Genomic DNA, 57671 nt, shown 5'->3' on the forward strand with positions numbered 1-57671 from the left:
AGGTGCCGGTGGGGCGCGATCAGGTGCAGCACATCGAGATGGCGCGCGACGTGGCGCAACGCTTCAACCACCTGTTCGGCAAGGGGCGCCAGTTCTTCGTGCTGCCGGAAGCCGCGGTGGATGAGGCGGTGGCGACGCTGCCCGGCCTCGATGGTCGCAAGATGTCGAAGAGCTACGACAACACCGTGCCGCTGTTCGAAGGCGGCGCCAAAGGGCTGCGCGAAGCGATCGCGCGCATCGTGACCGATTCCCGCCTGCCGGGTGAGCCGAAAGACCCGGACAGCACCAGCCTCTCCGCGCTGTTCGACGCTTTCGCCACGCCGGCCGAACGCGAAGCCTTCCGCGCCGATCTGCGCGCCGGCCTCGGCTGGGGTGAGGCCAAGCAGCGCCTGGTCGAACAGCTCGAACGTGAGATCGCGCCGATGCGTGCGCGCTACGAGGAGCTGATCGCACACCCGGCCAAGATCGAAGAGGCGCTTCAGGAAGGTGCGCGCAAGGCGCGCGCGCTGGCCACGCCGCTGCTCGCCGAGCTGCGCCAGGCGGTCGGCCTGCGCCCGATGGTCGCGGCACCGACCGCGAAAGCGGCCGAAGCGGTGAAGGCCGCCGCGAAACCGGTGTTCAAGCAATATCGCGGGGCCGACGGCCGCTTTTACTTCAAGCTGACCGATCCGCAAGGCCGCCTGCTGCTGCAGAGCGAAGGCTTTGATGGCGGACGCGATGCCGGCCAGTGGGTCGGTCGCCTCAAGAGCGAAGGTGCCGCGGCATTGGCCGGTGCGCCGGTCCACGCAGCCGATGGCGTCAGTGCCGACGAGATTGCCGCCGCGCTGGCGAGTTTCGCCGAGGAATGAGTGTGGCCGCGCCTCGGCTCGTGATCTTCGATTGCGATGGCGTGCTGGTGGACAGCGAGCCGATGGCGAACCGCAAGTTCGTCGAGCAAGCCGCCCGCTTCGGCCTGCCGCTCGACGAAGTCGCCACGCTGCATGAGTTCAACGGCGCGGCGATGCGGACGCGGGCCGAGGTGCTGGCGGCCCGCCATGGCTGGGTGCCGCCGGCCGATTTCGTCGCGCGCGTCGATGCCGCGGTGGACGCCGCGGTGGCCGAGGCCGAAGCGATCCCGGGCGTGGCGGCAGTGCTCGAGCGTCTTGAGGCTTCGCGGGTGCCCGTCTGTCTCGCCTCGAACAGCCGCCATCAAGAGATCGACCTGCGCCTGCGGCATCTTGGATTCGAGCGTTTCTTCCCACGCCGTTTCAGTGGCGCGGACGATGTCGCCGCCCCGAAGCCGGCGCCCGACCTCTACCTGCATGCGGCGCGCGAGATGGGCGTCTCGCCGGCGGATTGCCTCGTGGTCGAGGATAGCGAGAACGGCATCCGTGCCGCCGTCGCCGCTGGCTCCCGGGTACTTGGCCTGGCGCGCTTTACCCCCGCCGAGCGGATCAGCGCGCTCGGCGCGATTCCGTTCGCCGACATGGCCGCGCTGCCTGCGCTGCTGGTTTCGCAAGGCATAGCTCTCGCCGGATGCTGAGTGCCGCACTGCTGATGCTGGCCGTGCTGTCTGCATGGGGGCCGTGCGTCGCCGGGCGGCCGGTCTGGCCGGCGGTGTTCGCGTTGGCACTGGTCGCGGCCGTGGCCGAGGGGGTGCTGGCAAGTTGGGCCCTGGCCGCCGTGCTGGCGCTGGCGGCTGCCGGCGTGCTGTATACGCAACTCGCGCACAGGGGCCTGGCCCGTGCGCTTGGGGTCGTTGTGGCTTTGCTGGCCTTGGCGCTCGCGTTGCATGTCGTGCCGGGCGCGGCGAACCCCCTGCTGGCCGGGTTGCAACGCTTGAGTCCCGAGTCGTTGCCGTTCCGGCCGTGGCTGAGTGTGGACAAGGGCTTTGCCGGCCTGGTGCTGTTGTTGTGCTTCGTGCCGCTCGCCCGGTCTGCCGCCGACTGGCGCCAGGTCGGTGCGACCTTGCTGCGCGTTGGCGTGCCGCTGGTGGTTCTGATCGTTGCCGCAAGCCTCGCAGCGGGTTACGTGGCACCGGATCCGAAGTGGCCCGCGTTTGCCTTGCCCTTTCTCGCCGGGAATCTGCTGTTCACCTGCGTCGCCGAGGAGGCGTTCTTCCGCGGCCTGATCCAGCGCGGGCTGGCGACGACGATCGGCGTCGCACCGGCGCTGGCGATCGCAAGCTTGTTGTTTGGCCTCGCCCATCTGGCCGGCGGCCCGCTCTATGCGGCAATTGCAGCCTTTGCCGGCCTCGGCTACGGCTGGGCTTACCAGCGCAGTGCCCGCATTGAGGCCGCGATCCTGTGTCACTTTGCACTGAACGCGGTGCATTTCCTCGGTTTCAGCTACCCGGCGCTGTCTCCGCATTGAGCGCGCCTGCCGCCGTTCACCTAGCGAGCTTCTGGCGGCAGGGGTAGATAACGCGCCAAAATTTCCGGACACGAACACCCTTCCCCCGGTTGTCGCTCCGGCCATGGCTATCCGGCTCCTCGCGAGCTGCCGACTGGAGCGACAACTCCATCAGCGATTGCTACGGCAACCGGTTTACCGAACCGGGCATCGACCAGGATGTGGCGAAGCAGATCATCGCCTTCACCCATGTCAGCGGCCACGAGTACGTCAGCAACTTCCTCAACGTCGACACCCTGAAGTTCGACAGCAGTGACCCGGCCAAGGACTCAAACCATGACGCGCAGGAGCATCTCGTGTGCAGTCATCAACTGTCGTTGTCGAAGGTCTCGGGAGTGAAGCTTGCAGCAGGGCTGATGAGCGACATCGCGAGACCCTGCTGGATGCCGTCCGGATGGCCGACGTCGGCAGCCTCGCGGGCAAGAAGGGCACGGTGTTTGCCGGAGTTGGTCATGAGTACTGGCAGAACAAGTTCGGCGCCAATCACGCGACGGCGCCGGGCGCCAACACTTCGACCGGGATGCGGAAGGCCGAGTAGCTTTGCTGACCGCAGGATCCGCCGGAGGGCGGTGCCCTTGCACCCCCTTGCAGGACGGATGCGCGAGCACGCGTCCGTCCTGAAGGTGATCTCGCTAGGGGTGCGTGCGCAAGCCAAGCGCTTCGATCGTCGCCGGTGCGGGCTTGTGCGAACCGCCATCCGGGTGGTGCACTGTGGTGCGGTTGCGCCCCGCACGTTTCGATTCGTAGAGCGCCTGGTCGGCCTCGCTCAGCAGGGTGTCGATGTCCCGGTCGCTGTAGTGGTGGTAGACCGACAGGCCCGCCGAAACGGTACATCGCAGAGCACCTTTGCCGGTCGCGATGTCTGTCTGCGCGATCACTTCGCGTATCTTTTCTGCAACGGTCAGCGCGCCGGCCTGGTCGGTGTCTGGCAGCGCGACGACGAACTCTTCGCCCCCCATGCGGCCCGCGACATCGCTGCTTCTGAGGTGGGCGCGGACCAGCTGTGCAACCGTGCGGATGGTGCTGTCGCCGATTTCGTGACCATGGGTGTCATTGATCGACTTGAAGTGGTCGATATCAAGGAACAGGATCGCCATTGGGCGCTTGGCCCGGCGTGCCAGCGTCAGGTACTGCTCGCAGCAGACCAGGAAAGGGGCCCGGTTGTACAGTGAGGTCAGGCCGTCGTAGGTCGCGAGCTGGCGCATTTCCTGTTCCAGGGTGTGGATCCTGAACAGGAATCCGACCATCACCCATGAGATCGTGGGCGCCAGCAGCAGGGGGGTCGCAAGCGTGGCGACCCAGCCAACCATTGGGAGCTCGGCGCCGAGGCTCCGGAAGATCAGTACGGTGATGGCAACCGATCCGATGACCGAAGCTGCGGTGACGGCGAGCGTCGTTCCGCGCCTCCCCATCCTGAGGACCACGGGCAGCATTCAAGGACCTCCTGCGCGCGTCTATGCTGGCCACCAGTTGCATCCGGCGGGCCGGTATGCCTTCAATCTAGCATCGATGCCGGCTTGCCGGCGGCGCCGCAACTCGCGAGCCGTGCTTCTTTACCATCGGGCGCCCACGGCGTTAGGCTCAAGGCTCCGGCCAGATGCCTTCCGAGAGATGTTGCTAACCGTCAAGCGGCTTGGGTGTTTCCTGCCCCTCACCTTGTCCCTGATCGGCACGGTATCCCCGGCCGCCGCGGCATGTGTGCGACCTTATGTCGTTCTCGGCTCGCCTGGTGGCGCCAACCTCTATGCCGAACCGGGTGGTGTCGGCGGTTTCCTGCCCGAGCTGGTTGCGCTGGTCGGGCGGCGCAGCGGCTGCAGTCTTCGGGTGGAGCTGCTCCCCCCCGAGCGATTGATCGCGCTTGCCGAAGTCGCGGAGGCGGACATCCTTGGCAATGTCAGCCGCGGGCGCACGATCCCGACCGATCGCGATTTCGTCGCGGTGGCGCAGTTGCCGGTCGAGTTCGTCGTCGATCGCCGCCGCGGCATACAGTCGCCGCAAGCAGTGCTCGGGGCCTCCGGCGCCCTGGTTGGCAGGATGCGCCGCGGGGCTGAGCCGACAGAGGTCCGTGCGTTCTTCGATGCGCTGGCTCCGGAGAACATCGATCAGTCGGAGGATATGGACACCCTGGCGCGGAAGCTTGCCGCAGGGCGCATCGTGGGCTTCTTCGGTACGCCGCTGTACTACCGCCACTCCACCGAGTCGGCGGGCTTGGGGGACAACGCGCGTGGCTTGCCTTTCAAGGCGCAGCCTTATCGCATCGGCTGGTCGATGCTTCATGCGCGGGTGGCGCCGGCGGATCGGGCCGTGATTCGGAAGACGCTGGAAGCCCTGGTGCGCAGCGGGGAGGTCGACGCCTTGCTGGCGCGGCACGCTGGCAAGGCGCAACCTGCGCCCTGACGTGCTGGAGGCGCGACGGCCGCCCGTTCAGTGCGGTTTCTGCGCCTCGCCGACGCTGCTTCTGCGGGGCTCCGGCGCCCACCACCAGTTGGCGGGGATCTGGTTGCCCAGGTCCGGGAAGTCCGGGTTCGCGAGTTCGATGATCTGCCGCTGATCAAGCCGTGCTTGCGCGAGCACCGGCGCAAAGTACTGCTGGAATACGCGCTCGTAGCTGCCGTCGCGGAGCGCCTGATCGAGCCCGCGACCGATGCGCTCGGCCAGGTCGCGTCGGGCCGGATTGACGACGAAGAACCAGTCGGCGCGGTAGTGCAAGGCCAGCCTGGGCTCGATCAGCAGCGTGTTGTCCCCGCGCGCATGCAGGGCCTCGTGCTCCGCGAAGATTTCGCCTACGCCGCGCGAGAGGTAGTCCATGCGGCCAGCCTTAAGCATCTTGAACATGCCTTGGTAGTCCGCGCCGTCGACCACCCTGAGCTGATTGGCCAGCATCACCGGGTAATCGGCAAAAGTCCGGACGAAGCCCATCCGCAACGGGCGCAGTTCGTCCAGCGACTGCACATGAGCGAGTTCTCGCGCGCCCTCGGCGTTCGCCAGCAGCAGGCGCCAGCCGAGCAGGCCGCGTTGCAGCGGCACCGGGATGAAGATCACCGGCTGGCGCACCAGTTCGCGACTGCCGATGGCGACCGCGACGTCCAGGTGGCCGCTGCTCAGATCCGCAATCCGGCGTGCCTGCATCTGCGCCGGCAGCCGCACGATGCGGTCGGGCGCGTCGCCCGCTGGGGCTTTCTGCAGCGCCAGGGTGAGGATCTCGAGCACGAAGTCCCAGCGCTTGTCTTCCGGCGTATCGCCGCCCGGGAAACGAATATCGCCGGCGATGGCCGGCAGTGCGAACAGCGCGACTAAGAGCAGTAACACGCGATGCAGCATGTGGCGGTGCTCCCGTGTGGCGGGCGAGGTGACAGCGATTATGACCGGACTGGCGCGTCGCGGTGCGAGGAGGGCGCGTCGGCATGTCCGCGCGCACCGGCGCCCGGAGCCCAAAAAAGAAGGGCAACCCGTCAGGGTTGCCCTCGTTCCTGTTGCGACAAGACTTCTTTCTTTACAGCACCATGCCTGCGCCGACCGTGTTGTTGGTCGACTCGTCGACGACGATGAAGGCGCCGGTTTCGCGGTTGGTCGTGTAGGGGTCAGCGAAGATCGGCTGCGCGAGCTTGAAGCCGACTTCGGCGATGTCGTTCACCGCCAGTTGCGTCGCATCGACATGCTCTTGCGAGTTGATGTCGACCTTGTACGCGATGCCCGAGAGCTTGGCCTTCACGGTGCGCGAGGTGTGGCGGATCAGGTAGGTGCGGGCCGGCGACAGCGGCGTCTCCGACAGCCAGCACAGCATCGCGCGCAGTTCCTTCTTCGCTTCCGGCGCGTTGCCGGACTTGACGATCATGTCGCCGCGCGAGATGTCGACCTCGTCTTCCAGCAGCAGCGTGACCGACTGTTCGGTGTGGCCGACGTCGATCGGCTCGCCACCGATGTGCACCGCCTTGACGCGCGATTCGATGCCCGAGGGCAGCACCGTGACGGCGTCGCCAGCTTGTACCGTGCCTGATTCGACACGACCGGCGAAGCCGCGATAGTCGTGCAGTTCGGGGTCGTCCGAGGCTTGCGGGCGGATCACGTACTGCACCGGGAAGCGGAAGGATTCGCTGCGTTCGTGCGTGCCAGCGGGCGGCGCCGTTTCGAGGATATCCAGCAGGGTCGGGCCTTCGTACCAGGGCATCGCATCGCCGCGCTCGACGATGTTGTCGCCAGCCAGCGCGGACACCGGGATGAAGCGCACGTCGAAGCCCTTGGCGGTCAGGCCCATCTTGTCGGCGAAGGCGCGGTACTCGGCGCAGATGCGGTCGTACGTGGCCTGGTTGTAGTCGACCAGATCCATCTTGTTCACCGCCACCACCAGATGCGGAATGCCCACCAGATGCGTGATGTAGCTGTGCCGGCGGGTCTGCGCGAGCACACCCTTGCGCGCGTCGATCATGATGATCGCGAGGTTCGCGGTGGATGCCGCGGTGACCATGTTGCGGGTGTACTGCTCGTGGCCCGGCGCGTCGGCGATGATGTACTTGCGCGTGCCGGTGGCGAAGTAGCGGTAGGCCACGTCGATCGTGATCCCCTGTTCGCGCTCGGCCTGCAGGCCATCGGTCAGCAGCGAGAGGTCGACCGCCTCGAGCCCGCGCTTCTTCGAGGTCTTCTCGATCGCGGTCAGCGCATCGGCGAGGATCGCCTTGGTGTCGTACAGCAGGCGGCCGATCAGCGTGCTCTTGCCGTCGTCGACGCTGCCGCAGGTCATGAAGCGCAGCAGGCCGTTTTCTTGGGTCGGAAGGTGTTCCATCGCGGACATTCTCAAAGTTCTTTCATTCAGTGACCGGCGGGATCGATTGCGAAGAGTCCGTCGCGAGCGCGCCGAGGCCGGGGCGAGAAGCGCAGCCGTACGTCCGGTACGGCGAGCATCGCAGGCGCGGGATCGGCGTGCGCAGCAGGACTATTCGCGGTCGATCAGAAGTAGCCTTCTTTTTTGCGTTGCTCCATCGACGCTTCCGAGGTCTGGTCGTCCAGTCGCGTCGCGCCGCGCTCGGTGATCGTGGTGGTGGCGGTCTCGACGACGATCTGCTCGACTGTGCTCGCGGTCGACTCGACCGGCGCGGTGCAGGTGATGTCGCCAACGGTGCGGAAGCGCACCATCACCTCTTCCACCACATCGCCCGGCTTGGCCGGCGTCAGCTCGGTCACCGGCTGCAGCAGGGTGCCCTTGCGCACCACCGGGCGGGTGTGGGCGAAGTAGATCGAGGGCAGTTCGAGCTTCTCGCGCTCGATGTACTGCCATACGTCCATTTCCGTCCAGTTGCTGATCGGGAAGGCGCGGATGTTCTCACCCTTAAAGGCGCGGGCGTTGTAGAGGTTCCACAGTTCCGGCCGCTGGTTCTTCGGGTCCCACTGGCCGAACTCGTCGCGGAAGCTCATCACGCGTTCCTTCGCGCGGGCCTTTTCTTCGTCACGACGTGCGCCACCGATGCAGGCGTCGAACTCGAACTCGGCAATCGCTTCGAGCAGCGTTACCGACTGATGCTTGTTGCGCGATTCATCGGCGGATTTCAACACCACCGAGCCGCGCTTCATCGAGTCTTCCACCGAACGCACGATCAGGCGTTCGCCGAGTTCGGCCGCACGCTTGTCGCGGAAGTCGGTGACTTCCTTGTAGTTGTGGCCGGTGTCGATGTGCATCAGCGGGAAGGGGAAGCGGCCGGGGCGGAAAGCCTTCTCGGCGATGCGCAGCAGGCAGATCGAATCCTTGCCGCCCGAGAACAGCAGCACCGGGCGTTCGCACTGGCCTGCGACCTCGCGCATGATGTGGATGGCTTCGGCTTCGAGCCAGTCGAGGTGCGACAGCGTTTGTTTGGTCAGCGTACTCATTCGTTTGCTTTCAGCGTGAGCGACGCGCGCTCAGGATTTCTTCACGTGCAGGCCGCACTCTTTGGACTCGGGATTCTCCCACCACCAGCGCCCGGCGCGCACATCCTCGCCGACCGCGATCGAGCGGGTGCAGGGCGCGCAGCCGATGCTCGGGTAGAACTGGTCGTGCAGCGCGTTGTAGGGCAGCTCATGGATGCGGATGTAGGCCCAGACTTCCTGCTCGCTCCAGTCGAACAGCGGGTTGAACTTCTCCAGCCCGTTGCCTGCATCGAATTCGCGCGGTGCGAGCTCGATGCGGGTGGTGCTCTGCGCGGCGCGCAGGCCGGTGATCCATGCCTTCTTGCCGGCCAGCGCACGACGCAGCGGTTCGACCTTGCGGATGCCGCAGCACGCCTTGCGCAGTTCGACTGAATCGTAGAAGGCGTTGATGCCTTCGGTGCGCACGTACTGCTCGACGGCCGTCGCGTCCGGGAAGAAGACTTTCAGCTTCGTGCTGTAGCGCTTCTCCACCTCGCCCATCAGGGTGTAGGTCTCCGCCGGCAGGCGGCCGGTGTCGAGCGAGAAGATCTCGATCGGCAGGCGCTCGGCGAGGATCAGGTCCGTCAGCACCATGTCCTCGGCGCCGAAGCTGTTGGCAAAGGTGACTTCACCTGCGGCACCGAATTCCTCGATCGCCGCATGCAGCAGTTCCAGCGTACGGGCGCGCTTCACCGCGACCGTGGTGCGCAGTTCATCGGTCAGCGCCGGCGAGGTCGCCGGGTTCTTTGCGCGCGGCTTGAGGAAGGAAACGCTCTCGCTCATCACTGGACTCCGTTCAGGCGCGGGCGTGGCGGCGCCACAGCGGTTGCGGCTCGGCCACCGAAGCCTGGTATGGCTCGGAGAAATCGCGCAGCGAGGCCAGCGCATCCTCGGCCGAGCGATCGGCGCGGATCAGGTAGGCGTCGAAGCCGCAGCGCTGCATGAAGTAGAGCTTGTCGCGCAGCACATCGCCGATTGCACGCAACTCGTTCTTGTAGCCGTAGCGGGTACGCAGCAGCACGGCGGCGGAGAAGCCGCGACCATCGACGAACTTCGGGAAGTCGTAAGCGATCAGCGGCAGGGTGTTGATGTCGCCCACGGCGGCTACGAGGTCTTCGACCAACTCGAAGCTCTCCAGCCACACGCCGATTTCGCCGGCGGCGATGCGCGCAGACAGCTCGTCCTTGCGGGCGCGGAATACCGCCAGCGGCACGATCGCGCGGCCGGCCGGAATCTGCACTTGCGCGATCAACTCGGGCGAGGCGGCCTCGGTGCCGGTGACCTTGAATTGCACCACCTTGCCGGCCTGCTTCTGCACTGCTTCTTCAACCGCCGGGTAGCGCACCAGCGTCCAGTTGTCCTCGACGATGGCGCCGTGCTTGATCAGGTTAGACATTCGCAAGCTCCTTCTTCGGGGCTGCAGCCGGCGTGCCGTACACGCGGGCCTTGAAGGGGTCGAGGCCGATACGGCGCACGACGTCGATGAACAGTTCTTCGCCTTCGCGCTGTTCGACGAAGACGCTGATGATCTTGCTGATCACGTCCGGCACATCGGCCGCTGCAAACGCGCGACCGATCACGCTGCCAATCGTCGCTTCATTGCCTTGCTGGCCGCCGAGCGAGATCTGGTACCACTCCGAGCCATCCTTATCGACACCGAGGATGCCGATGTGGCCGACATGGTGGTGACCACAGCTGTTCATGCAGCCGGAGATGTTCAGTTCGATGTCGCCCAGGTCGAACAGGTAGTCGAGGTTGTCGAAGCGTTCCTGGATTGCCTGTGCGATCGGGATGCTCTTGGCGTTGGCGAGCGAGCAGAAGTCGCCGCCGGGGCAGCACACGATGTCGGTCAGCAAGCCGATGTTCGGCGTGGCCAGGCCTGCGGCGCGCGCCGTCTGCCACACATCGAACAGATCGCTGAGCTTCACGTCGGCGAGGATCAGGTTCTGCTCATGCGATACGCGCAGTTCACCGAAGCTGTAGCGATCAGCCAGGTTGGCGACGATTTCCATCTGCTCGGCGGTGGCATCGCCCGGTGCGATGCCGGTCTTCTTAAGCGACAGCGTGACCGCGCGGTAGCCCGAAACCTTGTGCGGATGCGTGCAGCGCTTGAGCCATGCAGCGAAGGCGGGATTGGTTGCCGCCTTGCCGTTGAAGTCGGGGTCGCAGTCGGCAAGCTTTTCATAGGCCGGCGGCGTGAAGTGCGCGCTGACGCGGTCGAGTTCGGCCTGGGTGACGGTACTCGGGCCGTCTTTCCAGAACGCCCACTCTTCCTCGACCTGACGCTTGAATTCCTCGATGCCGAGCGCCTTCACGAGGATCTTGATGCGCGCCTTGTAGAGGTTGTCGCGGCGGCCGTAGCGGTTGTAGACCCGCAGGATCGCTTCGCAGTAGGTGATCACGTGCTTCCACGGCAGTGCTTCGTGGATCACCTGGCCGATGATCGGTGTGCGGCCCAGACCACCGCCGACCCAGACCTTCACGACAAGCTCACCTGCATAGTTGCGCAGGAATTCGAGTCCGATGTCGTGCACCCGCACCACGGCGCGGTCGCTCTGGGCGCCGTTCACCGCGATCTTGAACTTGCGCGGCAGTGCGGCGAATTCAGGGTGGAAGGTGCTCCACTGGCGCAGGATCTCGGCCAGCGCGCGCGGGTCGACCACTTCGTCCGGCGCCACGCCGGCGAACTGGTCCGTCGTGATGTTGCGGATGCAGTTGCCCGAGGTCTGGATCGCATGCATCTCGACGCTTGCCAGCTCAGCCAGGATGTCCGGCGTGTCTTCGAGCTTGGGCCAGTTGAACTGGCAATTCTGGCGCGTGGAGAAGTGCGCGTAGCCGCGGTCGTACTTGCGCGCGATCTCGGCGAGCTTGCGCAGCTGTCGGCTGGCGAGCAGGCCGTAGGGAATCGCGACGCGAAGCATCGGCGCATGGCGCTGGATGTAGAGGCCGTTCTGCAGGCGCAGCGGGCGGAACTCGTCTTCCGACAGTTCCCCGGCGAGGTAGCGGCGCGTCTGATCGCGGTACTGGGCAACGCGCTCGTCAACGATGCGCTGGTCGTAGTCGTCGTAGCGGTACATCGTGAATCTCTCTGTTGAAATTGGGGGTAATCAGTGCGCGATCAGCTTCGTGCCGACAAGCACGAGCATCACTGCGAGCGCCGGGCGCAGGAATTTCTCCGGCACCTTTGCGGAAATATGGCTGCCGATCCAGATGCCGGGCAGCGATCCGATCAGCAGGCTGCCGAGTAGTGACCAGTTGACGCTGCCGAGCCACCAGTGACCGAGGCCGGCGACCAGCGTGAGCGGCACCGCGTGCGCGATGTCAGAGCCGACAATCCGCACGGCAGGCAGGCGAGGGTACAGGAAGAACAGCACCGTTACGCCCAGCGCGCCGGCACCGACTGACGAAATCGACACCAGCACGCCCAGAATGGCGCCGGTGATCACGGTCAGGATGCGCGTCACGCGCGGATCGCGTTCGGCGCCGTGATGCGAGAGCGAGAACTTCTGGATGCGCTGGCGGAAGATCAATGCGATGGCGGTCAGCAGCAGCGCGATGCCGAGCGAGATCGAGATGATCTTCGACGCGCCGCCGATGCCGCCCGGGAAGAAGGTGCCGATCACCACGAGTGTGAGGGCGGCAGCTGGCAGGCTGCCTGCGGCCAGTGCCCCGGTGATCTTCCAGTCGACGGTGCCCTTGAGGTTGTGCGCCACGGTGCCGCCGGCCTTGGTGATGGCGGCGTAGAGCAGATCCGTGCCGACCGCGACCGCCGGGTGGATGCCGAACAGCAGCACCAGCAGGGGCGTCATCAGCGAGCCGCCGCCTACGCCGGTCAATCCGACGATGGCGCCAACAACGAATCCGGCAATGGTGTATGCGAAGTCCATGGGCTCAGTGTGCGTGAATGTGAGGGACGATCTTAGCAGAGCGTCAAATTACCATTGCTGGCTGCGTGTTAGACTTTAAGAACTATTCGCTATATAGGTTCGATGGCCATGAACCTGCAGCAACTGCGCTACATCGTTGAAGTGGTGCGCGCCGGCCTCAACGTGTCGGAGGCGGCGGACGCCCTCTACACCTCCCAGCCGGGGGTCTCGAAGCAGATCCGGCAGCTTGAAGAGGAGCTCGGCATCGAGATCTTCGTGCGGCACGGCAAGCGGCTCACCGGGGTCACCGAGCCGGGCCGCCAGGTGCTGGCGATCGCCGAGCGGATGCTGGGTGAGGTCGATAGCCTGAAGAAGGTGGGCGCCGAGTTCAGCAACGAGTCCGAAGGCCAGCTCAACATCGCCACCACGCACACCCAGGCGCGCTATGCGCTGCCGCGGGTGATCCAGGCCTTCGTGCAGAAGTTTCCTGGCGTGCGGCTTACGTTGCACCAGGGCAGCCCGCGGCAGATCTGCGAATGGGTGCTCGATGGCGAGGCCGATCTCGCGATTGCCACCGAAGCGGTTGGCGAAACCGAGGGGCTCGTCTCGCTGCCCAGCTACCAATGGAACCGCTGCGTGATCGCCACGCCGCGCCATCCGATTCTCAAGACGACGCCGCTTACGCTGGAAGAGATCGTCAAGTACCCGATCGTCACCTACGACACCACCTTCGCAGGCCGCAGTGAAGTCAACCGCGCCTTCCTTGGGCGAGGGCTGAAGCCCAATGTGGTGCTCGCGGCGATGGATGCGGACGTGATCAAGACCTATGTCGCGATGGATCTTGGCATCGGCCTGATTGCCTCCATCGCGTACGACCCGATCGTCGATCGACGCATCGGGGCGGTCGATGCGTCGCATTTGTTCTCATCGGCCGTGACGCGCATCGGCATCCGCAAGAACGCCTATCTGCGCGGCTATGTGTATGGCTTCATCGAATTGATGTCGACACACCTGACGCGGCGAGTTGTGGATGCGGCGCTGCTCGGCGGTGGCAGCGACGCGGGGCTTTAACCCGTAGTCCTGTCATGCGTGTGTGCGAACCTGAAGTGATGTTGCGGAGTTTTGTATGACCTCACTCACCACCTTTGCGGCGCTGATTGCGGCGGCCGTCATCCTGGTGCCGCTGTTCAAACGTGCCAAGTTGGGCACCGTGCTCGGCTACCTCGCCGCTGGCGTGTTGGTGGGCCCCTTCGGTTTCAATCGCGTGGGCGACCCCGAGAGCCTTCTGCATACCGCGGAGCTCGGCATCGTGTTGCTGCTGTTCGTCATCGGCCTCGAACTGCAGCCCTCGCGCCTGTGGGCGTTGCGGCGTCAGGTTTTCGGTCTCGGTGCCTTGCAAATGGTGGGTTGCGGCGCCGTGATCGGGGCCGCGCTTGCCATTGGCCTGGGTCTATCGGTGAAGGCGGGCATCCTGCTTGGCTGGACCCTTGCGCTGTCGTCAACGGCCCTGGTGCTGCCGACCTTGGCCGAGCGCAAGGAGCTGACGACGCAGTACGGTCGCGAATCCTTCGCGATCCTGCTGTTCCAGGATCTCTCGGTGATTCCCTTGCTGGCCCTGATTCCATTGCTGGATGTGGGGCTTCCCAAGGCGGGTCGTAATCCGCTGATGGGCCTGGTGGTCTTGCTCGGGATTGTGCTGGTTGGGCGCCGCGTGCTGCACTGGATGTTCGTTTACGTCGCGCGTTTCGGGAGCCGTGAGTTGTTCACCGCGGCAGCACTGCTGTGCGCACTCGGGCTCGCGTCGCTGATGGAAGCCGTGGGCTTGTCGATGTCGCTGGGCGCGTTTGTCGCGGGCGTGCTGCTGGCCGACTCCGAGTTCCGCCATGAACTGGAGGCCACCATCGATCCCTTTAAGGGCTTGCTGCTGGGCCTGTTCTTCATGGCCGTTGGCATGAACGCCAACCTCGATCTGCTCGGCTCGATGCCGGTGCGCATCTTGAGCCTTGCGATCGGCCTGCTGGCAACGAAGGCTGCGGTGTTGTGGCTGTTGCGACGTCTGGCACCGGATGGTGCCGGCAGTGCCCGGCCGCTGGCGTTCGCGTTGGCCCAGGGCGGTGAGTTCGCCTTTGTGGTGTTCAGCATGGTGGAGCAAGGGCGTCTTGTGCCGGGGCGTATCGCGGACCAGCTCACCCTTGCGGTCGCTTTGTCGATGGCCTTGGCGCCGCTGCTGTTCCTTGCCAACGACTGGCTCGGGCGGCGCGAGGCCAAGCGCCCGGTGCGCGCGTTCGACATGCTGCCGACAGATCCCCCCACCGTGGTGATCGCAGGCTTTGGTCGCGTCGGACAAGTCGTCGGCCGGGTGCTGATGAAGCAAGGCGTCCGCTTCACGGCGGTTGACAACGACCCGGAGCAGATCGAGACCGTGCGCCGTTTCGGCATGCAGGTTTACTACGGCGATGCGGCTCATCTGGCACTGCTTGAGTCCGCGCATGTGGGTTCGGCCAAGGTATTCGTGTTGGCGATCGACGATGTCGAGCGCTCGCTGCAGGTGGCCGAACTGGTGCGGCGGCACTATCCGAAGCTCACGATCATCGCGCGGGCGCGCAACCGCTTCCACGCCTATCGGCTGATCGACCTTGGCGTCACGCTGCAGGTGCGCGAGACCCTGCTTTCCAGCATCGAGATCGGCCGTGGCGTGCTCGGCAGCCTGGGCGTGAGCGAGGCAGAGATTGCGCAGACCGTTGCGCGTTTCGTCGAGGCGGATAACCGGTTGCTTGCGCGTCAGCAGGCCGTGTATCACGACGAACAACAGTTGATCCAGACATCGAAGGAGGCACGCGCCGAGCTGGCCTCCATTCTCGATCTGGAGCGCAAGCAGGCCGTGCCGGCGAAGGCGGAGTAGGCCGCCGGTGGCGGCTTCGGGTCAGGCGCGATGCAGCGTGTCTTGCAGTCGCTCGGCAGGGATGCCGCAGCCCAGCGCCAGCATCAGCGTCACCCGTGCCTGCCAGGGCGTGAGGCGTCCGCAGGCCAGGGTGCCGTGCGCGGCATCGTCGAAGTTGGCCTGCGGCATCACACCACCGCTTGCAACGCGGCTGGCGCGCACCACCGGAATGCCGCGTGCGACGGCGGCGGTAATGGCTGGGCGCCAATCGTCCGGCACGCTGCCGTGCCCGGCGAGCGCGAGCACGATGCCGGCGGCGCCGTTTGCCACACTCGCGTCGATCAGGTCTGCCGGCGCGCCTGCGTAGGCGGCCAGCACATCGACGCGCGGCAGCGCGCTCGGCAGCGTGCCGGCGAAGCATGGCGCGCCACCATCAGCGGCCTGGTCGAGACGGATGTGCGTGCCGATGGCCACCCCGACCGGGCCGGCATCGACGCCGCCTAGCGCATCCGGCGCATGGGTGTGGCGTTTGCTGCAGTCCCGCGCACGCCAGATCCGGTCGCTGGCGACAACCAGTGGGCCGAGGCCGGCAGCGCTTTGCGTCGCGGCACAGGCGAGCGCCTGCAACAGGTTCATCGGGCCGTCCGCCGAGCGCGCGGTGGCTGGGCGCATCGCGGCCGTCAGCACCACGGTTTTGCTGCGCGGCAGCGTCAGGTGCAGGAAGAAGGCGCTTTCCTCCAGCGTGTCGGTGCCGTGCGTGATCACGACGCCGTCGACCTCAGGTGATGCGAGCCGTTCGCGCAGCAGCGCGGCGAGCGCCAGCCAGTGCGTTGGCGTCATGTCCTTGCTGTCCAGCGCAAACGGCTGCTCGGCCGTGATGTGCCCGATTGTCGAAGCTTCCGGCAGCGCGTGAAGCAGTGTCTCGGCGCTGAGCGCGCCCGCGCGGTAGCGCGAGGTATCGGTGGTGTCAGCCGCGCTTCCGGCGATCGTGCCGCCGGTGGCGATGAGAAGTAGCTTTGGCATGAGCTGCGTTCGGGCCTGAAGAAGGCGCCAAGGATAACGCGGTCGCCGCGCTGGGAACGAAAAGGCCCGCGTGCGCGGGCCTTCTTGCGTGAGCGACCGGTGCGATCAGTGCTGCAGGATCTTCGACAGGAAGTGCTGCGCGCGTTCCGAGTGCGGCTTGCCGAAGAAGTCGTCCTTCGCGGCGTCCTCGACGATCTGGCCGGCGTCCATGAAGATCACGCGGTGCGCGACTTTGCGTGCGAAGCCCATCTCGTGCGTGACGACCATCATCGTCATGCCTTCCTTGGCCAGCTCGACCATCACGTCGAGCACTTCGTTGATCATCTCCGGGTCGAGCGCCGACGTGGGTTCGTCGAAAAGCATGCAGATCGGGTCCATCGCCAGTGCGCGGGCAATCGCCACACGCTGCTGCTGCCCGCCCGACATCTCGCCCGGGAACTTGCTCGCGTGCGCCTTCAGACCGACGCGGTCGAGCAGCTTGAGGCCCTTGTCGCGCGCTTCGTCGATGTTGCGGCCGAGCACCTTGGTCTGCGCGATCGTCAGGTTCTCGATGATGCTCATGTGCGGGAACAGCTCGAAGTGCTGGAACACCATGCCAACGCGTGCGCGCAGCTTGGGCAGATCCGTCTTCGCGTCGCCGACCGAAATGTCGTTGACGATGATGTCACCCTTCTGGAAGGGCTCAAGGCCGTTGACGCACTTGATCAGCGTGGACTTTCCCGAGCCTGATGGCCCGCAGACCACGACGACCTCGCCCTTCTTGACCTGCGTACTGCAATCGGTCAGCACCTGGAACTGGCCGTACCACTTGGAGATGTTGCGGATATCGATCATCGACATGGGAGCAATCCGTTAGCGAATGATGGCAATGCGCTTCTGCAGGTGCTTCACAAGCATCGACAGGCTGAAGCAGATCGCGAAGTAGATCAGGGCGACAAACAGGTACATCTCGATCGGCCGGTTGTAGTTCTTGCCGGTGACCTCGGCGGCCTTGAGCAGATCGCTGGCGCCGATGGCGTACACGAGTGAGGTGTCCTGGAACAGGATGATGGTTTGCGTCAGCAGCACCGGCAGCATGTTGCGGAAGGCCTGCGGCAGCACGACGATCTTCATCGCCTGCCAGTAGGTCATGCCGAGTGCAAAGCCGGCGTTCACCTGCCCGCGCGGCACGCTCTGAATGCCGGCACGCATGATCTCGGAGTAGTACGCGGCCTCGAATGCAGTGAAGGTGATGAGTGCGGAGTTCTCTGCCCCCATCGGTGCGCCGGTGAACAGCGGGATCAGGAAGAAGAACCACAGGATCACCATCAGCAGCGGGATCGAGCGCATGGTGTTCACATAGGTCGTCGCTGCGGCTGCCAGCACCGGGCCGCCAGAGAGGCGGGCAAGGGCCAGCAACGTGCCGAGCACGATGCCGCCGCTCATTGCGACGACGGTGAGTTTCAGGCTGAACAGCAGCCCCTTCCAGATGAAGGGCAGGCCCGGGCCGATGATGGAAAAGTCGAGATGATCGAGCATCGTCGTCCCCTTACTTGGCGCCGGCGATGTAGCCGGGCACGCGGGTTCGTTTCTCGATGAAGGTCATCACACGATTCGCGGCAAACGCACAGACGGTGTAGAGGATGGTCGCGGCGAGCAGGCTCTCAAAAACCTGGCCGGATTCTTCGATCATCTGGCGTGAAATGAAGGTCAGCTCCATGAGCCCGATAGCAAACGCCACTGCGGAGTTTTTGATGATGTTCATGAACTCGGAAGTCAGCGGCGGAATCACGATGCGGAAGGCCATCGGCAGCAACACATGGCGGTAGGTCTGTGCGAGCGTGAAACCCATCGCCAGCCCGGCCATCTTCTGCCCGCGCGGCAGGCTCTGGATGCCGGCGCGCACCTGTTCGGCGACGCGTGCCGAGGTAAACAGGCCAAGGCAGATCGTTGCGGTGAAGAACTCCTTCGCCGGCATGTCCTGCTTCACCCAGCGCGACAGCTCGGCGGGAAGGAATTCGGGCACGACGAAGAACCACAGAAAGAGTTGCACCAGCAGCGGCACATTGCGGAAGCCTTCGACCCAGACATTGCCGATTGCCACCAACCAGCGGTTTGGCGTGGTGCGCAGCGTGCCGATCAATGCGCCAAGGACCAGCGCGATGATCCAGGCGGACATCGATACCGCCATCGTCCAGCCGAGCGCCGAGATGATCCAGTCGAGATAGGTCTCGTCGCCGGAGCTGACCTGCTCGAGATAGACGCCCCAGTTCCAGTGGTAATTCATTGTGGTGGGCTACCTGTTTTGCTGAAGCAGCCCTGCGGGCTGCGGAGATCATGCGCGGCGCCCCGCGCGGGGGCGCCGCAGAGCCGCGGGGCGGCTTACTTCTTGTTGTACTGCTCGGCCGGTGCGTCGTTCGGTGTCTTCAGCGCGGCCTTGAGGGCTTCGCTCATCGGCAGGTTCAGGTTAGCGTTCTTCGGCGGAATCGGCTGCGTGAACCATTTGGTGTAGAGCTTCTCGACTTCGCCGCTCTTGATCAGGTCACGCACGGCGGAGTGCACCAGCCCTTTGAACTGCGGATCGTCCTTGCGGAACATGATCGCGATCGGCTCGACCGACAGCGGTTCGCCCACCACGGCATAGTCGTTCGGCGCCGGCGACGTGGCGATCAGCCCGGCCAGCAGGTTGTCGTCCATCACGAACGCGACAGCGCGATCGGACGCCAGCATCAGGAAGCTGTCGGCGTGGTCCTTGCCGTACACCTCCTTGAAATTCACGCTCTTGCCCTTCTCATGCGCGCGCATCAGCTGGACCGACGTCGTGCCGGTCGTGGTGGCCACCGGCTTGCCGTCGAGTTGCGCCAAGCTGTTGATGCCCGAAGACTTTTTCACCGCCATGCGCACGGTGGTGACGTACGTCGTCGGCGCAAACGCCACCTGATTCTGGCGCGCGGCGTTGTTGGTCGTGGAGCCGCACTCGAGATCGACGGTGCCGTTGGTGACCAGCGGAATGCGGTTCTGCGACGTGACCGGCTGCGTGTTCACCTTGAGGTTCGGCAGCGCAAGCTTCACCTTGATCGCATCGACTATGCGGTTGCAGATGTCGATGTGGTAGCCGACAGGTTTCTGGTTCGCATCGAGGTAGGAGAGTGGAATCGACGATTCGCGGATGCCGAGCGTCACCGCGCCGCTGTCCTTGATCTTCTTCAGCGTGCCTTCGAGCGTCTGGGCTTCGACGCCGCTTGCAAGCAGCGAACCCAGCAGCGTGGTCATGACGAGAGCCGAGCGGGAAATCATGCGATGAGCCTCCTAGCGTGTTTGAGATACCGGGCGCCGCGCCCAGAAACGTGGGGCGCGCGCGAATAGTTGGGCTGAGCGAAAACTGTACCACCTGACCGGCGCCGCACATCCGTAGAAACACGCATGAAGCCACGGGTTGACCAGGCGCAAACCGATTGAACCGGGGTGTTGCGGCTGGCGCACTCGTTCAGCGGGTTTGCGATGTTTTTGCCTTTGCGTCGTGCAGGGCAAGAAATGTCACGCGCTCGCCGGGGGCATATCCCTATACTCGGCGTGCCCCATTTGCGTGCCTGCCATCGTGCCCCGAACCGGTTTCCGTCTGCGCCAGCTGCTGCTGGCGTCCGCCCTGTCTGCAATGCTGTCCGCGCCGGCATATGCCGTCGATGCCGGCAAGGCCTCCCGCTTCTACGAAGACGCGCTGGCTCGTTATCAGCGGCGCGACTACACCGGTGCGGTCATTCAGCTCAAGAATGCGCTTCAGCAGGATCGCAAGATGCTGGCGGCGCAGGTGCTGCTCGGCAAGTCCCTGCTCGCCGTGGGCGATTCGGTCGGCGCCGAGACCGCGTTCAACACCGCAATCGAACTCGGCGTCGATCGCGCGGAGGTTGAGCTGCCGCTCGCTCAGGCGCTTTACGCGCAGGGGCGCTTCACCGATTTGTTGGCGCGCCCGCTGCCGACCAGTCTCCCGAATTCGGTGCGGCAGGAACTGCTGATCGTGCGTGGCAGCGCCGCGGGCGAAATCAACGATGCCCGCGCCGCACGCAAGGCGTTTGACGAGGCGCGTGCAATCGACCCCAAGGCGCCGACGCTGGTCATGGCCGAGGCTTCGCTTGCTTTGCGGCAAGGCAACGTTGCCCGCGCGCTAGAGCTTTCGCAACAGGCCATCACACTTGCGCCGGATCGCCCGGAGGCCTGGGCGACGCGTGGCGCCGCGCTTGCCGGTCAGCAGCAAGTGCAGGCGGCGATCGACGCATTCGGGCGCGCGCTGTCCCTGGACCCGCGCCAGACCGACGCGCGGCTTGCTCGCATCGACCTGTTGCTGGACATGAATCGCGACGCCGAGGCGCTGCGCGATCTCGACGCACTGCGCGAGTTCGCGCCGGGCGATCCGCGCGCAGCCTACCGACGTGGTGTGATTGCCGCACGCAAGGGCGATACCGCTGGCGTTGCGCGCGAAATGGCGGAGGTTGTCAAGGCGGTCGACACCATGCCGCAGGAAATTCGCAGCCGCCGTGCCAACGTGTTGCTGCTCGGCGGCATGGCGCATTACAGCCTTCACGACGGCGAGAAGGCGCGCGTCTACTTCGAAGCGTTCCTGCGCCTGCAGCCGTATCACCCCGGCGCAACCCGCATGCTCGCGTCGGCTTACCTCAACGACAACGATCCGGTGCGTGCTGCGAACCTGCTGGAAGACTACCTGCGTCGCGCGCCTGGTGATGCACAGGCAATGACGCTGCTCGGTTCGGCCTATCTGGTGCAGAAACGCTACAGCAAGGCCGCCGCGTTGCTTGAGCGCGCGGTCATGCAAGGCTCGGCCGACCCGACGATGCGCGCCACCTTCGGCGCATCCCTTGCGGGGCAGGGATTGGACGTTTCCGGCGCGCAGCATCTGCGCGCCGCCTTCGATGCGAACCCGGGTGACCAGGCGGTCGGCGCATCGCTCGGTGTGCTCCTGTTGCAGCGCGGCGATGTGAAGCAGGCTCTGGAAGTGCTGGAACGCGTCTACACCGCCAATCCGCGCAGTCCGGTTGCGTTGAACCTTCTCGGTCTTGCCCGCGGCCGTGCTGGCGACCGTGCTGGCGCGCGGAAGGCCTACGAGGCGGCGGTTGCTGTCGACGCCCGCTTCACGCCGGCGCAGCTCAACCTTGCTCGCCTCGATGTGGTGGAGGGGCGTAGTGACGCCGCGCGCAAGCGTTTGCAGGATCTGCTGCGGAGTCAGCCGGACAACCCGGACGCGCTGATCGACTTGGCGGCGCTTGATCGTGCCGCGGGCAACGCGGACGCGGCACGCAAGGGCCTGGAGAAGGCGATGGCGGTCGCCCCACGTCATCCGCGGGCCCCGCTGATTCTGATCGATGAGGCGCTTGCCGCCGGCGATAACGCTGGTGCGGCCAAGATCGCGCGAGCCGCGGTCGCGGCGATGCCCAACGACCTGTCCATCGTCCTGGCGCTGGCGCGGGCACAGTTGGCCAGCGGTGATCTTCAGCGGGCGCGCGAAACGCTGATTGACGCGCGCAAACGCCTTGAGGCGGATCCGGATGCGCTGGTACAGATTGCGCGCATGCAGATCGCGGCGGGCCATCTGCAGGGCGCCACCTATACGGTTGAAAAGGCGCTGGCGCTACAGCCGGACGCTTTTGCGGCGCTCGAACTGCAGGCTGAACTTGCGTTGCGCTCCAACGACATCGGGAACGCGGAGCGGCTTGCGAAGAGTCTGGCCGAAAAGTACCCAACCCGAGCCGCGGGTTACCAACTCCAGGGCGATATCGCCCTGACCAAGGGGCAGACGGCGAACGGACTGGTACTTCACAAGAGCGGGCTCGACAAGGAGCCGAGCGCCGACAACGCGCTTCGCGCCTTCCGCGCATGTTTGGCTGCAAATCAGCCTGCTCGCGGGGTCACCCTATTGCAGGATTATCAGCGGGTCAGCAAGCAAAGCGATCCGCGGATTCTGATGGCCCTGGCGGAAGGGCAGATCCGCGCAGGGGATCTCAAAGCTGCCCGAGCTACGCTGGAGCAACTGCAACAGCGGGGGCCGCAACCTTCGGGCGTGCTGAATAACTACGCACTGGTGCTGCTGCAACTCGGTGACGCTGGCGCGCTGCCGGCGGCTGAGCGCGCTTGGCGCAGTGCGCCAAACGATCCGCAGGTGGTAGACACCTACGGCTGGATACTCGCGCGCAACGGACAGCTCGATCGCGCGCTTAGTTACTTGCGCGATGCGCGGCTGCGAAATCCGCGCGACGCAGAGGTTCGGTTCCACCTCGCCTGGGTATTGGCGAAGCAGGGGCGAACGAAAGAGGCGCGCGAGGAGCTGTCGCCGGTCGTTGCTGATCTGGCGCGTGACGGAATGCCAGCGGAGGCGCGCAAGCTGGCTTCTGAGCTCGGTTTGTGATGTCGGCAGTTTTTACGCATTGGCGGGTTGGCGCTTAGGTTGTGCGCGCAAACCCATGAAATACATGGCTTGGACGAACTGGCCCGAGGTTTGCTTTAACTCGGTTGTAGCGCCGGTAACCCGGAATAGAAAGCGACAGGGCTTGACATGACGCACATGAAAAAAATCGTGTTGTTTGCAGTGTTGTTGGGGGCAAGCCTCCCGGCGGCGGCTGCGTACAGCTGGGCGTTCGACTCGGGCGCGGGCAAATGCACCGTGCCGAATACGACGACCTCCTCGTGCACCGTCACCAGCACGGGGCCAACCGTGACCGCGACGATGTACTCGAACACCAATGGCTCGGGCGCGAATGCGGATCTTTACACGCTTGAGACCGGCTACATGGGTGTTTACACCGGTGGCATCGGCGAACACAACAAGGATGGCTGTTCGAGCGGCTCCACTTGTGACGCTGGCGACCTATATTCGGCTGCGCCTGAGCATGCGATCGACAACAATCAGCGTTACGACTCCGTGCTTCTGAGTTTTGCCAGCACGGTAAAGCTGAACAGTCTCTCGATAGGTTGGAAAGGCACCGATTCGGACATGACGGTCCTTGCATATACCGGGACGGGTGCGTGTGCAACGACGAGCACCTGTTCGTCCTCGCTCGCTGGCAAGAAGTACTCTGATCTCGCCAACTATGGCTGGTCGCTGATCGGGCATTACGGTGACGTTGCTGTCGGAGCGGCCACGGGCATCAATGCCGGCAACGTGAATTCCAAGTTCTGGCTGATCGGCGCGTTCAACCCGCTGGTCAATGGCAGCACCTTGGGCTGGGGGCGTGATGACGCCGTGAAGCTCAAGTCAGTCGTCGCCGACGTTCCGACCAGTGTGCCGGAGCCCGCGTCGCTGGCGTTGGTCGGGCTCGGTCTGGCCGCCATCAGCCGCCTGCGCCGCCGTTGAGGATTTTGTATTACGAACTGCTCTGACGTTTCTCTCGAAACGTGTGACGCCGCGAAAGCGGCGTTTTTTTTGCGTTTGGCACTTCAGCACGTGCGGCGTCGATCAGCGGATTCCCTGAGCTTCTGCATTAAGATCCTTGCGACAAGGCTGGGCGGAGGGCAGGGCTGATGCGTGTGCTGATGGTGGCAAATCCAAAGGGCGGTGTCGGCAAGAGCACGCTGTCGACTAACTTGGCCGGACATTTGGCGTGGCGGGGCGCGCCGGACGGATCGGTGCGGGTGATGCTGGGAGATGTGGATCGGCAGCAGTCAGCCAAGGCTTGGCTTTCGCTGCGTCCGGCGGGCGTTCCGAGGATATCGAGTTGGGCGCTTGAGGCAGGTCAGCCTGCCAGACCGCCCAAAGGGACGACGCATGCGGTGATCGATACGCCGGCCGGCTTGCATGGGGAAAAGCTCAAAGGGCTGTTGAAGCTTGCGGACGCCGTGATCGTTCCGCTGCAGCCGTCGCTTTTCGACATCCTGGCGACTCGCAGCTTTCTTGAGGGTTTGGCCGAGCTCAAGGCGGCAAAGGGGGTTCAGATCGCGATCGTCGCGATGCGCGTGGATCCCCGGACGCGGTCGGCGGAGCAGCTGGAGCGGTTTACCGATAGCCTGGGCCTGCCGGTGCTTGCCCATTTGCGTGACACGCAGAACTATATCCAGCTCGCGGCGCACGGACTTACGTTGTACGACGTGCCCGAAAGCCGCGTTGCAAAGGATCGGCAGCAGTGGGTGCCGATCGAGCGCTGGCTGCGTTTGCTGGAGTCTTAGGCGGCCTGCTCTGCCGCCTCGCGTTGCTGCAACGCCCACATTGAAGCATAGGCGCCGTCTCGGCTGAGCAGCGCAGCGTGTTGGCCGCGTTCCACGACGCGGCCGCCGTCCAGCACGAGGATCTCGTCCGCATTCATCACCGTCGATAGGCGGTGCGCAATCACGATGGCGGTTCTGCCCCGAGCCGCAGCCTCCAGTTGAGCCTGGATCGCCTGCTCGGTTTTTGAGTCGAGCGCTGACGTCGCCTCATCGAAGATCAGGATCGGTGGGTTCTTAAGTAGTGCTCGCGCGATCGCGACACGCTGTTTTTCGCCCCCAGAGAGCTTCAGGCCACGTTCGCCGACGCGGGTTTCGTAGCCGTCGGGCAGGCGTGCGACGAAATCGTGTAGCTGCGCGGCGCGGGCGGCGGCCTCGATTTCCGACTGCGATGCGCCGGGCCGGCCGTACTCGATGTTGTACCGGATCGTGTCGTTGAACAGCACGGTGTCTTGCGGGACGATGCCGATCGCTCTGCGCAGGCTGTGCTGGCGAATATTCCGGATGTCCTGCCCGCCGATTTCAAGGCGACCGCCGCTGACGTCGTAGAAGCGGAACAGCAGCCGTGCGAGCGTTGACTTGCCAGATCCGGAATGGCCGACGACCGCGACGGTTCTGCCTGCTGGCACGTCGATATCCACGCCGAACAGGATCTGGCGTTTGGCCTCGTAGTGAAAGTCCACGCCTGCAAAACGCACGCCAAGCGGGCCTTCCGGCAGGTCGCGCGCGTCCGGCTTGTCTTCAACTTCCCGATTGGTTTTGAGAAGCCCGAACATGCGCTCGATGTCAGTAAGTGCTTGGCGGATCTCGCGGTACATCACGCCGAGGAAGTTGAGCGGGATGTAGAGCTGAATCAGGAAGGCATTGACCAGCACGATATCGCCGATCGTCATCGTGCCAGCGATGACGCCCGCGACAGCGCGCCACATCATCGCCGTCACGCCAAAGGCAATGATCAGCGCTTGACCGAGGTTGAGCGCGGAGAGCGAATACTGGTTACGGATCTGTGCAGCGATCCAGGTCCGCAACTGGGTGTCGTAGCGCTGCGCTTCAAAGTCCTCGTTATTGAAGTACTTCACCGTTTCGTAGTTCAGCAGGCTGTCGATGGCCCGCGCATTGGCGGCGGAGTCGAGTTCGTTGGCCTGCCTGCGCAGGGCGGTGCGCCAGTTGGTGACGGTAATCGTGAAGGTGATGTACAGGGCCAGGGTTGCCAGCGTGATCAGCGCGAAGCTGGGTTCGTAGCGCTTGAGAAGGATGCCGATGACCAGCGTGATCTCGACCAGCGTCGGCAGGATCGAATAGAGCGTGTAGCTGATCAGTGAGCCGATCGAGCGTGTACCGCGTTCGATATCGCGCGTCAGGCCGCCGGTCTGTCGTTCCAGGTGAAAGCGCAGCGACAGCGAATGGAGGTGGCGAAAGACCTCCAGCGAAATATGCCGCACCGCTTCCTGCGTTACCCGCGCAAAGACGATCTCACGCAGTTCGGTGAACAGCGAGGTCGAGAAGCGCAATACGCCGTAGGCCAGAAGCAGCGCGGCGGGCACTACAACGAACGCCTGCTCCCGTGTGATCGTCAGCCCGTCGATCAGTTGCTTGAAGATCAGCGGAACCCCAACGTTCGCGAACTTTGCCGAGAGCAGGCAAAGCATGGCGAAGCCGACCCGGCGGCGGTAGCGCCACAGGTACGGCAGCAGGGATTTGAGGGTGTCCCAGTCGTGGCGTTCGCCGCTGGCTGGGCTTGGAGGGGGAAGGCTGGATCCGCGTCGCATGGCGACATTCTAGCGGTTCGGTGCCGCGGCTCTGCCTTCGCGCAAGGATTCTTGCGGATACCCGCAACGCCAGTGCGGGCAATGCTGCGGCGCACATACGGAGGCGTACGGAAACTTCTTGACACGCTGTCGATCTGACGTATGATTAAAACGAACGTTTGAACTGCGGGTGGGGGATCCGTGGCAACTCTGACTGGTGAATCGCGTAGTGGGGGGGATACCCGCGAGCGCATCCTGGATGTGGCCGAAGTGCTCTTCACAGAGCATGGCTTCGAAGGCACATCCATGCGCCTCATCACCGGTCAGGCTGGGGTGAATCTGGCGGCGGTGAACTACCACTTCGGTACGAAGGAGGCGCTCTTTCAGGCCGTCTTCCACCGCCGCCTGTTCCAGCTCAACCGGATGCGTCTTGAGGTGCTCGACAGCATGGAGCTGGAGGCCCAGGGTGCGCCGCTCAAACCCAGCCAGGTGCTCGAGGGCTTCTTCGGGCCTGTGCTGGCGATGGCGACCGATACGCGCCATGGTGGCCACACCTTCATGCGCCTGCTTGGCCGGACCTACACCGAGCCGGCGCAGTTCATCCGCAAATTCATGGCCGAGGAGTTCAGCGATGTGATCAGTCGCTATTCCGACGCGCTGCGCCGGGCGCTGCCCGGTGTGCCGCTGGCCGAGATCATGTGGCGGCTGCATTTCATGATGGGGGCGGTGTCGTACGCGATTTCCGGTATCGACGCCCTGCAGCTCGTCAGCGGCCGTTTCGATGACGACCCGGCGCTTATGGCGCCGCGGTTGATGTCCTTTCTTCTAGGGGGATTGCGGGCTCCCCTTCCGGAATTGATCAGCCCGCACGCGCAGTTTCCGACGGGGGATGTCGGGGGCGGGGTCTTGACCCCGGATTTCGGTGCTGCGCGCGCCTAACGCTTAAGGAGACGGCGATGTTTTGGCTTCTGGTTTGCTTGCTTCCTCTCATGGCAATCGCGCTCGCCTTTGGGCGGGCGCCCCTTTTTGCCTGGCTTGTTGCCGGTGTGGCATGGCTGGCAGGGATGTCACAAGTGGCAGCGTGGTCGGTGCCGGCTACGGCCGCGAGCATCGGTATCTATGTTGTATTGCTTGGCATCTTCGTGTTGCCGCCCTTGCGCCGTGCGCTGATCACCAGCCCGGTCTTCGGCCTCTACCGGAAGATCCTTCCAGCGATGTCCGACACCGAAAAGACGGCACTCGAGGCGGGTACTGTTTGGTGGGATGGCGAACTCTTCGCCGGCCGCCCGAACTGGAAGCGGTTGCTCGAGATTCCGGCGGCCAAGCTCAGCGCAGAAGAAAAGGCCTTCGTCGAGAACGAGACCGAAGAGCTCTGCCGCATGGTCAGCGATTGGGATACGACCAATCTCTACAACGACCTTCCGCCCCATGTCTGGCAGTACATCAAGGACAAGGGCTTCCTTGGCATGATCATCCCGAAGGAGTACGGCGGCAAAGGCTTCTCGGCGATCGCTCACTCCGAGGTGGTGACCAAGCTTGCGACGCGTTCGTCGGCCTCTGCGGTGTCGGTGATGGTGCCGAACTCTCTCGGCCCGGCCGAGCTGCTGCTGCACTACGGCACCAAGGAGCAGAAGGATTACTACCTGCCGCGCCTGGCCAAGGGTATCGAGATCCCGGCCTTCGCGCTGACCAGCCCGGTCGCTGGTTCCGACGCGGCGTCGATTCCGGATCGCGGCATCATCTGCAAGGGCATGTACCAGGGCAAGGAAGTCCTCGGTATGCGTGTGACCTGGGACAAGCGTTACATCACGCTGGGCCCGATCTGCACGGTGCTGGGCCTGGCCTTCCGCCTGTACGACCCGGACAAGCTGCTCGGCGATGTGGAGGACCTCGGCATCACCTGCGCGCTGGTGCCGAACACCCACCCGGGCGTGAACATCGGGCGTCGTCACCAGCCGCTCAATGCCATGTTCCACAACGGCCCGAACTGGGGTAACGACGTCTTCATGCCGCTCGAGTTCATCATCGGCGGCCCGAAGATGGCCGGCCAGGGCTGGCGCATGCTGATGGAGTGCCTTGCCGCAGGTCGTTCGATCTCGCTGCCGGGCTCCAACACCGGCATGATGAAGCTCACTGCACGCGCAGTCGGTGCTTACTCCCGCGTTCGCGCCCAGTTCAAGACCTCGATCGGCAAGTTCGAGGGCATCGAAGAGCCGCTCGCCCGTATCGGCGGCAACCTCTACATGTGCGATGCCGCGCGTACCTTCACTGCCGGCGCGATCGACCTGGGCGAGAAGCCCTCGGTGGTGTCCGCGATCGTGAAGTACCACGTCACTGAGCGCGCCCGTACCGTTGTGAACGACGGTATGGACATCCTGGGCGGCAAGGGCATCTGCATGGGGCCGCAGAACTTCCTGGCGCGCGCCTATCAGCAGATCCCGATCGGCATCACCGTGGAAGGTGCGAACATCCTGACGCGCAGCCTGATCATCTTCGGGCAGGGCGCGATCCGTTGCCATCCGTTCGTGCTGAAGGAAATGCAGGCGGCGCAGGATACCGACGTCGCGCGCGGTTTGAAGACGTTTGACGGTGCGTTGTTCAGCCACATCGGCTTTACCGTCAGCAACGCGGCGCGTGCCTTGGTTTACGGCCTTACGGGTTCGCACTGGGTCCGCACGCCGGATGTGGCGCCCGAAACCAAGCGCTACTACCAGCAACTGACCCGCTTCTCGGCCGCCTTCGCCTTCCTCGCCGATGTGTCGATGCTGACGATGGGTGGCGATCTCAAGCGCAAGGAAAAGCTCTCCGCACGCCTCGGCGACATCCTGTCGCAGATGTACCTGTGCTCGGCCACGCTCAAGCGCTATGAGCAGGAAGGTCGCCAGCAGGCTGATGCACCGCTGATGCACTGGGCGATCTGGGATGCCATGTTCAAGGCGCAGAACGCGTTCGAGGGCGTGATCTCCAACTTCCCGAACCGCTTCCTGTCGATGGTGCTGCGTCGCCTGATCTTCCCGCTGGGCCGTCCGTATGTGGTGCCGTCGGACAAGCTGGGCCACAAGGTCGCCTCGCTGCTGATCGCGCCGAGCGAAACGCGCGATCGTCTGGTCGCCGGTTCGTTTGTCGATCGCGGCAACGAAGAAGACCCGGTTGGCGTGCTCGAGCTGGCGCTCGAGGCCACGGTCAAGGCCGACGCGGTCGAAGCCAAGCTGCGTGCCGCACAGAAGGCCGGCAAGCTGAACGCGCGTCAGCCGGCCGAGTTGCTTGCCCAAGCTCAGGCGACGGGTGTGATCAGTCGTGAAGAGGCGGAGCTGCTGGCGCGTCGTGATGTGCTGCGCGCGAAGGTGATCCGCGTGGATGACTTCCCGAACGACCTCGGCATCGGCGACGCCAAGTCGCACATCCGCCCGGCGGACAAGCCGGTCGCACAGGCGTCGCTCGCGGCAGCCTGATCGCAGTAAATCCAACCGAACAGGCGGGGCCAGAATGGCCCCGCCATCGTGCCGCACTGGTGCGGTGACCGTAGCAGGGGAATTCATGAAGCAAGCGATCTACATCATCGACGGTGCTCGCACGCCCTTCCTGAAGGCGCGCAACGCACCCGGTCCGTTCGCCGCGGCTGATCTGGCAACTGCGGCGGGCGCTGCGCTGCTTGCGCGTCAACCGTTTCGTCCGGACCAGCTCGACGAGGTGATCCTGGGCTGTGCATCGCCCTCGCCGGACGAAGTGAACATCGGCCGTGTTGTGGCGCTGCGCATGGGTTGCGGCCTCAACGTGCCGGGCTGGACGGTGATGCGCAACTGCGCATCCGGCATGCAGGCGATCGACTCTGCGATCAACAACATCCTTGCTGGCCGCTCGGAGCTCGTGCTGGCCGGTGGCGTTGATGCGCTCTCACGCGCGCCGCTGTTGTTCTCTGACGCGATGGTGCGCTGGCTGTCGGGCTGGTACCAGACCAAGACGGTGGGGCAGAAGCTTGCCGCATTGCGCCAGTTCAAGCTCGGCTACCTCGCGCCGGTGATCGGCATCATGAAGGGGCTGACCGACCCGATCGTCGGCCAGTTGATGGGGCAGACAGCCGAGAACATCGCGTTCAAGTTCGGCATCAACCGCCGCCACATGGACGAGTTCTCGGCACGCAGCCACCAGCGTGTATCGGCGGCCCAGAAGGCGGGCCACTTCGCGCAGGAGATCATTCCGCTGATCGACGAGAAGGGCAACGTCTATGCCGAGGACGACGGCGTACGGCACGACTCGACGGCAGACGGCCTGGCCAAGCTCAAGCCCTTCTTCGACAAGAAGTATGGCTATGTGACGGCGGGCAACAGCTCGCAGATCACCGATGGCGCCGCATGGCTGATTCTGGCTTCGGAAGAGGCGGTGCAGAAGTACGGCCTCAAGCCGATCGGCAAGATCGTCGACACCCAATGGGCTGGTCTGGCGCCGGACCAGATGGGGCTCGGGCCGGTGCATGCCTCCACGCCGATCCTGCAGCGCCAGGGCCTTGGCCTGAACGATCTGGATACCTGGGAAATCAACGAGGCGTTTGCAGCCCAGGTGCTCGCGTGCATCGAGGCGTGGAAGGACCCGGCTTACTGCAAGGAGCATCTGGGGCTCGATGCGCCGCTGGGCGAACTGGACCAGAACAAGCTGAACGTGGATGGCGGTGCCGTGGCGCTGGGCCATCCGGTTGGGGCAAGCGGCGCGCGCATCGTGCTGCACGCCTTGCATCACCTGCGCCGCACCGGCGGAAAACGTGCCATGGCAACCATCTGCATTGGTGGCGGCCAAGGGGGTGCGATGCTGGTCGAGACTGTGTAATCTTCAACTCTCCATACGATACAGTACGGTCCACAAGACCTATAACAGGGGGAGACGGAGAGCATGAAGATTGGACTCGTGGTCGATTCGACCTGCGACTTGCCGCGCACATTCTTTGAGAACGAGGGCATCGAACTGATGCCGATCACTTTGCGGATCGGCGACCAGACCTTCGAGGACCGGCGCGACGAAACCCAGACCATCGAGTTTCACTCGGCGAACAAGGACCAGAAAACCGAAACCTTCGCCGAGTCGATCCCGTATTCCAGCGAACAGATCGAAAGCCTGTTCCTCGACAAGCTGGTGCGCGAGTACGACCACGTGTTCTGCCTGACGGTGACGCAGTCGCGCAGCTACATCTACGAAAACGCGATGCGTGCCTCGTTCGGCATCATCAGCAAGTACAAGCAAGTGCGCAAAGACGCCGGCATTCCCGGCCGCTTCGCGCTGGCGGTGATCAACAGCCGCAACATCTTCACTGGCACGGCGGTACTCGCGGCCGAGGTGATCCGCATGATCAAGACCGACGCTTCGCCGTCGGCGATCGACTCGCGGATTCGCGAACTGGTGCCGAACACCTACTGCTACATGGTGCCGCCGGATCTCTTCCACATCTACAAGCGCGCGTCGAAACGCGGTGACAAGAGCATCAACTGGGCGAGTTTCATGCTCGGCTCGATGCTGGACATCAAGCCGATCCTGCGCGGGCACCTCGACGAAACCGGGCCGGTGGCCAAGCTGCGTCACTTCGACACGGCGGTGGAAACCATGTTTGCGAACGCCACCCGTGCAGTGAAGGCCGGTTTACTCGCGCCCACGCTGTGCATTGGCTACGGCGGCAACCCGGACGCGGTGCAGCACATGCCGGGATTTCCGCGCCTCAAGGAGGCGGCGGACAAGGCGGGGGTCGATATCCATGTCGCGCCGATGAGCATCTCGGGCGGCGTTCATACCGGCCCCGGTTGCGTGACGGTGGCATTCGTGTCGGACAAGCACCAGTTCGAAGAGAAGATATGACCTGTGCCGTCGGCGCCCGCGCTGGGGGGCGCGCCGCCGACGGACTTTTTATTCAGCGGGCGCCCCGGCAGGGGCTCCCGGTTTAGTGAGCAGAGGACATCATGCAGGGCTTCAAGCACTGGACACTTCAACGCGACGCTGACGGCCTGGCCTGGGCCACGCTGGATGCGGCCGATGGCTCGGCGAACACCCTTGGCCGTGAGGTGATGGAAGAGCTGGGGGGCGTGCTGGACTTGCTCGACCGCGAGCCGCCGAAGGGGCTTGTGATCCGTTCGGGCAAGGCGGCCGGTTTCATTGCAGGCGCGAACATCGAGGAATTCACGAAGATCGCCACCGTTGATGACGCCAAGGTGCTCGTTAAGCGTGGCTGGGATCTGTTCAACCGCCTTGCAGCGGTGAAGTACCCGACGCTGGCCCTGGTGCGCGGCCACTGCATGGGCGGTGGTCTGGAACTGGCGCTGGCCTGCCGTTACCGCGTGGCGGTGGATGAACCCGGCACGAAGATGGCGTTGCCGGAGGTCATGCTCGGCATCGTCCCGGGCTGGGGCGGCATGCTCCGCCTGCCCGAAGTCGTCGGCCCGGCTGCCGCGATGGACATGATGCTGACCGGCAAGAACATCGATGCCAAGCGCGCCAAGCGCATGGGTTTGGCGGATGAGTGCGTGCCGCCGCGCGTCATGGAAAACACCGCACGCATGGTGGTGTTGTCCGGTCGCCCGCGCCGCCCGCTGCCCTTCATGCAGAAGCTGATGCTCGGGCCGCTGAAGGGCGTCGTCGCCAATGGCGCGAAGAAGCAGGTGGCGCGACGTGCGCGCCCGGAACACTACCCGGCGCCGTACGCAATCATTGATATCTGGTCGAAGTTTGGCGGCAACGCGCTCGCGGTGCCGTCGAACCACTCGGCGTCACTGGAGTCGGTGTTCGGGTCGGCGACGGCGAAGAACCTGATCCGCGTCTTCTTCCTGCAGGATCGCCTGAAGGCCTTCGGCAAGGATTCCGATTTCGCGCCCAAGCATGTGCACGTGATCGGCGCCGGTGTGATGGGCGGCGACATCGCCGCTGTGTGCGCAGCCAAAGGCATGACGGTGACGCTGCAGGACCAGACGGTCGAGCGCATCGCCCCGGCGATCAAGCGCGCCGCGGAGTTCTACGCCAAGCGTTATCGCGGCGACAAGAAGCAGGTGCGTTTTGCGCTTGATCGCCTGATCGCCGATCCGCAGGGCGCCGGTGTGGCGCAGGCGGACGTGATCATCGAGGCGATCTTCGAGAACCTCGAGGTGAAGCAGAAGGTGTTTGCGGATGTCGAGGCGCGCGCCAAGCCGGATGCGGTGATTGCGACCAATACGTCGTCGCTGAAGCTCGAAGACATCGCGGCGACCTTCAAGAACCCCGCGCGTCTGGTCGGCATTCACTTCTTCAACCCGGTGCCGAAGATGCCTTTGGTGGAAGTCGTCACCGCCGCGAATTCGGATGCCGAAGCGGCGAAGAAGGCGGCCGCCTTCGTGCGCAAGATCGACAAATTGCCGCTGCCGGTGAAGAGCGCACCGGGCTTCCTCGTCAATGCGGTGCTCGGGCCGTATCTGCTGGAGGCGATGCGCTGCGTGGACGAGGGCGTCGCGCCCGAGGCGGTGGATGCTGCCGCACTGGCGTTTGGCATGCCGATGGGGCCGATCGAGCTGGCCGATACGGTCGGGCTGGATATCGCGATGGCCGCCGGCAAAGGCCTCACGGGGGCCGCCGAGCCGCCGAAAAAACTCGCCGCCTTGATGGCCGCAGGAAATCTTGGGAAAAAATCCGGCAAGGGTTTCTACACTTGGGTGAACGGCAAGCCGCAGAAAACGCAGGCGAGTGCACCGGGCGGCTTGGCCGACCGGCTTGTCAAGCCGCTGTTGGATGCGACACAACGTTGTGTGAGCCAAGGTGTGGTGGGTGACGCCGACCTTGCTGATGCGGGCGTAATCTTCGGTACTGGCTTCGCGCCGTTCCGCGGTGGGCCGATGAATTATCTGAAGAACAAAACAGCTTGAGGCGTTTGATGGGTGAAGATTTCGTACCGCATACCTCGGATCTGCAGCCGGCGCTGCGGATCATCCCGATGCCGAAAGACGTCAACTGGAACGGCGACGTTTTCGGTGGCTGGCTGATGTCGCATGTCGACTTGGCCGGATCGGTGCCCGCGGTCAAGCGTGCGCGCGGGCGAGTGGCGACGGTCGCGGTGAATTCCTTCATCTTCAAGCAGCCGGTCAGCGTCGGGGATCTCCTGAGCTTCTACGCCGATGTCGTGAAGGTGGGCCACACGTCGATCACGGTGGATGTCCACGTCTTTGCGGAACGGAATCCGAAACACCCGGAAGTGGTCAAGGTGACCGAAGCACAATTGACCTACGTTGCAATTGATAGTCAGGGCAACAAGCGAGATCTGCCGCCCGAGCCCTGAGTGTTTTTGTACATCGGCCGCAAGCTGGTGAGTTGATAACAAAGAGGAGAGGAAACAATGAAAAGAAAACAGATCGCGCAGCTGATCGCTGTGTTGGTCGGAGCCGCTGGCGCCGGTGCTGCCCAAGCGTCCGCGTTCCAGCTGCTGGAGCAGAACGGTGCGGGGATCGGCAATGCATTCGCCGGTTCTGGCGCAGTGGCCGAGGATGCGAGCACCGCATACTTCAACCCTGCTGCCATGACGATGATGGCCCAGCCCAGCCAGCTCACGTTTGGCGTTGATCTGGTAAAGCCGACGGCCAAGTTCAAGGACAACGGTTCCACGCCGCCGCGCTTCATTTCGGCAAGCAACGTTGGTGGCAACGGCGGTGACGCGGGCAGCGTACAGCCGGTGCCGTCCACGCACATCACCGCTGCGCTGAACGACAAGATGTCGCTTGGCCTGAGCATCGGCGCGCCGTTTGGTCTGGTTACCGAGTATGAGTCGAACTGGATGGGCCGCTTCCACGCGGTGAAGTCCGACCTGAAGACGATCAATATCAACCCGTCGTTCGCGTACCGCTTCAACAAGATGGTCTCCGTCGGTGTTGGCGCGAGCTACCAGCACTTCGAAGCCGAGCTGACCCAGGCGGTGAACTTTGGCGCGCTCGGTTACAGCGGCGTCTGTGCCTCGTCGGGCCTGGCAACCTGTAATGCGCTGGCCGCCGGCGGCGCCTTCACGAACAAGGAAGGCACCAGCCAGGTCAAGGGCGAGTCCGACGATTGGGGCTGGAACGTGGGTATCGCGCTGCAGCCGTCGGACAGCACCCGCGTCGGCTTGAGCTACCGCTCGGCGATCAAGCATCGCTTGACGGGCGACGTGACGTTCTCGCGCCCGAGCTTCGCGGTGCCTGGCCTGGATCCGGCGATTGCCGCCCAGACGCCGAATGGCCCGGTTCAGGTTGATGTGAAGCTGCCGGATACCTGGATCATGTCGGCCTTCCAGCAGATCAACGAACAGTGGTCCTTGCAGGGTGATATTTCCTGGACGGGCTGGTCGTCGCTCAAGACGCTGGACATCTATCGCACCAGCAATACCTCGGTGCCGCTGTCGAGCACCTACGAGAACTGGAAAGACACCTGGCGCGTGGCTATCGGTGGCGCGTACCAGATGAACAGCGCGCTGAAGCTGCGTGCCGGTCTCGCCTACGACCAGTCGCCGGTGGAAGACGACTATCGCACGCCGCGTCTGCCGGATAACGATCGCACCTGGCTGTCGCTGGGCTTGAACTATCGCCTGACGCCGACCATCTCGCTGGATGCGGGCTACACCCACATCTTCATCAAGGCGACGACGATCAATGACAGTGGCTATCACGCCGACTACAACCCGGGCGGCATCAATACCAGCAACCCGATTTCGCGTGGCACCCTGAAGGGTGACTACGACGGCGGCGTCGATATCCTCGGCATGCAGGTCAACTGGGCGTTCTGAGCGCGCAGCATGTGATGTAAGTTGTAATGCGGGGCTGCGGTCGCAGCCCCGCAAAACCTTCCGGCACCCGCGGTGCCGGGAATGCGATGAGGTGGGGGCCACGTCGCATGGGGAAACAGGATCTTCGGGCTGTCCGGTGCCATGCTGAACGTCTTCGCACCGGGGCCAATCAACGGGCGGTTTGTGCTGCTGCCACGTCAATCCTTGTCACGAAAATGCGCTTGCGCCATACGCATCCGTATGGTGGAATGGCTGTCATGACAGGGTCGATCGGGGAGGTCGGCAAACTGTCCAACTGCAAGGAGTCTTAGCGTGAGTAACTTCATCATCCGCAAGGTTGCGGTGCTCGGCGCGGGGGTCATGGGGGCGCAGATCGCGGCGCACTGTGCAAACGCCGAAGTACCCGTCGTCCTGTTCGATCTTCCGGCCAAGGAAGGCGACCCCAACGGCATCGTCAAGCGCGCGCTCGACGGCCTCAAGAAGCTCGAACCCAGCCCGCTCGCCACGGCCGATCGCGTGCAGTACATCGAGGCCGCGAACTACGAGCAGCACATCGCCAAGCTCGCCGAGTGCGACCTCATCATTGAAGCCATCGCCGAGCGCATGGAGTGGAAGCTGGACCTGTACGCCAAGGTCGCACCGCACATCCGCCCCGACGCGATCTTCGCCACCAACACCTCGGGCCTGTCGATCAACAAGCTCGCCGAGGGCTGCCCGGATTCGCTGCGCCCGCGCTTCTGCGGCGTGCACTTCTTCAACCCGCCGCGCTACATGTCGCTGGTGGAGTTGATCCCCTGCAAGGGCACCGATGCCCCGCTGCTCGACAACCTCGAAGCCTTCCTCACGACCACGCTGGGCAAGAGCGTCGTTCGCGCAATCGATACGCCGAACTTCGTCGCCAACCGTGTGGGCGTGTTCTCGATCCTCGCCGTCATGCACCACACCCAGCGCATGGGTCTGGGCTTTGACGAGGTCGATGCGCTGACCGGCCCGCTGATCGGCCGCCCGAAGTCCGCCACCTACCGCACGGCCGACGTTGTGGGTCTGGACACCATGGCGCACGTCATCAAGACGATGACCGACAACCTGCCGAACGACCCCTGGGCGCAGTACTACGCGGCGCCGCAGTGGCTGCAGGCGCTGATCGCCAAGGGCGCGCTGGGTCAGAAGACCAAGGCGGGCATCTTCCGCAAGCAGGGCAAGCAGATCCAGGTTCTGGATCTGGCCGCGCAGGATTATCGTGACTCGACCGGCAAGCCGGCCGACGAAGTGGTCGCGATCCTGAAGAACCGGAACCCGGCCGAGAAGTTCGCGCAGCTGCGCGCATCAAACCACCCGCAGGCGCAGTTCCTGTGGGCGATCTTCCGCGACATCTTCCACTACGTCGCGGTGCATCTGGAATCCATCGCCAACAACGCGCGCGACATCGACTTCGCGATGCGCTGGGGCTTCGGCTGGCAGCAAGGCCCGTTCGAGACCTGGCAGGCCGCGGGCTGGAAGGCGATCGCCGACGCCATCGCTGCCGACATCGCCGAAGGCAAGGCCATGGCCAGCGCGCCGCTGCCGGCCTGGGTGTTCGAGCGTGAAGGTGTTCATGAAGCCGCCGGTTCCTACTCCTCGTCCGCCAAGGCCATCCAGGGCCGCTCGGCGCTGCCGGTGTATAGCCGCCAGCTCTTCCCCGAGCGCGTCTTCGGTGAAGCCGAAGAGCGCGGCACGACGATCTGGGAATCGGAAGGCGTGCGCATGTGGACCACGGGTGACGAGGACGGCAAGCGCGTCCCCATCCTCTCGTTCAAGTCCAAGATGTGCGCGGTTGGCGCTGACGTGCTCGACGGCGTGCAGGAAGCGATCAAGCGCGCTGAGCGCGACTACGACGGCCTTGTGATCTGGCAGCCGAAGCCCCCGTTCTCGGTCGGCGCGAACCTGCAGCAGATCAAGCCGGTGCTCGAAGCGGGCGACTTCGCCACGCTCGAAAAGGTGGTGGCCAACTTCCAGGCCACCTCGATGGCGATCAAGTACGCCAAGGTGCCTGTCATTACCGCGGTGGCCGGCATGGCACTTGGTGGTGGCTGCGAGTTCGTGATGCACTCGCCGCGCGCCGTGGTGGCGCTGGAGAGCTACATCGGCCTCGTCGAAGCCGGCGTCGGCCTGATCCCGGCTGGTGGCGGCTGCAAGGAATTCGCGATCCGTGCCGCGCAGGCCGCTTCGCGTACCGCGACCAACGATGCGATGAACTTCCTGCAGTCGGTGTTCACCACCATCGCGATGGCCAACGTCAGCAAGAGCGCGAAGAACGCGAAGGAGCTGGGCCTGCTGAAGCAGGACGATGTCGTCGTCTTCAACGTGAACGAGATCCTGCATGTGGCACGCAAGAACGCGCTGGCGATGCACGAATCGGCATGGCGCCCGGCATTGTCGCCGGCCGGCATCCCGGTCGCTGGCCGCAACGGCATCGCCACGCTCGAGATGATGCTGGTCAACATGGTTGAGGGCGGCATGATCAGCGCCCACGACTACAAGGTCGCCCGCTCGGCCGCCGTCGCCCTGTGCGGCGGCGAGATCGAGTCCGGCTCGCTGGTTTCCGAAAAGTGGCTGCTCGACATCGAGCGCGCCCAGTTCGTCGACCTGCTCAAGACCGAGAAGACCCAGCAGCGCATCGCGCACATGCTCGAAACCGGCAAGCCGCTGCGCAACTGAGCGCGCGAAGGAGATTTGAAATGACCCGTCAGATTCAGGACGTTTACATCGTGGCCGCCACGCGCACGCCGGTGGCCAAGCGCCGCGGCGCTTTCAAGAACGTGCGCCCCGACGACATGCTGGCCCATGTACTGTCCGCCGTCGTGAAGCAGGTCCCTGCCTTCGATCTCAACGAGATCGGCGACGTGGTGGTCGGCTGCGCGATGCCGGAAGCCGAGCAGGGTATGAACGTGGCCCGTATCGGCACGCTGCTCGCAGGCTTCCCGAACACCGTGCCCGCCATCACCATCAACCGCTTCTGCTCGTCCGGCGTCAATGCCGTGGCGGATGCGGCGATGAAGATCATGATCGGCGAATGCGACATCGCCATCGGTGCCGGCACCGAGTCGATGACCATCATGCCGACCATGATGGGCAACAAGGTGTCGATCAACCCGGTGGCTTTCGCCAGCACCGATGAGAACCGCGCCATCGCCTTCGGCATGGGCCTTACCGCCGAGAAGGTTGCGCAGAAGTACGGCGTGTCGCGTGAAGATCAGGATGCCTTCGCGATGGCCTCGCACCAGAAGGCCTGTGCCGCGATCGCGGCCGGCAAGTTCAAGGACGAGATCACGCCGTACCTCGTGCGCGAACAACTGCCGGACTTCAAGAGCGGTGCGATCAAGGTCGTCGAGCGCCTGTTCGAGAACGACGAAGGTCCACGCCCGGATTCCTCGATCGAGGGCCTTGCTAAGCTCAAGACGGTGTTCGCCGCGCGTGGCTCGGTTACGGCCGGCAACAGCTCGCAGATGTCGGACGGCGCCGGCGCGGTGCTGTTGATGTCCGAAGCGGCCGTCAAGCGTACCGGCGCCAAGCCGATCGCGCGCTTCCGTGGCTTCTCGGTTGCCGGCGTACCGCCGGAAATCATGGGCATCGGTCCGATCGCCGCAATTCCGAAGGTGCTCAAGCACGCTGGTGTGGCGCAGGGCGACGTCGACTGGTGGGAGCTCAATGAAGCCTTCGCCGCGCAGGCCCTGGCGGTGATCCGCGATCTGGGCATCGACCCGAGCAAGGTGAACCCGCTCGGCGGCGCCATCGCGCTGGGCCACCCGCTCGGCGCCACCGGCGCGATCCGCGTCGCGACGCTGATGTCGGCGATGAAGCGCGGCGATGCCAAGCTCGGCATGGTGACGATGTGTATCGGCACCGGCATGGGTGCGGCGGGGCTGTTCGAAGCCGTATAGTCGCTGCGGAGCGGCACGAGCCGGCGGATCGTTGTCGGCCTGCACAATAAGAAACGGCCCGCTTTTGCGGGCCGTTTTCTTTCAAGCGCTGCGGATCAGTATGACGTCACTACGTTGCCGCCATCACCCACTGCGATGTAGCCGCCGCTGTACCACATCACACTGTTCTCATTCGCTCCAGTGCTGGTGGCGACCCATGTTTTGGCATCGCTACTCACCCAAGCCTGACCACCTGTACCGACCGCCATGAAACGCGAACCACGCGCAACGGCTTTCATGTCGCCCATGCCAGGAACGGGAATCTCCTCCCACGGTTTCGTGCTCGGATCGGTATTTCGATAGACCTTGCCACCGCTGCCAACAGCGAGATAGATCGCCTCGTTGTAGTAGCCGTACGTGACGGATGTCAGGTTCGCTGGGGTGTTGGAGCTGTTGGTGTAGCTGATGGCGTGTTTGCGCCAGCTGATACCGTCGGAGCTGGTGATGATCCATCCATTGTCGCCAACCGCGTAATACGTGCCGTTGAGCACGCTGATGGACTTGAGGTTGATGGTTGCGTCCGCCGCTGCCGACGACGACGCGGTGTATCGGTCGGTGGCGTTGTTGGCGGTGTTGGCGGCGGTGTCGACTGTCAACCGATACGCCGTCCACGTCACACCATCTGCGCTGATCGAAATCGCGCCGCTGTCGCCCACGGCGACGAAACCGACACTGCCGAGGGCGACACCGTGAAGGGCAGATGTCGTGTTTGAGGTGCGAGTCACCCACTGATCGAGGTAGTTCGTGGACGAGCCATCGCTCGTCCAGATGACGGCCTTCCCGTCACCGTCGAGGTCGCCAACGAGTACTGTCCGTGGTGTCGTACTGTTGTAAGCGGCAGCGTAAAGCGAAACCGACGGAAGTACAGTGCTGGCCTTTGTCCACTTGAGCACTGGCGAGCCGGTATCCCATGCCACGGAGCCCACTTGCACGGCGCCGCTGTCGCCAACAGCAAGGAAGCGACCGTAGGCCAAGGAAACGTGGTTCAAATTGCCGGCACCCGCGGCAACATTGGTCGTCCAGACCGAACCCGATTGGCGCGGAATGACCTTCCCGACGGTCGGGGTCTCGCCGCCGGCAGGGCCGTTGCCGTGCGTGGCGTTCATGAAGAACGAGTAGGGTTTGTCGTTAGTCAGGCCGCTCAGAATGTATGGCGAGGTGACCGGCGCGATGATCGCCGCTTCCGGGTACTTGCGGTAGTCGTCGCGCGTGGCGTTCTCTGCCTGCGCCTTGAACAACCAGTAGCGCAGATCGGACGTGGCGCTCTGATCGTCCCAAGTGATCGTGACCTGACCATCGCCGGGGATAGCCTTGAGATTGGTCGGCGCATCCGGTTTGTTGTCGTTGCTGCTGCTGCCGCAACCGGCGAGGAGGGCGAGCGAAGTCAGCGTGGCGAGCGCGACGGCGCGCGAGCGGGTGGTGAACACGAGAAGGATTCCTCCAGCAGATTCGGGGCGGCGCGTCGCGCGGGGCTCGCGCAAGTCTTGGTGGCACGAAGGGGGCGCGCACTCGGTGCACATCCCTCGTAGCGGTTGGCCGCCGTGGCAAGAAAACGCATCGAGTCTAGCCGATGGCCCCGAGGCGCACAAACGACGAACGGTGAGCAAATCTTCCCGCGCGGATTAGGCTGTGATCCCTAAGCGTTCCATTGGCGCTTCCGTTTTGTCGCCCCATACCGTACCGTACTGATACGAGCGGCCGGACTTGATCCACTACAGAGCCGCCGAGGAGACAAGCATGAATCTCACCGATCTGCCGCAAACCGGCTTGGCTGCTGCGTTTGCAGCGCAACGCAGCGCGTTTGCGCGCGAGCCGATGCCGGATGCGGCAGCGCGCCGCGCGAATCTGGACCGCCTCGCGCTGCTTTTGAAGAACAATCAGCAGGCCATCTGCGAGGCGATCTGCGCTGATTTCGGCCACCGCTCCCACACCGAGACCCGCCTGATCGAGATCTTCCCGAGCCTCGAAGCGATCCGCTACGCGCGGGCCAAGCTGGCGGGCTGGATGAAGCCCTCGCGGCGGCACACCGGGCTGTGGTTCCTGCCGGGCCGTTCCGAGGTGCGCTATCAGCCGCTCGGCGTGGTGGGCGTGATCGTGCCGTGGAACTATCCGCTCTACCTTGCGATCGGCCCGCTCGTTGGCGCTTTGGCGGCGGGCAATCGCGTGCTGGTCAAGATGAGCGAATTCGGGCCGAACTTCGGTGCGCTGTTCGCACGCCTGATCGGCGAGGCCTTCCCGCCGGATCTGGTCAGCGTGGTGCTGGGCGGTGCCGATGTTGCGGCCGAGTTTTCGTCCTTGCCGTTTGATCACTTGCTGTTTACCGGCTCAACGCCGGTCGGCCGCATCGTGATGGCTGCCGCAGCGAAGAACCTCACGCCGGTCACGCTGGAACTGGGTGGCAAGTCGCCGGCCATTGTGGCGCCGGGGTTTGACATCAAGACCGCAGCCCAACGCATCGGCTTTGGCAAGATCATGAACGGCGGCCAGACCTGCATCGCACCGGACTATGTGCTGCTGCCACGCGGGCAGGAAGAAGCATTTGTCGCAGCCATGCGGGCGTTCGCGCAAAAGCTCTACGGCGATGCCGCGTCGCCAGACTACGCGAGCGTTGCGCACGAGCGTCATTACACCCGCTTGCAGGCGCTGCTCGACGAGGCGCGCAGCATGGGGGCGCGGATCGAAGCGCTGTTGCCGGACGGTGCGATCAGCGGTCGCAAGATGGCGCCGGTGGTGTTGCTCGACGGCACGCCCGACATGCGGGTGATGCAGGAAGAGATCTTCGGGCCGATCCTGCCGGTGATCCCTTACGACTCGCTGGATGACGCGATCGCCTACGTCAACGAGCGTGATCGCCCGCTGGCGCTGTATGTGTTCGACGACCAGCGCGGTCGCGTCGAGTCCTTGCTCGATCGCACGGCCTCCGGTGGCGTCACGGTGAACGACTGCATCCTCCATATCGCACAGGACGACATCCCCTTCGGCGGTGTCGGCCCGTCCGGCATGGGGCGCTATCACGGGCCGGAGGGCTTCAAGACCTTCTCGCAGCAGCGCGCGGTGTTCCGGCAGGCTGCGCTCAACGGTTCGGCGATCCTGCACCCCCCCTTCGGCAAACCGCTGGCGGAAAAACTGATCAAGCTGATGTTGCGCTGAGTCAGTTGCGGCACCGCGCTTGTGGAATTCCGTCGGGGCCGCTGGCGTCCAATCACAAGAGTGATCGTGCTTGGACCGGTAGAAACGCAAGGATGGGACTAGGCCTTCGCACCATGAGCATCAACGCATCACGACGTCGTTTCCTGTTTCTAGGGCTCAGCGCCGGCATCGCCACCGCGCTGGGTGTTGCGGGCGCGTGGCCCGATAGTGCCGCGCTGGAAGACGATGCTTACCGCTACGGTTTTCTGACTGCGCAAGACCGCGCGATCCTCGCGGCGCTGGCGCCTGCGATGCTGGCCGGTGCTTGGCCAGTGGATGCCGGGAAGGCGACGGCCGAAACACTGACGCTGCTGCGGGGTATCGATACCGCACTGATGGGCATGCCGCCGCGGGTGCGCGACGACATGCGCAAGCTGTTCGGCTTGCTTGGTCGCCAGGCGGGCCGCGTGCTTGCGGCCGGCTCAATGGCGGGCTGGGCGCAGGTCGATCCGCAACGTGCCGCCGGCATCATCACGCGCTGGCGTGATCATTCGCTCGCACTGATGCAGCAGGCCTACGGCGGGCTGCACGACCTCACGTTCGGCGTCTGGTACGGCAACCCCGAACACTTCGCGGACTGCGGCTACAGCGGCCCGCCCTCACTGAAGCTGAATCCATGAGCACGCCCCAGCACAACGCGCAGCACAACCAGTTGCCCGATCCGATCGGCGATGCTTTTGCTGGCAAGTGGCGCGACCGGCATATCGACGGCGCAGCGCTCGACAAGGACCTCACGCTGGAGGCCGATGTCGTCATCGTCGGCACCGGCGCGGGTGGCGGCACCACGGCAGAACGGCTCGCGCAAGCCGGGCTGTCGGTGATCCTGCTGGAAGAGGGCGGACTCAAGACCTCGCGTGATTTTCAGCTCGAAGAGCGCTTGTCGTATCCGGCGCTGTATCAGGAGTCGGCCGGTCGCAAAACGATGGATCACGGTGTCGGCATCCTGCAGGGGCGCACGGTCGGGGGTTCGACCGTCGTCAACTGGACGACCAGCATCCGCACGCCGGACAACACCCTCAAGCATTGGCGCGAGCAGCATGGACTCGCGGCGTTCACGCCGGAGACCCTGGCGCCGTGGTTTGAGCGTCGCGAGGAACGTTTGTCCATCGCCAGCTGGCCGACGCAACCGAACCGCCACAACGCCTTGCTGCGGGACGGCGCCTACAAGCTCGCGATCGAGCCGGTGACGATCCACCGCAACGTCAAGGGCTGCTGGAACCTGGGCTATTGCGGCATGGGTTGCCCGACCAACGCCAAGCAGTCGATGCTGGTCACGACGATCCCTGCGGCGATGGAGCATGGCGCGCGCTTGCTTTCGCATATGCGGGCTGAGCGACTGGAGCACGCCAATGGCCGTGTCACGGCGCTGCTGGCACATCCAATCAGCACGCAAGGGCAGGTCCGGCGCGAGTACACCGTGCGGCTGCAAGCCAAACACTTCGTGCTGGCCGGTGGCGCAATCGGTACGCCAGCGCTGCTGCTGCGTTCCAACGCGCCGGATCCGCATCGCCACACAGGCGCGCGCACGTTCCTGCATCCGGTGGTGCTGTCGGCCGCGCTGATGCCCGAGCCGGTCGATGCCTTCACCGGCGCGCCACAGTCGATCTACATCGATGAGTACCTGTGGCCGAAGGACGGCAGCATGGGCTTCAAGCTCGAAGTGCCGCCGATCCACCCGCTGATCGCGTCGGTCGTGATGTCGGACTTTGGTGCCGCGCACCGCCACTACATGCGCCAGATGAATCACTGGTATGTGGCGATCGCGCTGCTGCGCGACGGCTTCCACGAGCAGAGCCAGGGTGGCCGTGTGGTGCTTGATGGCCATGGCGACCCGCAGCTCGACTACCCGCTCACCGACTACATCTGGGCGGGCGCGCGCAAGGCCTTCCATGCAATGGCTGACTTGCAGTACGCCGTTGGTGCGAAAACCGTGCTGCCGATCCACCTCGATGCGACGGCGACAACGCGCGTATCCGACGCTCACGCGCAGATCGATGCGCTGAAGCTCGCCACGCGGCGCACAAAGGTTGTCAGTGCGCATGTGATGGGCGGCGCGGCGATGGCGCCGGACGAGAAGGGCGGCGTGGTGCGGCCAGACGGCGTGCATCACCAGCTTGAGAATCTGTCGGTGCACGACGGTTCCATTCTGCCGACCTCGCTTGGCGCGAATCCGCAGCTGACGATCTACGGCATCACCGCAATGCTGAGCGAGCAGCTCGCGCAGCGTCTCGGCAAGGCCTGATCAGGCGGCCGCGCACGTTGGCTGGATGCCGCGTTCGGCAAACACCTCGCGTGCTGCGAAGAGCCCGTTGAGCGCGGCCGGGAAGCCGGCATACACCGCCATCTGCATCAGCACTTCGACGATCTCGTCTGCAGTCAGGCCAACGTTGAGTGAGGCGTGCAGGTGCACCTTTAGCTGCGGGGTGGCGTTGCCCAGCGCGGTAAGCGCGGCGATGGTCGCGATCTCCCGCTCGCGCAGCCCGAGCTGTTCGCGCCGGTAGATGTCGCCGAAGGGAAATTCGATCAGGTAGCGTGCGAAGTCGGGTGCGATGTCGCGCAGGCTGTCGACCACGCGCTCGCCGGCCTCGCCGTCAATCTGTTGAAGGGTCTTCCAGCCTTGCGTGTAGCGTTCGCTGTTCATGGTCTGCTCCGGGTGAAGTGGATGGCGGAGAGACCGATTGGGCAATGGCGTCGCGGTACCACGCGAGCTTGTTGTCGAGCGCTGCGAGATTGTCTTGCAGGCTCGCAAGGCGTGCGGCCACTGCGTCGCGGTGCTCACTGAGCAAATCCAGGCGTTCGACGAGCGTGGCATCCCCGGCGGCGCGCAGCTGCGCATAGCGGCGCATATCGCGGATCGGCACGCCCATCGCGCGAAGGCGCATCAGGAAGGCCAGCCAGGCAACGTCGCGCTGCGCATATTGCCGGCGCCCGCCGGCATCGCGGTGCACCGGTGCCAGCAGACCGGCGCGCTCGTAGTAACGCAGCGTGTGTGCGCTGACACCGAAGTGCTGCGCCATCTGCGCGATCGACAGGAATCCGTCCATCGGTTTCTCCATGGCCACGAGCATCGAACTTCGAGCGCGCTCTAAGTCAAGCGCTATTGGCCACGCAGGCGCAATGCGATGAGCCCGACCCATTCGTGCAAGGCGTAAAAGCCGCCATAGGCGCTGCTTGCACTCGGCAGCGCGGGCAAGGCTTGCGCCTCGCCGCCGTGCGAGCCGAGGTATGCAGTGGGGGCTGGATACACGGTGAAGCCGGCACGCTCGAACTCGCCGACCGAACGTGGCATGTGCGCCGCGTGCGTGACCAACGCGACACGGGTGTAGCCCTTCGGCTGCAGTAGTTTTGCGCTGAAGACGGCATTCTCGTGCGTGTCGAGCGATGCACCTTCGACCCAACGCGCCGCGATGCCGAAATCCTCTTTCAGGGTGCGGCGCATCAGCTCTGCCTCAGAGGTGCCGCTCGTCGGAGAACCCCCGCTGACCAACACCGGAAGGCCGGTCTGGCGGGCCAGGCGCGCGCCGTAGCGCACCCGTTCCAGCGTGATGCGATTGACGGTTTCGCCACCCAACTCGGGTGCGTTGCTGCGCCGGCCGCCCGCGAGGATCACGATCGCCTGCGCCTGTTTGAGCTGCGCTGCCGCGATGGGCGGGTCGCGCTCAAGGCCGCGCAGCAACCACGCGACGCTGTCGGGCCAGCACACGAGCAGGCCGACGACGAGCCCTGCCCACGCGATCCAGCGACCGGCGCGCGGCCGCCAGATCTGGCACAGCAGGCCGCCCGCGATAATCACCAGCGGAAGCATCGGCGGCAGCAGGAAAATGCCGATCAGCTTCTTGGCGATGAACAGGATGGAGAGTTGTTCCATGGTCGTCGTTGTGGCGAGCGGGGCGGGGCCAGTATTATCGCAGGCGGTGATCGCCGCCACGGCGTAGGATTCACCCCGTTGCCGTGCAGCGGTTCATTGGAGAGCGATCTTGGGTGTGCGTGAAGTCATTCTGGGCGTAGTGGTGCTGTTGTGCCTCTATCTCGCCTATGTCGTCATGCGCCTGTTCCGCGTATCGCGCCCGCAACGACCGGCAGCGCCGATCGAGCCGGAATACGAAACGATCCTCGATACCGTCGAGGACATTGCGCCGACGCCACCGACGACGCCGATCGCACCGGAATCGCTGACCCAGGCTGATCCGGCGCATTCACGCACCGAACGCGAGGCCTTCGACGCACTGGTCGAGCTCGCGCGCCTGCGTTTCCAGGTTGAAGCTCTTGAAGCCTCTAACACCGAGCTGCGCGAAGAAGTCGCGAGCCTGCGCGAGACGCTGAGCGCCGAGATTGCGGCCCTGCGTAATGCGCGCAGCGTGTCACCGCAGTATGGCGAGGCGGTTGTGCTGGCACAGCGCGGCCTCGAAACCGATGCGATCGCCGAACGCTGCGGCATTTCGATTTCGGAAGCCGAACTTGTTGCCGCGCTGGCGCGCGGCGCTCGAACACAGGAGTAGACGCATGGCCCCAGCCCGCCCCGCCGCCCCACCGGAGAACGACGAGCGACGCCAGTTGCTGATGCGCGGCGGGGTTGCTGCTGCCGTGGTCGGGGCGCTGCTGGTTGGCCTGCTGGTTTGGGAACGGACCGCTCAGGAGCCTGCGCCTGCCGTTGAGCCGAAGGCGGCGGTGGTGCCGACGCCGGCGCAGATCCGCGCGGCCAGTGGTGACGCTGCGCCGGCTGCGCAATCAGCGGTCATGGTCGAAGCCTCGGCGCCAGTGCCGGCAGCGGTGGTTGAAACGCCTGCGCAGAGCGAACCCGCGTCGGCCGATGTTGCAGAAGAAACCCGTGGTGTTGCAGCCCCCGAGCCCGCGCCGGAACCGGTGCTGCCACACCCCTCGCGCAAGCCGGCAAACGCTGCGGCGGAAAGCTCGGGTGGCCGTGTGCACCTGCAGGCAGAACCGACCACCCCGGCGCCGACGCCGCGCCTGGTCGTGCAGACCGAACCTGCGCCCGCCGGCGTGAAACCGCCGCCCGGCCGCGCATTTGCACTGCAGGCTGGCGTATTCTCCACTCCGAAGAACGCCGAGGACCTGCGTGCCCGGCTCGAACTGGCGGGCATTCCCGCGCAGCTGGAAACGCGCGTCGTCGTGGGCCCGTTCCGTACCCGCCAGGACGCCGAGCAGGCGCAGAGCAAACTCAAGGCGCTTGGGCTCGCGCGCGGGCAACTGGTAACGGTGAAGCAGCCATAACGAATGACACAAGACGGCCGGAATTGGCCGGACAAGGAGAGGGGAAGCATGCAGATCGACAGCCCGAAGTTTGGCCGCATTGAAGTGGCCGACGACAAATTGATCACTTTCCCGGCGGGCCTCCCGGGCTTCGAGGAATGCCGCCGGTTTGCGCTGCTGCACCCCGATGCGGCCCAGCCTCGCGTGTTCTACCTGCAGTCGGTGGAGCAGCCGGATGTGGCCTTTTCGATCGCATCGCCGGATCAATTCGGCCTGCATTACGAATTCAGCCTCAGCGATGCCGAGCTGGCCGCGATTGGCCTGCAGCGCGCTGAAGACGCAGCAGTGATGGTGATCCTGCGCCGCGACGATCCGGACAACGCCGCAAGCCCGTTGCGTGCGATCCTGACTGCGCCGCTGGTGATCAACCTCGGTTCGCAGATGGGGCTGCAGAAGACGATCGCCAACATTGGTTGCGACATCACGCTGCGTTCGGCGGACTGAGTCGCTCAACCCAATCCAGGAGTTTGCTGTGAGCAAGGAAATCATCTCGACCACCAAGGCGCCTGCGGCGATCGGCACCTACTCGCAGGCGGTGAAGGCCGGCAACACGGTTTATCTCTCCGGCCAGATCCCGCTCGATCCGGTGACGATGACGCTGGTGGAAGGCGGCTTCGAGGCGCAGACGGTGCAGATGTTCGAAAACCTCAAGGCGGTTGCCGAGGCGGCAAGCGGTTCGCTCGCCGATGCCGTCAAGCTGACGATCTACCTGACGGACCTTTCGAACTTCGCGACCGTCAACGCCGTGATGTCGCGCTACTTCACCGAGCCCTATCCCGCCCGCGCCGCGGTGGGGGTGAAGGAATTGCCGCGCGGATCGCTGGTTGAAGCCGACGCGATTCTCGTGCTCGGCGCTTGAGGCAGGACGCAACGAACCAGGCCCGCGTTGCGCGGGCCTTCTTGTTTTGAGGGGGCCGCCATGCGCTTCGAAGACGACACTGGCAGTGACAACATCGAAGACCGCCGTGGCGGGGGGGGCGGCGGATTGCCGATCGGCGGTCGCTCGATCGGCGTTGGCACGATCGTGCTCGCGATTGCCGCGTGGTACTTCGGTATCGACCCTTCGGTCGTGCTGAACCTCGCCTCCAATACCCCGGCGCCGCAGCAGCAGCGACATGCCGGGCCGGTGCAGGAATCTGCCAGCGAAGCGCAGGCCCGCAAGTTGGTCAGCGTGGTGTTGCACGACACCGAGAAGACCTGGAGCCGTATCTTTCAGGCAGGCGGCGCCGAATATCCGAAACCCAAGCTGGTGCTGTTCCGCGGCCAAACGCCCACCGCGTGCGGCACCGGCGAGGCCGCGATGGGGCCGTTCTACTGCCCCGGCGATTCGAAGGTCTACATTGACTTGGCTTTCTACGACGAGCTATCGCGGCGTTTCAAGGCGCCGGGCGACTTCGCGCAGGCTTATGTGATCGCGCATGAGGTTGGCCACCATGTGCAGCATGTGCTGGGCATATCGGACAAGATGCGGCAAGCCCAGCAGGGGCGCAGTGCAGCGCAGAAGAACGCGCTATCGGTGCGGCTGGAGCTTCAGGCTGATTGCTTTGCTGGTCTGTGGGCGAAGCAAGCGGTTGCATCGGGCAACCTCACGCTCGAACCCGGCGACGTTGAGGAAGCGCTCACCGCCGCCACCGCAATCGGCGACGACACGCTGCAGAAGCAAGCGCGCGGCGTGGTGGTGCCGGAAAGCTTCACGCACGGCTCGTCCGAACAGCGCGTACGCTGGTTCTCGCGCGGACTGGAGCAGGGCGAAATCGCGGCTTGCGATACCTTCAAGGCGCGGGAGCTGTAAGCAATTGCTCGCTCGGTGAGGGCACGTTCGTCATCCCGGACGTGCCGTCTGCGCGGCAAATCGCGGCCCCAACCTAGCCACCAGTTGTCCTTTCTTGGCGAGCGCGGGCTTCTCGACGAAGTGCCACGATGCCAGTGCGACGAGGCCACTCAGCGGTAGCGATACGGCGAACATGCGATAGCCGTCCAGCTGCGGCCAGAAGTGGAATAGCACCTGTTGCAGCGGATAACCGTAGATGTACAGGCCGTAGGAGATGTCTGCCGGCCAGCGACCACCCAAGATGGCGGGCAGTGGCGCCCGTGCGACGGCGAGTACCGCGGCGGCGAGCGCAACTGGAACGGCGAATGCTTGAATCGCATGGGGGACGGGCAAGGCAATCAATCCGGCAAACAGTGAGAGGGCCACGATGGCTGGCCCGCGTGCGCTTCGCGTCAACGTTCCGATGACCGCGCCGGCGATGAAGTGGCGCGAAACGCGCGCAAGCGACAGCGCGTGCTCGTCCTGCTCTAGCGCGATGAAGCGCCATGTGGCGATCGCGAACGCGCCGCAAAGCAACGGAATGAACGCATGTGACAGTGCGCGCGACCGGCAAAGCAGTCCGAGCCCAAGCACCAGTCCGTACATCGTTGCTTCCTTGGGCAGTGTCCACAAGGATCCATTGACGACCGACGGGTGTGGGTTGCCGAGAAATAGCTCGGGTAACTCCTCCACCATCCACAGCAAAGAGGTGTTGCCGATAACGAACCAGCGCAACCGCCAGTCGGAAAGGTATTCCGCGAATGATGCGCGACTCAGCAGCGGGCCGATGACGAAGGCGCAAAGCGCTACCGAGGCGATCAACGCCGGCAAGATCCGCAACGCCCGTGCTTCCGCGAACGCCAGCGCGCTGCGGTGGTGCATCCAGCTTTCCGTGATCAGGAAGCCGCTGATTGCAAAGAAGATGTTCACGCCGAGCGCACCATCGAACGGCGTGCCCACAAGCGGATCGTTGCGGGCAGCTGACAGCAAGAACGCGTGGTACCAAAGCACCAGCGTTGCGGCAAAGTGTCGAAGCAGATCAAAGCTGTTGTCGCCGTTCTCGCCATGAGACATCGGCGTGACTCCCCCCAAAAGCAGGCTTGCCGGCACGGCGATGGGTGCTTGCCGTTGCCGCGTGGTGTTGATTCAGTTTGGCTGCAATCGCAGGCGATGCCAGTTGTTTTTGCGCGAGGGTGACAAGCGGGCGTCGGCAAGCATGAGGGCAGGGCAGTCTAGAATCACGTGATGCCGAAGGCTCAAGTCCTTTCCGTGTCGTCTCCCGACGGCTTTCATGCCCTGCCCAAGCCGCTTGCCAGCAGGCTGAACAAACTCGGCCTCTTTCGCGAGGCCGACTTGGTACTGCACCTGCCGCTTCGCTATGAAGACGAGACACAGGTGTCGCCGATAGCCGGTGCGCCGCTGGGCGTCAGCGCGCAGGTGGAAGGTGTGGTGCTGAGCTGCGAAATCAGCTTCCGCCCGCGCCGCCAGTTGGTCGCGCGGATCGCCGATGAAACCGGCGAACTGACGCTGCGCTTCCTGAACTTCTACCCCAGCCAGCAGAAGCAGTTGGCCGAGGGGACGCGCGTGCGGGTGTTTGGTGAAATCCGCGGCGGCTTCTTCGGCGATGAGATGGTGCATCCCCGCGTGAAGACGGTACGGGAGGGCGAAGCGCTGCCCGCGGCGCTGACCCCGGTTTATCCGACAACCGCGGGCCTTGCACAGAGTGCGCTGCGCAAGCTGATCGATCGCGCGATGAAGCAGGTGTCGCTCGCCGATCTGCTGCCCGAGGGGTTGCGCAAATCCCTGCGCTTGCCGGAGTTCGAGCGTTCGGTGCGCGCGCTGCATCATCCTCAGCCCGGCATGTCGATTGCCGCACTGGAAGACCGCACGCACCCGGCTTGGCGCCGCATCAAGTTCGAGGAGTTGCTCGCGCAGCAGCTCTCGTTGCGTAAAGCGTATGCCGCACGGCGTGCGCGCCGTGCGCCGGTGCTGCAAGGCAGTGGGGCACTCGGCGGCCCATTGTTGGCGAGCCTGCCGTTTGCGCTGACCAGCGCTCAGCAACGCGCGGTGGACGAGATTGCGCGCGATCTGGCGACGCCACATCCGATGCAGCGCCTGCTGCAAGGCGACGTTGGCTCCGGCAAGACCATCGTTGCCGCGCTCGCCATGCTGCAGGCCGCCGAGGCGGGTTGGCAGGCGGCGCTGATGGCGCCGACGGAGATCCTCGCTGAACAGCACTTCCGCAAGCTCGATGCGTGGCTGACGCCGCTCGGCATCAAGGTGGCGTGGCTCGCCGGCAGCCAGAGGAAAAAGGCACGCGAGGCGGCTTTGGCGATGCTGGCATCGGGCGAAGCCCTGTTGGCTGTCGGCACCCATGCGTTGATCGAAGACCCGGTGGCGTTTCCGAAGCTTGGGCTCGCGGTGGTCGATGAGCAACACCGCTTCGGCGTGCGCCAGCGGCTTGCGCTGCGTGAGAAATACCAGGGTTCCGACGCGCCCTTGCCGCACATGCTGATGATGAGCGCGACGCCGATCCCGCGCACGCTTGCGATGAGCTTCTACGCGGATCTCGATGTATCGGTTCTCGACGAATTGCCACCCGGTCGCACGCCGATCGTCACCAAGCTGGTGGCCGATGCGCGGCGCGACGACGTTGTTGCACGCGTCCGCGACGCCTGCCGCGAGGGGCGGCAGGCCTACTGGGTGTGCCCGTTGATCGAGGAAACCGAGGGTGCTGCCGACGGGGGGGCTGCACGGGGAGGCAAGGGGCGCGACCGCGAGGCGCTTCAGTTGCAGACGGCGGTGGAAACCTGTGAACGCCTGACCGCTGAGCTACCGGAGTTGCGAGTCGGTCTGGTGCATGGGCGCCTGAAGGCGGACGAGAAAGCCGCCGTGATGGACGGCTTCATCCGCAATGAGGTTCAGGTGCTGGTGGCAACCACGGTGATCGAGGTCGGCGTAGACGTGCCGAACGCAAGCCTGATGGTGATCGAGCACGCCGAACGGTTCGGCCTTGCTCAATTGCACCAGTTGCGTGGCCGGGTCGGGCGCGGCGCGGCAGCCTCTGCTTGTATCCTGATCTACAGCCCGCCGTTGTCACAGACGGGCCGAGCGCGGCTGAAAGTCATTTACGAGAATACGGATGGATTTGTCATCGCGCAGGAGGACCTGCGGCTGCGCGGCCCCGGCGAATTCATCGGGGCGCGGCAAAGCGGCAGCGCACTGCTGCGTTATGCGGATCTGGAAATGGATGTCGATCTGGTTGAGGCGGCCCGTTCGGCCGCGGAAGAACTGCTTGCACGCCAGCCGGCCGCAGCGGCGGCGATACTCGATCGCTGGCATGGCGGTCGCAGCGAATACCTGAAGGCCTGAGCGCAATGACACCAAACAAGGACAGCGCATGCATCCAAACGCACAGTTGATCCATGACTTCTACGGCGCCTTGGCGCGTAAGGATGGCGCCGCGATGGCGGCCTGCTATGCGCCGGATGGCCAGTTCAGCGATCCGGCTTTCGGTGTGCTGAATGCCAGCGAGGTCGGCGCGATGTGGCGGATGCTCACCGCGCGCGCTGCTGATCTGGAGGTCGTACTGAGCCAGGTGCGCGCCGACGATGCGAGTGGTGCCGCCCACTGGGATGCGAGCTACACCTTCAGCAAGACCGGGAGGAAGGTCGTCAACCGGATCGACGCGAGCTTCCGCTTCCGTGACGGCAATATCGTCCGCCACGAGGATCATTTCAACCTGTGGCGTTGGGCTGCGATGGCGCTTGGCCCGGCGGGCGCCTTGATGGGCTGGTCGCCGCCGATGCGGCGAGCGATCCGACGGCAAAGCCGGCAGGCGCTTGATGCCTGGTTGCAGCGGGAGGCCGGCGTGCGCTGAAGAAGGTTTGCGCCGCACGGAATCCCCCAGACACGGTGCGGCGCAGCATTTGGTACGATTGGCGAACTAAAAAAGAACAAGAGGTTGTTGATGTCGCAAGAAGAGCTTGTCACGCTGCAGGCCAATGGATGGACGGCGCAGGTCTCACCCGAGTGGGGCGGCCGTCTGTTTTCGTGCCGCGCCGAGTTCGATGGTGCCCTGCGTGATGTGCTGGTGCCCGTTCCGCTGGACCTGCCGCGCGAGCAAGCGATCCGCAATGCCGGTTGCTACCCGCTGGTGCCCTTTTCGAACCGCATCGCCCAGGGGCACTTTCGCCACAACGGGAACGAAGTGCGGATGGCGCCACATCCGCTTGGCGCGCCGCATGCGATCCACGGCATCGGCTGGGTGCGCCCATGGGACGTCGACGCCGAAAGTGAACGCGCCGTAACGCTGCGACTCGATGTGGCGGCGGGCGAGTGGCCTTGGGCCTTTTCCGCCGAGCAGACGATCACGCTGGACCCGGGCGGCCTCACCGTCTCGATGCTGGTCACCAACCGAAGCAATGCGCCGATGCCCTGCGGCATGGGCTTCCACCCGTACTTCCCGCGCCCGTCGGGCACCCGGCTGCGTGCCCGTGTGCGAAACCACTGGCTCGTCAACGCCGACCGTATTCCGCATGGCTTTGAACGCGCGCTGGGCCGCTTCCCGCTCGACGGAACAAAGGTTCTCAGTACCGGGCTGGATGACGGATTTTCGGGTTGGAACCGTCGTGCGCGGCTGGACTACGCCGACTATTCGATTTCCCTGACGGCGACGCCGGGCTTGGATCATCTGGTGGTGTATTCGCCCGAATCAGCGCCTCTGGTGTGTGTCGAGCCGGTCAGCCATGTCACGAATGCGGTCAATCTGCCGTCCGCCGCACGCCACGGTGCCGGCTGGCGCGAGATCGCCCCGGGTGGTTCATGGCTGGAGTCGATGCACCTGTCCGTCCTGCCGCCAAGGCGCTGAGCCAAACGGGCGCAACCGGCGCCTGATCGGGCTGTGGTATAAGCGGCGAAGCCCCTGTCGCCGCCGAATCCCCCATGAAACGCCTGATTCCGACCCTGTGCACCGCGCTTGCGGTGATCTGCGCCCCCACTGCGCAGTCCGCGCCCAAATCTGCACCAAAAGCCCTGCCGAAGGCGGAGGCCACCAGCAAGGTGGCGGCGGCGCCCGCCAAACGCCCGCGAGTCGGGCTCGTGCTCGGAGGCGGCGGCGCGCGTGGCCTGGCGCACGTGGGTGTGCTGGAGCAGCTGGAGCGTCTGCATGTGCCGATCGACTGCATAGCAGGGACCAGCGCCGGCGCACTGATCGGCGGCATCTATGCGTCAGGCATGCCCTTGCCGGAGATACGGCGGCGCCTTGAGGACGCCGACTGGGACAAGCTGATCGCGGGCTCACCCGACCGCCGCAACCTGCCCTACCTGCGCAAGAAGGACGACTACCAGAACCTCGCAGCGATGACCTTCGGCGTCGACGAAGACGGCTTGAAAGTGCCGCGCAGCGTCGTCGGGTCTCAATTGATAGACCGGTTCCTGCGCGAAATGACGCGCGACATCTATCGCGAATCGTTCAACGATCTCCCGATTCCCTTCGAGGCGGTGGCTACCGATCTGGAGCGCGGCGACATGCGCGTGTTCAAGGGCGGCGATCTTGCGATCGCGCTGCGCGCGAGCATGGCTGTGCCGGGTGTGTTCGACGTGGTGAGTGACAACGGACGCCTGCTGGTCGATGGCATGTTCGTACGCAACCTGCCGATCGAGAATCTGAAGGAAAAGACGCCGGGCTCGTGCGCCGCGGATGTCGTGATCGTGGTCGACGTTGGCACGCCGATGCTCAAACCCGACGAGATCCGCACCTTCGTCGACGTCGCCGCCCAGGCGATGAATATCGCGACCGGGCGCAACGTACTCGAACAGCGCAAGCTGCTCGCGCCCGGCGATGTGCTGATTGAGCCGGACCTAGAGGGTTATTCGCCCGCGAGCTTCACCTCGGTGAAGGACATCATCGAGCGCGGAAGCGCCGCGACGTTGCCGCTTGAGGCGCAGCTGGCGACGCTTGCCGTTGACGACTCGGCCTACCGTGCCTGGCTGGCCGGGATCGCCACGCGGGCAAGCGAATCGCAGAAGCCGTACGACCGGCTGGAGGTGGCGCAGACGCGCTTTGTGCCGCCGGACCGTGTTGAGGGGGTCATCACCGGCAAGACGCCCCCGGCTACGCAGGAGCAATTGCTTGAGCGCTTCGATTCGCTGTACGACACCGGCGACTTCGACTCGATCAACTATCGCCTGCACGACGCGGGCGGACAGCAAGTGGCGACCGTCACTCCGCTGGAACGTAGCGTTGGCCCGAACTACTTGCGCATGGGCATCGACTTCAAGCTCGACACCTATCGCACCGCAACGATCAGCTTTCTCGGCAATTACCAGATGACGTGGCTGAACCGGTGGGGTGCGCAGTGGCGCAACGACCTCCGCCTTGGCGCCGACTCGTCGCTGAGATCCGAGATCTATCAGCCAATCGGCCACTCACCGACTTTCGTGGTGGGCGGCGTGTGGTGGGGCAGTTCCTCGCTGCCGCTGTTCGACTCTGAAGGCAACCGTCTGTTCGAGATCGGCGTCAATCGCCGCGGCGCTGAAGTCGGGGGCGGTTACGGCTTGGGGCGTTACGGCGAATTCCGGCTGACCGCCTTTTCCGAGCATGTGGAGGGCGAAGTGCTGACCGGCGGCATCGGCGTCAGCACCAACGCGGCGACGCGCTTGTATGGTGGTCGAGCCCAGCTCGTCATCGACCAACTGGACAACCCGAAGTGGCCACGCCATGGCTACTTCCTTCGAGCGGACTACGCGGCGGGCCACATCAAGGACCAGGATGATCTTGCGCAACTGGTGGAAGTCGATGGCGATCTGGCCGGCACCTTTGGCACCTTCACCGTGCGGTCGACCGCACGCGTACGCGGCTCGCTCGACCAGAGGCTATCCACTGTCCCGATTCCTTATCAGCTCGGTGGTTTCCTGCAGGTATCGGGCATGCAGACGAACGAGCTGACCGGCGCGCGCACGGCGCTCGGGCGCGTCATGGCGTACAAGCAGATCAGCTCGCTGCTGCCCCAGTTGGGGTCTGGCGTCTATGTCGGGGGCTCGCTTGAGGCAGGCAAGGTGTGGAACCAGATCTTCACCGGCACCAACACCAAGATCATCCCGGCCGGATCGGCCTACCTTGGGGTGGACACGTTGTTGGGGCCGCTCTATCTGGGCGCAGGCTGGGCCGACTACAACGGTGGCAAGTGGGCCGGTTACCTGTACCTCGGCTACACGAACTGAGCAAAGGCGCCACAACGAAAAAGGCCGCGATCACGTCGCGGCCTCTTCTTTGCTCGTGGCAGATCAGTTGCGAGTGTCGAGCTTGAAGGGGTTGAAGTCGGTGTGCCGGTCGTACCAGTCTTCGTTCTCGTGTTGCTTGAGTTTGTTGACGATGAGGTAGGTCAGCGGCGTGAACACCACTTCGACGGCGGTTTTGGTAATGAATTGCGACAGCATCAACGTGGGAACCAGTTCGTTCGGCATGATGCCGCTGTTCCAGAACGCCAGCGGATAGAAGAGAGAGGAATCGACCGCCTCACCGAAGATCGTTGAGCCGATCGTGCGGCTCCACAGGTGTTTGCCCTGCGTGAGGATCTTCATCTTGGCCAGAACGAACGAGTTCACGAATTCGCCGCATGAAAAAGCGATCAGCGAGGCCATCGAGATCCGCCAGGTCGAGCCAAACGCCGTTTCGTACACCGCCTGGTTGGGCCAGTTCGGCGCAGGTGGCAGCGCCACGA

The 57671-nt window shown here is 64.5% G+C and carries 51 protein-coding genes (2 of these 51 only partly in view); 31 read left to right on the plus strand and 20 right to left on the minus strand.

Annotated elements, in window-relative coordinates:
- The 4 genes from HH302_RS00510 to HH302_RS00525 all read left to right on the plus strand — a co-directional run.
- Window positions 1-848, plus strand: the 3' portion of a protein-coding gene (locus HH302_RS00510; RefSeq protein ID WP_172196717.1) for a tryptophan--tRNA ligase. The gene continues 451 nt to the left of window position 1, outside the view; 848 of the gene's 1299 nt are visible here — the last part of the coding sequence; its start codon lies off the left edge, out of view; its stop codon occupies window positions 846-848.
- Between the two features lie 2 nt (window positions 849-850).
- Window positions 851-1522 carry an HAD family phosphatase gene (locus HH302_RS00515; protein ID WP_172196719.1) on the plus strand — a complete coding sequence of 224 codons (672 nt, stop codon included), beginning with the start codon at window positions 851-853 and terminating at the stop codon, window positions 1520-1522.
- Complete coding sequence (locus HH302_RS00520) at window positions 1516-2352, plus strand: CPBP family intramembrane glutamic endopeptidase (RefSeq protein WP_172196721.1); 837 nt, start codon at window positions 1516-1518, stop codon at window positions 2350-2352. The genes HH302_RS00515 and HH302_RS00520 overlap by 7 nt, the downstream gene beginning before the upstream one ends.
- 337 nt (window positions 2353-2689) lie before the next feature.
- Entirely contained in the window at window positions 2690-2929 is a 240-nt protein-coding gene (locus tag HH302_RS00525) for a hypothetical protein (protein ID WP_172196723.1), read from the plus strand.
- Between the two features lie 94 nt (window positions 2930-3023).
- On the opposite strand, the gene HH302_RS00530 is transcribed toward HH302_RS00525, so the two are convergent.
- Window positions 3024-3824, minus strand: coding sequence for a GGDEF domain-containing protein (locus HH302_RS00530; RefSeq protein ID WP_172196725.1), 801 nt, complete (start codon window positions 3822-3824; stop codon window positions 3024-3026).
- A gap of 178 nt (window positions 3825-4002) precedes the next feature.
- Between HH302_RS00530 and HH302_RS00535 the strand changes: the two genes are divergently transcribed.
- Window positions 4003-4788, plus strand: a complete 786-nt coding sequence (locus tag HH302_RS00535) for an ABC transporter substrate-binding protein (RefSeq protein ID WP_172196727.1) — start codon at window positions 4003-4005, stop codon at window positions 4786-4788.
- A 27-nt stretch (window positions 4789-4815) separates the two neighbouring features.
- Here HH302_RS00535 and HH302_RS00540 read toward each other — a convergent pair whose 3' ends face one another.
- The 7 genes from HH302_RS00540 to HH302_RS00570 form a co-directional block, all read right to left on the minus strand.
- The gene (locus HH302_RS00540; protein ID WP_172196730.1) at window positions 4816-5712 is read right to left on the minus strand and encodes a hypothetical protein; all 897 of its coding nucleotides are present in this window, start codon (window positions 5710-5712) and stop codon (window positions 4816-4818) included.
- A gap of 172 nt (window positions 5713-5884) precedes the next feature.
- Window positions 5885-7180, minus strand: coding sequence for a sulfate adenylyltransferase subunit 1 (locus tag HH302_RS00545; RefSeq protein ID WP_172196732.1), 1296 nt, complete (start codon window positions 7178-7180; stop codon window positions 5885-5887).
- Between the two features lie 155 nt (window positions 7181-7335).
- Window positions 7336-8250, minus strand: a complete 915-nt coding sequence (gene cysD / locus HH302_RS00550) for a sulfate adenylyltransferase subunit CysD (protein ID WP_172196734.1) — start codon at window positions 8248-8250, stop codon at window positions 7336-7338.
- A gap of 30 nt (window positions 8251-8280) precedes the next feature.
- Entirely contained in the window at window positions 8281-9051 is a 771-nt protein-coding gene (locus tag HH302_RS00555) for a phosphoadenylyl-sulfate reductase (protein WP_172196736.1), read from the minus strand.
- A gap of 13 nt (window positions 9052-9064) precedes the next feature.
- Entirely contained in the window at window positions 9065-9664 is a 600-nt protein-coding gene (locus HH302_RS00560; RefSeq protein WP_172196738.1) for a DUF934 domain-containing protein, read from the minus strand.
- Window positions 9657-11345 (minus strand): nitrite/sulfite reductase, encoded by a 1689-nt coding sequence (locus tag HH302_RS00565; protein WP_172196740.1) that lies wholly within the window; start codon window positions 11343-11345, stop codon window positions 9657-9659. Before HH302_RS00565 ends, HH302_RS00560 begins: the two co-directional genes overlap by 8 nt.
- Before the next feature lie 30 nt (window positions 11346-11375).
- Entirely contained in the window at window positions 11376-12155 is a 780-nt protein-coding gene (locus tag HH302_RS00570) for a sulfite exporter TauE/SafE family protein (RefSeq protein WP_172196742.1), read from the minus strand.
- Window positions 12156-12263: 108 nt separating this feature from the next.
- Here HH302_RS00570 and HH302_RS00575 point away from each other — a divergent pair, with 108 nt between their 5' ends.
- Together HH302_RS00575 and HH302_RS00580 are read left to right on the plus strand one after the other, a co-directional pair.
- Complete coding sequence (locus tag HH302_RS00575) at window positions 12264-13205, plus strand: CysB family HTH-type transcriptional regulator (protein ID WP_172196744.1); 942 nt, start codon at window positions 12264-12266, stop codon at window positions 13203-13205.
- A gap of 55 nt (window positions 13206-13260) precedes the next feature.
- Window positions 13261-15036, plus strand: coding sequence for a monovalent cation:proton antiporter-2 (CPA2) family protein (locus HH302_RS00580; RefSeq protein ID WP_172196746.1), 1776 nt, complete (start codon window positions 13261-13263; stop codon window positions 15034-15036).
- Window positions 15037-15057: 21 nt separating this feature from the next.
- Here HH302_RS00580 and HH302_RS00585 read toward each other — a convergent pair whose 3' ends face one another.
- The 5 genes from HH302_RS00585 to HH302_RS00605 all read right to left on the minus strand — a co-directional run bounded on the left by HH302_RS00585 (window position 15058) and on the right by HH302_RS00605 (window position 19314).
- Window positions 15058-16038: an asparaginase gene (locus tag HH302_RS00585; RefSeq protein WP_172196748.1), complete on the minus strand. Its 981-nt coding sequence runs from the start codon at window positions 16036-16038 to the stop codon at window positions 15058-15060.
- A gap of 105 nt (window positions 16039-16143) precedes the next feature.
- Window positions 16144-16872: an amino acid ABC transporter ATP-binding protein gene (locus HH302_RS00590; RefSeq protein WP_172200579.1), complete on the minus strand. Its 729-nt coding sequence runs from the start codon at window positions 16870-16872 to the stop codon at window positions 16144-16146.
- A gap of 18 nt (window positions 16873-16890) precedes the next feature.
- On the minus strand, window positions 16891-17556 hold the full coding sequence (locus HH302_RS00595; RefSeq protein ID WP_172196750.1) for an amino acid ABC transporter permease: 666 nt from the start codon (window positions 17554-17556) through the stop codon (window positions 16891-16893).
- A 10-nt stretch (window positions 17557-17566) separates the two neighbouring features.
- Window positions 17567-18304, minus strand: coding sequence for an amino acid ABC transporter permease (locus tag HH302_RS00600; protein WP_172196752.1), 738 nt, complete (start codon window positions 18302-18304; stop codon window positions 17567-17569).
- A 95-nt stretch (window positions 18305-18399) separates the two neighbouring features.
- Window positions 18400-19314, minus strand: a complete 915-nt coding sequence (locus HH302_RS00605; protein WP_172196754.1) for a transporter substrate-binding domain-containing protein — start codon at window positions 19312-19314, stop codon at window positions 18400-18402.
- A gap of 301 nt (window positions 19315-19615) precedes the next feature.
- Between HH302_RS00605 and prsT the strand changes: the two genes are divergently transcribed.
- From prsT to HH302_RS00625, 3 genes are all read left to right on the plus strand, one after another.
- Complete coding sequence (gene prsT / locus HH302_RS00610) at window positions 19616-22432, plus strand: XrtA/PEP-CTERM system TPR-repeat protein PrsT (protein WP_172196756.1); 2817 nt, start codon at window positions 19616-19618, stop codon at window positions 22430-22432.
- 156 nt (window positions 22433-22588) lie between these two features.
- Window positions 22589-23377: an exosortase-dependent surface protein XDP1 gene (gene xdp1, locus HH302_RS22645; RefSeq protein ID WP_206253914.1), complete on the plus strand. Its 789-nt coding sequence runs from the start codon at window positions 22589-22591 to the stop codon at window positions 23375-23377.
- A gap of 167 nt (window positions 23378-23544) precedes the next feature.
- Window positions 23545-24186 (plus strand): ParA family protein, encoded by a 642-nt coding sequence (locus tag HH302_RS00625; RefSeq protein WP_172196762.1) that lies wholly within the window; start codon window positions 23545-23547, stop codon window positions 24184-24186.
- On the opposite strand, the gene HH302_RS00630 is transcribed toward HH302_RS00625, so the two are convergent.
- Entirely contained in the window at window positions 24183-25991 is a 1809-nt protein-coding gene (locus tag HH302_RS00630; RefSeq protein WP_172196764.1) for an ABC transporter ATP-binding protein/permease, read from the minus strand. The genes HH302_RS00625 and HH302_RS00630 overlap by 4 nt on opposite strands.
- A gap of 189 nt (window positions 25992-26180) precedes the next feature.
- On the opposite strand from HH302_RS00630, the gene HH302_RS00635 reads away from it, so the two are divergent.
- The 9 genes from HH302_RS00635 (at window position 26181) to HH302_RS00675 (ending at window position 39638) form a co-directional block, all read left to right on the plus strand.
- The gene (locus HH302_RS00635) at window positions 26181-26909 is read left to right on the plus strand and encodes a TetR/AcrR family transcriptional regulator (protein ID WP_216661779.1); all 729 of its coding nucleotides are present in this window, start codon (window positions 26181-26183) and stop codon (window positions 26907-26909) included.
- Between the two features lie 17 nt (window positions 26910-26926).
- Entirely contained in the window at window positions 26927-29422 is a 2496-nt protein-coding gene (locus HH302_RS00640) for an acyl-CoA dehydrogenase (RefSeq protein ID WP_172196768.1), read from the plus strand.
- Window positions 29423-29507: 85 nt separating this feature from the next.
- Window positions 29508-30791 carry an acetyl-CoA C-acetyltransferase gene (locus tag HH302_RS00645; protein ID WP_172196770.1) on the plus strand — a complete coding sequence of 428 codons (1284 nt, stop codon included), beginning with the start codon at window positions 29508-29510 and terminating at the stop codon, window positions 30789-30791.
- Window positions 30792-30854: 63 nt separating this feature from the next.
- Window positions 30855-31808 carry a DegV family protein gene (locus tag HH302_RS00650; protein ID WP_172196772.1) on the plus strand — a complete coding sequence of 318 codons (954 nt, stop codon included), beginning with the start codon at window positions 30855-30857 and terminating at the stop codon, window positions 31806-31808.
- Window positions 31809-31909: 101 nt separating this feature from the next.
- On the plus strand, window positions 31910-33835 hold the full coding sequence (locus tag HH302_RS00655) for a 3-hydroxyacyl-CoA dehydrogenase NAD-binding domain-containing protein (RefSeq protein WP_172196774.1): 1926 nt from the start codon (window positions 31910-31912) through the stop codon (window positions 33833-33835).
- Window positions 33836-33843: 8 nt separating this feature from the next.
- Window positions 33844-34245 (plus strand): acyl-CoA thioesterase, encoded by a 402-nt coding sequence (locus HH302_RS00660; protein ID WP_172196776.1) that lies wholly within the window; start codon window positions 33844-33846, stop codon window positions 34243-34245.
- A 57-nt stretch (window positions 34246-34302) separates the two neighbouring features.
- Complete coding sequence (locus HH302_RS00665; protein ID WP_172196778.1) at window positions 34303-35718, plus strand: OmpP1/FadL family transporter; 1416 nt, start codon at window positions 34303-34305, stop codon at window positions 35716-35718.
- Window positions 35719-36030: 312 nt separating this feature from the next.
- Window positions 36031-38415 carry a 3-hydroxyacyl-CoA dehydrogenase NAD-binding domain-containing protein gene (locus HH302_RS00670; RefSeq protein ID WP_172196780.1) on the plus strand — a complete coding sequence of 795 codons (2385 nt, stop codon included), beginning with the start codon at window positions 36031-36033 and terminating at the stop codon, window positions 38413-38415.
- Between the two features lie 20 nt (window positions 38416-38435).
- Entirely contained in the window at window positions 38436-39638 is a 1203-nt protein-coding gene (locus HH302_RS00675; protein WP_172196782.1) for an acetyl-CoA C-acyltransferase, read from the plus strand.
- Window positions 39639-39733: 95 nt separating this feature from the next.
- On the opposite strand, the gene HH302_RS00680 is transcribed toward HH302_RS00675, so the two are convergent.
- Window positions 39734-41104, minus strand: coding sequence for a hypothetical protein (locus tag HH302_RS00680; protein WP_172196784.1), 1371 nt, complete (start codon window positions 41102-41104; stop codon window positions 39734-39736).
- A 277-nt stretch (window positions 41105-41381) separates the two neighbouring features.
- On the opposite strand from HH302_RS00680, the gene HH302_RS00685 reads away from it, so the two are divergent.
- The 3 genes from HH302_RS00685 (at window position 41382) to HH302_RS00695 (ending at window position 45108) form a co-directional block, all read left to right on the plus strand.
- The gene (locus HH302_RS00685) at window positions 41382-42827 is read left to right on the plus strand and encodes a coniferyl aldehyde dehydrogenase (protein WP_371814538.1); all 1446 of its coding nucleotides are present in this window, start codon (window positions 41382-41384) and stop codon (window positions 42825-42827) included.
- Window positions 42828-42940: 113 nt separating this feature from the next.
- A complete protein-coding gene (locus tag HH302_RS00690; RefSeq protein WP_172196788.1) occupies window positions 42941-43486 on the plus strand; it encodes a hypothetical protein in 546 nt (181 codons plus the stop codon).
- Window positions 43483-45108, plus strand: a complete 1626-nt coding sequence (locus tag HH302_RS00695; RefSeq protein ID WP_172196790.1) for a GMC family oxidoreductase — start codon at window positions 43483-43485, stop codon at window positions 45106-45108. Before HH302_RS00690 ends, HH302_RS00695 begins: the two co-directional genes overlap by 4 nt.
- On the opposite strand, the gene HH302_RS00700 is transcribed toward HH302_RS00695, so the two are convergent.
- Genes HH302_RS00700 through HH302_RS00710 form a run of 3 tightly spaced genes read right to left on the minus strand, consistent with a single transcriptional unit; the run spans window position 45109 to window position 46734 of the window.
- Window positions 45109-45507, minus strand: a complete 399-nt coding sequence (locus HH302_RS00700) for a carboxymuconolactone decarboxylase family protein (protein ID WP_172196792.1) — start codon at window positions 45505-45507, stop codon at window positions 45109-45111.
- On the minus strand, window positions 45458-45910 hold the full coding sequence (locus HH302_RS00705) for a MerR family transcriptional regulator (protein WP_216661731.1): 453 nt from the start codon (window positions 45908-45910) through the stop codon (window positions 45458-45460). Before HH302_RS00705 ends, HH302_RS00700 begins: the two co-directional genes overlap by 50 nt.
- A 53-nt stretch (window positions 45911-45963) precedes the next feature.
- Window positions 45964-46734 (minus strand): YdcF family protein, encoded by a 771-nt coding sequence (locus tag HH302_RS00710; protein ID WP_172196796.1) that lies wholly within the window; start codon window positions 46732-46734, stop codon window positions 45964-45966.
- A 115-nt stretch (window positions 46735-46849) separates the two neighbouring features.
- Here HH302_RS00710 and HH302_RS00715 point away from each other — a divergent pair, with 115 nt between their 5' ends.
- The 5 genes from HH302_RS00715 to HH302_RS00735 are packed head-to-tail and all read left to right on the plus strand — an operon-like array spanning window position 46850 to window position 49929.
- Entirely contained in the window at window positions 46850-47365 is a 516-nt protein-coding gene (locus HH302_RS00715) for a DUF2802 domain-containing protein (RefSeq protein ID WP_172196798.1), read from the plus strand.
- Between the two features lie 4 nt (window positions 47366-47369).
- On the plus strand, window positions 47370-48098 hold the full coding sequence (locus tag HH302_RS00720; protein WP_172196800.1) for an SPOR domain-containing protein: 729 nt from the start codon (window positions 47370-47372) through the stop codon (window positions 48096-48098).
- 48 nt (window positions 48099-48146) lie between these two features.
- Window positions 48147-48581, plus strand: coding sequence for a flagellar assembly protein FliW (fliW, locus tag HH302_RS00725; RefSeq protein ID WP_172196802.1), 435 nt, complete (start codon window positions 48147-48149; stop codon window positions 48579-48581).
- Window positions 48582-48609: 28 nt separating this feature from the next.
- Window positions 48610-48996 carry a RidA family protein gene (locus tag HH302_RS00730; protein ID WP_172196804.1) on the plus strand — a complete coding sequence of 129 codons (387 nt, stop codon included), beginning with the start codon at window positions 48610-48612 and terminating at the stop codon, window positions 48994-48996.
- A 60-nt stretch (window positions 48997-49056) separates the two neighbouring features.
- Complete coding sequence (locus tag HH302_RS00735; RefSeq protein WP_172196806.1) at window positions 49057-49929, plus strand: neutral zinc metallopeptidase; 873 nt, start codon at window positions 49057-49059, stop codon at window positions 49927-49929.
- 30 nt (window positions 49930-49959) lie between these two features.
- On the opposite strand, the gene HH302_RS00740 is transcribed toward HH302_RS00735, so the two are convergent.
- Entirely contained in the window at window positions 49960-51021 is a 1062-nt protein-coding gene (locus HH302_RS00740; protein WP_172196808.1) for an acyltransferase, read from the minus strand.
- A gap of 171 nt (window positions 51022-51192) precedes the next feature.
- Between HH302_RS00740 and recG the strand changes: the two genes are divergently transcribed.
- The 4 genes from recG to HH302_RS00760 all read left to right on the plus strand — a co-directional run bounded on the left by recG (window position 51193) and on the right by HH302_RS00760 (window position 57171).
- A complete protein-coding gene (gene recG, locus HH302_RS00745; RefSeq protein WP_172196810.1) occupies window positions 51193-53319 on the plus strand; it encodes an ATP-dependent DNA helicase RecG in 2127 nt (708 codons plus the stop codon).
- Window positions 53320-53347: 28 nt separating this feature from the next.
- Entirely contained in the window at window positions 53348-53827 is a 480-nt protein-coding gene (locus HH302_RS00750; RefSeq protein ID WP_172196812.1) for a nuclear transport factor 2 family protein, read from the plus strand.
- A gap of 90 nt (window positions 53828-53917) precedes the next feature.
- Window positions 53918-54817, plus strand: coding sequence for an aldose 1-epimerase (locus tag HH302_RS00755; protein ID WP_172196814.1), 900 nt, complete (start codon window positions 53918-53920; stop codon window positions 54815-54817).
- Between the two features lie 74 nt (window positions 54818-54891).
- Window positions 54892-57171, plus strand: coding sequence for a patatin-like phospholipase family protein (locus HH302_RS00760; protein WP_172196816.1), 2280 nt, complete (start codon window positions 54892-54894; stop codon window positions 57169-57171).
- Window positions 57172-57234: 63 nt separating this feature from the next.
- Here HH302_RS00760 and HH302_RS00765 read toward each other — a convergent pair whose 3' ends face one another.
- Window positions 57235-57671, minus strand: the 3' portion of a protein-coding gene (locus HH302_RS00765) for a queuosine precursor transporter (protein WP_172196818.1). Its footprint extends 277 nt past the window's final position; only the last 437 of its 714 coding nucleotides appear in the window; the start codon falls outside the window, past its right edge — the gene reads right to left on this strand; its stop codon occupies window positions 57235-57237.

The sequence above is a fragment of the Niveibacterium sp. COAC-50 genome, from assembly GCF_013184235.1.
In the GTDB taxonomy this organism is placed as follows: Bacteria; Pseudomonadota; Gammaproteobacteria; order Burkholderiales; family Rhodocyclaceae; genus Niveibacterium; species Niveibacterium microcysteis.

Coding starts and splice junctions, on each gene's coding strand:
- HH302_RS00640 (WP_172196768.1), top strand. CDS start 26,927: ATGTTTTGGCTTCTGGTTTGCTTGCTTCCTCTCATGGCAATCGCGCTC.
- fliW (WP_172196802.1), top strand. CDS start 48,147: ATGCAGATCGACAGCCCGAAGTTTGGCCGCATTGAAGTGGCCGACGAC.
- HH302_RS00655 (WP_172196774.1), top strand. CDS start 31,910: ATGCAGGGCTTCAAGCACTGGACACTTCAACGCGACGCTGACGGCCTG.
- HH302_RS00600 (WP_172196752.1), bottom strand. CDS start 18,304: ATGAATTACCACTGGAACTGGGGCGTCTATCTCGAGCAGGTCAGCTCC.
- HH302_RS00570 (WP_172196742.1), bottom strand. CDS start 12,155: ATGGACTTCGCATACACCATTGCCGGATTCGTTGTTGGCGCCATCGTC.
- HH302_RS00625 (WP_172196762.1), top strand. CDS start 23,545: ATGCGTGTGCTGATGGTGGCAAATCCAAAGGGCGGTGTCGGCAAGAGC.
- HH302_RS00595 (WP_172196750.1), bottom strand. CDS start 17,556: ATGCTCGATCATCTCGACTTTTCCATCATCGGCCCGGGCCTGCCCTTC.
- HH302_RS00690 (WP_172196788.1), top strand. CDS start 42,941: ATGAGCATCAACGCATCACGACGTCGTTTCCTGTTTCTAGGGCTCAGC.
- HH302_RS00660 (WP_172196776.1), top strand. CDS start 33,844: ATGGGTGAAGATTTCGTACCGCATACCTCGGATCTGCAGCCGGCGCTG.
- HH302_RS00580 (WP_172196746.1), top strand. CDS start 13,261: ATGACCTCACTCACCACCTTTGCGGCGCTGATTGCGGCGGCCGTCATC.
- HH302_RS00645 (WP_172196770.1), top strand. CDS start 29,508: ATGAAGCAAGCGATCTACATCATCGACGGTGCTCGCACGCCCTTCCTG.
- HH302_RS00520 (WP_172196721.1), top strand. CDS start 1,516: ATGCTGAGTGCCGCACTGCTGATGCTGGCCGTGCTGTCTGCATGGGGG.
- HH302_RS00665 (WP_172196778.1), top strand. CDS start 34,303: ATGAAAAGAAAACAGATCGCGCAGCTGATCGCTGTGTTGGTCGGAGCC.
- HH302_RS00755 (WP_172196814.1), top strand. CDS start 53,918: ATGTCGCAAGAAGAGCTTGTCACGCTGCAGGCCAATGGATGGACGGCG.
- HH302_RS00590 (WP_172200579.1), bottom strand. CDS start 16,872: ATGATCGATATCCGCAACATCTCCAAGTGGTACGGCCAGTTCCAGGTG.
- HH302_RS00630 (WP_172196764.1), bottom strand. CDS start 25,991: ATGCGACGCGGATCCAGCCTTCCCCCTCCAAGCCCAGCCAGCGGCGAA.
- HH302_RS00530 (WP_172196725.1), bottom strand. CDS start 3,824: ATGCTGCCCGTGGTCCTCAGGATGGGGAGGCGCGGAACGACGCTCGCC.
- HH302_RS00540 (WP_172196730.1), bottom strand. CDS start 5,712: ATGCTGCATCGCGTGTTACTGCTCTTAGTCGCGCTGTTCGCACTGCCG.
- HH302_RS00605 (WP_172196754.1), bottom strand. CDS start 19,314: ATGATTTCCCGCTCGGCTCTCGTCATGACCACGCTGCTGGGTTCGCTG.
- xdp1 (WP_206253914.1), top strand. CDS start 22,589: ATGAAAAAAATCGTGTTGTTTGCAGTGTTGTTGGGGGCAAGCCTCCCG.
- HH302_RS00710 (WP_172196796.1), bottom strand. CDS start 46,734: ATGGAACAACTCTCCATCCTGTTCATCGCCAAGAAGCTGATCGGCATT.
- HH302_RS00565 (WP_172196740.1), bottom strand. CDS start 11,345: ATGTACCGCTACGACGACTACGACCAGCGCATCGTTGACGAGCGCGTT.
- HH302_RS00695 (WP_172196790.1), top strand. CDS start 43,483: ATGAGCACGCCCCAGCACAACGCGCAGCACAACCAGTTGCCCGATCCG.
- HH302_RS00675 (WP_172196782.1), top strand. CDS start 38,436: ATGACCCGTCAGATTCAGGACGTTTACATCGTGGCCGCCACGCGCACG.
- HH302_RS00705 (WP_216661731.1), bottom strand. CDS start 45,910: ATGGACGGATTCCTGTCGATCGCGCAGATGGCGCAGCACTTCGGTGTC.
- recG (WP_172196810.1), top strand. CDS start 51,193: ATGCCGAAGGCTCAAGTCCTTTCCGTGTCGTCTCCCGACGGCTTTCAT.
- HH302_RS00700 (WP_172196792.1), bottom strand. CDS start 45,507: ATGAACAGCGAACGCTACACGCAAGGCTGGAAGACCCTTCAACAGATT.
- HH302_RS00720 (WP_172196800.1), top strand. CDS start 47,370: ATGGCCCCAGCCCGCCCCGCCGCCCCACCGGAGAACGACGAGCGACGC.
- HH302_RS00740 (WP_172196808.1), bottom strand. CDS start 51,021: ATGTCTCATGGCGAGAACGGCGACAACAGCTTTGATCTGCTTCGACAC.
- HH302_RS00585 (WP_172196748.1), bottom strand. CDS start 16,038: ATGCCAAAGCTACTTCTCATCGCCACCGGCGGCACGATCGCCGGAAGC.
- HH302_RS00650 (WP_172196772.1), top strand. CDS start 30,855: ATGAAGATTGGACTCGTGGTCGATTCGACCTGCGACTTGCCGCGCACA.
- HH302_RS00545 (WP_172196732.1), bottom strand. CDS start 7,180: ATGTCCGCGATGGAACACCTTCCGACCCAAGAAAACGGCCTGCTGCGC.
- HH302_RS00760 (WP_172196816.1), top strand. CDS start 54,892: ATGAAACGCCTGATTCCGACCCTGTGCACCGCGCTTGCGGTGATCTGC.
- HH302_RS00555 (WP_172196736.1), bottom strand. CDS start 9,051: ATGAGCGAGAGCGTTTCCTTCCTCAAGCCGCGCGCAAAGAACCCGGCG.
- HH302_RS00560 (WP_172196738.1), bottom strand. CDS start 9,664: ATGTCTAACCTGATCAAGCACGGCGCCATCGTCGAGGACAACTGGACG.
- cysD (WP_172196734.1), bottom strand. CDS start 8,250: ATGAGTACGCTGACCAAACAAACGCTGTCGCACCTCGACTGGCTCGAA.
- HH302_RS00750 (WP_172196812.1), top strand. CDS start 53,348: ATGCATCCAAACGCACAGTTGATCCATGACTTCTACGGCGCCTTGGCG.
- HH302_RS00575 (WP_172196744.1), top strand. CDS start 12,264: ATGAACCTGCAGCAACTGCGCTACATCGTTGAAGTGGTGCGCGCCGGC.
- HH302_RS00735 (WP_172196806.1), top strand. CDS start 49,057: ATGCGCTTCGAAGACGACACTGGCAGTGACAACATCGAAGACCGCCGT.
- HH302_RS00535 (WP_172196727.1), top strand. CDS start 4,003: ATGTTGCTAACCGTCAAGCGGCTTGGGTGTTTCCTGCCCCTCACCTTG.